Genomic DNA, 55,865 nt, shown 5'->3' with positions numbered 1-55,865 from the left:
CCGGCGGCGGCGACGCGGTGCTGCTGGACAATGCCGCGGCCGCGGGGCAACTGGTGGCGCATCTGCTGGAGCAGGGTTATCGCCGCATCGGCGGATTGTTCGGCAATACCAGCAGCACCGGGGCCGAGCGGCATGCCGGTTTCGCCGCCGCGCTGGCGCGGGCCGGGCTGGCCGCGGACGCGCGCTTCGCCGCGCCCAGCGCGGCGGCGGCCGAGCAGGCGGTGGCGGCCTGGCTGCGGGAGGACGATCCGCCGCAGGCGCTGATCGCCAGCAACGGCTTGTTGCTATTGGGCGCGGTCAAGGCGGCGCGGGCGCTCGGCGTCGCGGTGCCGCGGCAGCTGGCGCTGGCGGGTTTCGACAACGACAGCTGGACCGAATTGGCGGAACCGGGGATGACGGTGATCGAGCAGCCGGTGGACGCCATCGGCCGCGAGGCGATGGCGATGCTGCTGGAACGCTTGCGGCAGCCGGAGCGGCCGCCGCGCAAGGTGGTGCTGTCCGGCCGGCTGGTGGCCAGAGGCTCCAGCCGGCGCGCGGAATCAGCGTAGCGGGCCGATCAGGCGGGTCAGCGTATCGTCTTTGACGAAGCGATGATGCCAGACGGCGGCGGCGGCGTGCAGGATGCTCAGCCACAGCAGCACGTTGCCCAGCAGCTCATGCGCGTCCTTCAGCTGGCGGCCGAAGGCCGGATCCGGCGCCAGCATGGCTGGCAGCGCCAGGCCGAACAGGGCCACTTCGCCGCCCCTGGCCTGGATGAAGGCGATGCCCAGGATGGGCAGCGCCAGCATCAGCGCGTACAGCGCCCAGTGGCCGGCATGGGCCAGCAGCTTCATCAGCGGGCTGGGGCGGGGAGTGATGCCGGGCGGCGGATTGCCCAGCCGCCAGGCCAGTCTGGGCACGACCAGCAGCAGGACGATCAGGCCGGCCTGGATGTGGGCGTAGCTCAGGCCGCCGCGGACCGGATCGCCCTTGGGGAAGTTGCCTTTGAGTTCGATGAAGACCAGCGCGGCGATCACCGCCAGAGCGCACAGCCAGTGCAGCGCGCGGGCGACGCGGCCGTAGCTTTGCGAGGAATTGCGCAGCATTTCGGTTCCCGGATGCGAGTGGGTCAAGATTCAAGCTTAGCCGGGATGGCTTAAGGACGTTTTAATTCAGGACAAAGATTGCGACGTATTGTTGCGGTCCTGCGCCTGGCGGATCACTTCCAGCTTGTCCGCCGGCCGCCAGCCTTCCGGCTTCAGCACCTTGCCGTCGGCGCGGCGCACCACCTTGCCGTCCACGCATTTGCGCAGATTGGCGTCGTGTATCGCCTCGCACATCGCCTCCAGCGGCAGGCCCTGCGACAGCAGCAGGCCGCACACAACATTGAGCACGTCCACGGCCTCGGCGGCGAGTTCGGCGCGGCTGCGCAGTTGCTGTTCGGGCGATTGCGCCGGCAGCTCGCGATAATCCGCCAGCGCCTGTTTGAGCTCGTCCAGCTCTTCGTCCAGCATGGTCTGCCACATCGCCAGCTGTTCGGGCTGATATTCGGGATGGGAGGGGGAGGGGATGTCGAAGCGCCGCATGAAATCGCGGCGCATCCGGAACAGGTCGCTCATCGATAGACTCCTTTGCAAGGCGTATATTGTGGAGTCTATCGATTAAACCATCAATATATTGTGATTATTGCGCCTGCAGCGCGGCCAGCGCCTGGAAGTAGCCGGGGAAGGTCTTGGCCACGCAGTCGGGGTCGTTGATCACCACCGGCGCGCCCAGCAGCGAAACCAGCGAGAAGCACATCGCCATCCGGTGGTCGTCGTAGGTGTCGATTTCGGCGTTCGGCGTCAGCTCGGCCGGCGGGGTGACGCGGAGATAGTCCGGGCCTTCCTCGACTACGGCGCCGACCTTGCGCAATTCGGTCGCCATCGCCGACAGCCGGTCGGTTTCCTTCACCCGCCAGCTGGCGATGTTGCGCAGCGTGGTGGTGCCGTCGGCGGCCAATGCCGCCACCGCCAGCGTCATCGCCGCGTCCGGAATGTGGTTGCAGTCGAGGTCTATCGCCTTGAGCTTGCCCTCGGCGCGGGCCTCGATCCAGTTGTCGCCGCGGCTCACCGTCGCGCCCATCAATTCCAGCGCCTCGGCGAAGCGCACATCGCCCTGAATGCTGGCGTTGCCGACGCCTTCCACCCGCACCGGGCCGCCGGCCAGCGCGCCGGCCGCCAGGAAGTAGGACGCGCTGGAGGCGTCGCCTTCGACATAGACTTCGCCGGGCGAGATGTAGTGCTGGCCGCCGGGAATCACGAAGCGCTGCCAGCCGTCGCGTTCGACGCGCACGCCGAAGCGCGCCATCAGATTCAGCGTGATTTCAATGTAAGGCTTGGAGATCAGCTCTCCCACCACTTCGATCTCGGCCTGGCCGCCGGTCAGCGGCAGCGCCATCAGCAAGGCGGTGAGGAACTGGCTGGAGACATTGCCCTTCACCTGGATGGGCTGGGCGCAGCGCACGTCGGCCGGGGAGATGGCCAGCGGCGGGAAGCCGGGCTGGCCCAGATAGGCGATGCGGGCGCCGGCGGCGTTGAGCGCGTCGACGAGGTCGCCGATCGGGCGCTCGTGCATGCGCGGCACGCCGGACAGCTGGTAGTGGCCGCCCATCAGCGCCAGCGCGGCGGTCAGCGGCCGGAAGGCGGTGCCGGCGTTGCCGAGGAACAGCTCGGCGTTTTTCACCGGGAAAGCGCCGCCGGCGCCGTGCACGCGGAAGTCGCGGCTGTCGCCCTGCTGCTCTATTTTCACGCCCAGCAGCTTCAGCGCGCCCAGCATGTGGCGGATGTCGTCCGAATCCAGCAGGTCGCGCACCAGCGTGCTGCCGCCGGACAGCGCGGCCAGCAGCAGGGTGCGGTTGGAGATGCTCTTGGAGCCGGGCAGCTTGACGGCGCCGGCGAGGCGAGGGCAGGGGAGCAGGTGCAGTTGTTCCATATTGACGGGGCGCGCTTTATTTTCGGGTGCGTATCGCGGGTTGGACGAAAGGGTGAGCGGACACTGTACCCGCCGCCGCCGCCTGCGCGCAATCGCCGGCCGCGCGAGAACGGCGGCATCCGCTCCCCTGCAAGGCGCCGGCTTGCGCTACAATGCGCGGTTTTACCGGCTTCTTTCGGCGCGCCGACGGAGCCGGTGGCTTGAGATTGCAACAGGATCAAACTCCCATGACAGTTCCGGTGATTACCATCGACGGGCCTTCCGCTTCCGGCAAGGGCACGGTGGCCGCCCTGGTGGCCTCGCGCCTTGATTTCCACTACCTCGACTCCGGCTCGCTGTATCGGCTGCTGGCGCTGCACGCCCGCCGCCATGGCATCGCCTGGGACGACGAAGCGGCGCTGGCCGGCGCCGCGATCGTCCTGCCGGTGGAGTTCTCCGACGGCGCGGTGTGGCTGGAAGGCAACGATGTCAGCCTGGATATCCGCGCCGAGGAAATCGGCATCGGCGCGTCCAAGGTGGGGGCGCTGCCTGAAGTCCGCGCCGCGCTATTGCAGCGCCAGCGCGATTTTCGCTTGGCGCCGGGCCTGGTGACCGACGGCCGCGACATGGGATCGGTGGTGTTTCCGGACGCCATGTTGAAGATATTCCTGACCGCCAGCGCCGAGGAGCGCGCCGAGCGCCGCTATAAGCAGTTGATCGGCAAGGGGGAATCTGCTAACCTCCCCAGAATTATGCAGGACATTATCGATCGGGACGCGCGCGATGCCGCCCGGCCGGTAGCGCCGCTGCGCCAGGAGCCGGACGCCTTTTTGCTCGATACCACGGAGCTGACCATAGACCAGGCGGTCGACAAGGTCCTCGGGTGGTTTGAGGAAAGACAGGTTTCCGGCCATTGATTTTTTAACGGCTGTTTTTGCTGCGTTGCAAAAGCCGCCGCGTGTTCAACCCTAACCCCGCACGCCGCAAGGCATGCAACCGAGAGTACGCTTGATGACTACCCTCTCCATGGAAAACTTCGCTCAACTGTTCGAGGAAAGCCTCACCCTGCACGATATGCGCGTGGGCGAAGTGATCACTGCTGAAGTCGTGGCAGTTGATTCCAACTTTGTAACCGTGAACGCAGGCCTCAAGTCCGAGTCCCTGATTCCGGCTGAAGAATTCAAGAACGACCAAGGCGTCGTTGAAGTCGCCATCGGCGACTTCGTCACCGTCGCCATCGACGCGCTGGAAAACGGCTTCGGCGAGACCAAGCTGTCCCGCGAAAAAGCCAAGCGCATGGCTGCCTGGGTTGAGCTGGAAGAAGCTCTGGAAGCCGGCACCATCCTGTCCGGCCTGATCAGCGGCAAGGTCAAGGGCGGCCTGACCGTCATGGTCAACGGCATCCGCGCCTTCCTGCCGGGCTCTCTGGTTGACGTGCGTCCGGTGAAAGACACCACCCCGTACGAAAACAAGCAGATCGAGTTCAAGGTTATCAAGCTGGATCGCAAGCGCAACAACGTCGTGGTTTCCCGCCGCTCCGTGCTGGAAGAAACCCTGGGCGAAGAGCGCAAGGCTCTGCTGGAAACCCTGAAAGAGGGCGCAGTCATCAAGGGTATCGTCAAGAACATCACCGACTACGGTGCGTTCGTCGACCTGGGCGGCATCGATGGCCTGCTGCACATCACCGACCTGGCATGGCGCCGCGTGAAGCACCCGTCCGAAGTTCTGGCGGTTGGCGATGAAGTGGAAGCCAAGGTACTGAAGTTCGACCAAGAGAAGAACCGCGTATCCCTGGGCCTGAAGCAACTGGGCGAAGATCCGTGGGTGGGCCTGTCCCGCCGCTACCCGTCCGGCACCCGTCTGTTCGGCAAGGTGACCAACCTGACCGACTACGGCGCGTTCGTTGAAATCGAACAAGGCATCGAAGGTCTGGTGCACGTGTCCGAAATGGACTGGACCAACAAGAACGTACACCCGTCCAAGGTAGTTCAAGTTGGCGACGAAGTGGAAGTCATGATCCTGGAAATCGACGAAGACCGTCGTCGCATCTCCCTGGGCATGAAGCAGTGCCTGGCAAACCCGTGGAACGAGTTCGCCGACAACTTCCACAAGGGCGACAAGCTGAAGGGCGCGATCAAGTCCATCACCGACTTCGGCGTGTTCGTTGGTCTGCCGGGCGGCATCGATGGCCTGGTTCACCTGTCCGACCTGTCCTGGAACGAAGCTGGCGAAGAAGCCGTGCGCAAGTTCAAGAAGGGCGACGAGGTTGAAGCCGTTGTTCTGTCCATCGACGTGGAAAAAGAACGCATCTCCCTGGGCATCAAGCAACTGGAAGGCGATCCGTTCAACAACTTCGTTGCGATGAACGACAAGGGCGCCCTGGTCAAGGGCACCGTGAAGTCCGTTGACGCCAAGGGCGCCGTAATCGCTCTGGATACCGATGTTGAGGGCTACCTGCGCGCTTCCGAGCTGTCCCGCGACCGCGTGGAAGATGCTCGCTCCGTCCTGAAGGATGGCGAAGAAGTGGAAGCCGTGATCGTTGCCGTTGACCGCAAGTCGCGCAACATCAGCCTGTCGATCAAGGCCAAGGACGCTCAGGAAGAGAATGCCGCGATGAAGAACCTGTCCACCGTTGACAGCGCTTCCGCCGGCACCACCAACCTGGGTGCCCTGCTGAAGGCAAAACTGTCCGGTTCCAACGAGTAATTGCGTCATGACCAAATCTGAGCTGATCGCGCGGCTGTCCGAGAGACTCGCCGAGCGCAATTCTCAGTTGGTCTACAAAGATGCTGAGTTGGCCGTCAAGACCATTCTGGATGCGATGGCCAACAACCTGGCTCAGGGAAGCCGGATCGAAATCCGCGGCTTCGGTAGCTTCGATTTGAACTACCGTCCGCCGCGCGTCGGCCGCAATCCTAAGTCGGGCACCAGCGTCTCGGTTCCTGAGAAATACGTGCCTCATTTCAAGGCTGGCAAGGAACTGCGGGAGCGCGTGGATCTGTCCCTGTTGGAGCAGACCCAGGCCTGATGGCAGTTCTTTGACGCCTGTCGTGCCAAAAGCGCCGCATTTTGCGGCGCTTTTTTCGTATTCGGAGCGCGCGGCGGCTTGGGTTGTGGCTGGCTATCGTTTAAAATTGCACTCCGGCAAACCCATCGAGCGAACCCATGCGATATTTGTTGCGTATCGTCGAACTGGCCCTGTTGTTGCTGCTGGTCGCGGTCACCGTGCAGAACAGCCACGCGGTCGAATTCAAACTGTTCTTCGGCCAATCTTGGTCGGCGCCGTTCATCGTCTTCCTGTTGCTGTTCTTCGTCGCCGGCGCGGTGGTAGGCCTGCTGGCCACTTTCAGCTTCTACCTGAGAACCCGCCGCGAGCTTTCGCAACTGAAGAAAGAGCTGCGCAATCGCCCGCCTGCCAGCAAGGTTGTCAGCGATCCCAGCGACGCCATCGCCGATTGATGGCCGCCTAGCCTGCCGGCCGCGTCCGCGGCCCGGATTCTATTATCCCGAAAGGATTGCTGTTGGAACTCGATTTGTGGTGGCTGCTGCTGTTTCCAGCCTTTTTCGGCCTGGGCTGGTTTGCGGCCCGGGTGGATATGCGCACCGTGCTGAAGCAGGCGAAAGCGGTGCCGATTTCGTATTTTCGCGGCCTGGACGCGCTGGTTGACGACAAGACCGACGTCGCCGCGCAGGCTTTGTCCGAGGTGGCGCGCCAGCAGGGCGCGGCGCTGGAATTGCAGCATGTGCTGGGCAAGCTCTACCGCAAGCGCGGCGAGAACGACCGCGCCATCCGCCTGCACCAGCAGATGCTGGACTCGTCCGATCTGCCCGGCGAGCACCGCGATCTGGTGCGCAACGAGCTGGCGCAGGATTTCCGCAAGGCGGGCTTGGTCGATCGCGCCGAGGAAATCCTGCTGAAGCTGCTGGACGGCAATATGGCGCTGGCGGCGCGGCGGCAGCTGCTCGACATCTACCAGCAGGACCGCGACTGGAAAAAGGCGATTGAAACCGCCCGCGAGCTGCGCAGCGACGCGCATTCCTTCCAGCATGAAGTGGCGCAGTTCTATTGCGAACTGGCGCAGGGCGAGCTGTACCAATCCCATTACGAGCAGGCGCGCCAGTATGTGGCGGAGGCGATCGCCGCCAACCGCAAGTGCGTGCGCGCCAGCCTGATCCTCGGCGACATCGAATTCGCCGAAGGCCATGTCGAAGCGGCGATGGCGGCCTGGCAGGGCATAGAGAAGCAGAACTACGAATACCTGGCGATGGCGGCCGAGCGTCTGTTCGACGCCTATGAGAAACTGGGCAAGCCGTCGGAGGGCATCGCCCTGCTGCGCGGCTACCAGCGCACTTTCCCGCAGTTGGAACTGACCGACCTGCTGTACCAGAAAATCGCCACTTACGAGGGCGAGGCGCGCGCGCTGGAAGGCGTGCGCGAGGCGGTGCACGCGCGTCCCAGCCTGTCCGGCGTCTACCGGATGATAGAGGCGCAGATGGACGAGCTGTCGCCGGAGGGCCGGATGGACGCCGAGGTGGCGCGCGCGCTGATACTCAAACATTCCCAGCGTTTGAGCGTGCATCGCTGCAAATGCTGCAATTTCCGCTCGCGGGCCTTCTTCTGGCATTGCCCCGCCTGCGGCGAATGGGAAAGCTTCACCGCCAACCGTTCGGAAGCCTGACGCCGTCTTGAACTTCGCGCCGCCGCTGACCCTCGGCGGCGCTTCGCACATATAAATAGAATGATGGAGCATGCATGAACCCTTTGATCGCAGCTGCGGATGCGCGGATCGATTCGCCGGTGTTGGTGGCGCTGGATTTCGACAACGCCGCCAAGGCGCTGGATTTCGCCAGCCGGCTTGACCCGTCCGAATGCCGGCTGAAAGTGGGCAAGGAGCTGTTCACCTCCAGCGGCCGCAATCTGGTGGAAACCCTGAGCGCGCGCGGCTTCCAGGTGTTCCTGGACATGAAGTTCCACGATATTCCCAACACGGTCGCCCACGCCTGCAAGGCGGCGGCCGACGCCGGCGTGTGGATGGTCAATGTGCACGCCTCGGGCGGCCGCCGCATGATGGAAGCCGCGCGCGAAGCGCTGGCCGGCTACAGCCAGCGCCCGCTGCTGATCGCGGTGACGGTGCTGACCAGCATGGATGCGTCCGACCTCGCGGAAATCGGCATCGCCGTGTCGCCGGAAGAGCATGTGCGCCGCCTGGCGACGCTGACCCGCGATTGCGGCCTGGACGGCGTGGTGTGCTCCGCGCAGGAGGCTTCGATGCTGAAGCAGGCGCTGGGCCAGGATTTCAAGCTGGTGACGCCGGGCATCCGCCTGGCCGAAAGCGGCAATGACGACCAGCGCCGCGTGATGACGCCGCTGGCGGCGCTGCAAGCCGGCGCCGACTACCTGGTGATCGGCCGCTCCATCACCGGCTCCGCCGATCCGCTGGCCACGCTGCGCCAGATCAATCAAGACATTCAGCAATACCGGAATCAGAAGCCATGAAAGTCACTGTCATTGGTTCCGGCTATGTCGGCCTGGTCACCGGCACCTGCTTGGCGGAAACCGGCTACCAGGTGTGCTGCCTGGACGTGGACCCGCGCAAGATCGAAATTCTGCAAAACGGCGGCATCCCCATTTTCGAGCCTGGCCTGGAAGAGATGGTGAAACGCAACGTGGCCGCCGGCCGCCTGCATTTCACCACCGACGTGGCCGAGTCGGTCGCTTTCGGCGAGGTGCAGTTCATCGCCGTCGGCACGCCGCCGGATGAGGACGGCTCCGCCGACCTGCAATACGTGCTGGGCGCGGCGCGCAATATCGCCCGCCACATGGCGGATTACCGGGTGGTGGTGGACAAGTCCACGGTGCCGGTCGGCACCGCCGACAAGGTGCGCGCGGCGATAGCGGAAGAACTGGCCGCGCGCGGCGCGGCGCTGCCGTTCAGCGTGGTGTCGAATCCGGAATTCCTGAAGGAAGGCGCGGCGATCGACGACTTCATGCGGCCGGACCGGGTGGTGATAGGCGTGGACGACGAGCGCGCCGCCGAGATCATGCGCCGGCTGTACAAGCCGTTCCAGCGCAACCACGAGCGCGTGCTGCTGATGGACGTGCGCTCGGCCGAACTGACCAAGTACGCCGCCAACGCGATGTTGGCCACCCGCATTTCCTTCATGAACGAGTTGGCCAATCTGGCCGAGACCATGGGCGCCGACATCGAGCAGGTGCGGCTGGGCATGGGCTCGGATCCGCGCATCGGCTATCAGTTCCTGTATCCCGGCGTCGGCTACGGCGGCTCCTGCTTCCCCAAGGACGTCAAGGCGCTGGTGCAGACCGGCAAGGAGCACGGCCATACGTTGCGCGTGCTGACCGCGGTGGAAGAGGCCAACGATATCCAGAAGCTGCGGTTGGTGGACAAGGTGGTGGGCCGCTTCGGCAGCGATCTGGCCGGCCGCCGCTTCGCGTTGTGGGGCCTGGCGTTCAAGCCCAATACCGACGATATGCGCGAAGCGCCGAGCCGGGTGATTGTGGACGAACTGACTCGGCGGGGCGCCGAAGTGGTGGCTTTCGATCCGGTGGCCACCCACGAAGCCAGCCGCGTGATGGGCGGCAATGCGCGGCTGCGCTTCGCCGACGATATGATGGCGGCGCTGGAAGGCGCCGACGCCTTGCTGATCGTGACGGAGTGGAAAATGTTCCGGGCGCCGGATTTCGACGCGATCAAGGCCAGCCTGAAGCAGCCATTGATTTTCGACGGCCGCAATATGTACGACCCGTCATGGCTGCGCGAGCAGGGCTTCGATTACCTGGCCATTGGCCGATAAGGGGGCAGAGCTATGGGTTTGATGCAAGAGCTGGAGCTGGATGCCGTCAGGCTGGCGGAAAGCCTGGCGCGCGCGCGGGTGCTGGTGGTGGGCGATGTGATGCTGGACCGTTACTGGTTCGGCGATGTGTCGCGCATTTCTCCAGAGGCGCCGGTGCCGGTGGCCAAGATAGGCCGCAGCGAGGAGCGCGCCGGCGGCGCGGCCAACGTGGCGCGCAATATCGCCGGCCTGGGCGGGAAGGCGACCATTTTGTCGGTGGTCGGCGACGACGAGGCGGCCGGTGTGCTGGAGCGGCTGCTGCGCGATGACGGCATCGCCACCTCGTTCAAGCGCGACGCCAAGATCGCCACCACGGTCAAGCTGCGGGTGGTGGCCAGGCAGCAGCAACTGATCCGCCTGGACTTCGAAGATTCGCCCAGTCACGAGATACTGGCCGACAAACTGCAGGAATTCTCGGCTATCGTCGCCGATCACGACGTGGTGATTCTGTCCGACTACGGCAAGGGCGGCCTGACCCATGTGGCGCGGATGATCGAGCTGGCGCGCGCCGCCGGCAAGCCGGTGCTGATCGACCCCAAGGGCGACGATTACAGCAAGTACGCCGGCGCCACGCTGCTGACGCCGAATCGCAGCGAGTTCAGCCAGGTGGCGGGCTCCTGGCGCGACGAGGATGTATTGGTGCGCAAGGCGCAGAAACTGCGCGAGGAATTGAATCTGGACGCGCTGCTGGTGACGCGCAGCGAAGAGGGCATGACGCTGTTCCGCGCCGACGGCGCGCTGCATCAGCCTACTTTCGCCCGCGAGGTGTATGACGTGTCCGGCGCCGGCGACACGGTGATCGGCACGCTGGGCCTGGCGCTGGCCGCCGGGCAAAGCCTGCCGGTGGCGATGAGCCTGGCCAATGCCGCCGCCGGCGTGGTGGTCGGCAAGCTGGGCACCGCGGTCTGCTCGCAGCAGGAGCTGTTCGCGCTTTGATGGGAACGCCCCGGCAGCTGCCGGGTCCATTCGCTAATGGGGAGGCTGGGATGGCGACACTGACGCCGGCGCAAGTCGAGGCCGTGCTGGAATTCTGGTTTGGCGGGTCCGACGATGCCAGCCTGGCCGCGCCGCGCGAGGCGTGGTTCCGCCGCGACGAGGCTTTCGACGCGGCCATCCGCCAGCGGTTCGCGCCCTTGTGCCGGCAATTGGCCGATGGCGAGCTGGAGATGGCCGACGGCGATGCCCGCGCCGCGCTGGCCTGGCTGCTGGCGGCCGACCAGTTTCCGCGCAATCTGTTTCGCGGCGAGGCGCGGGCTTTCGCTTGCGACGCGGCGGCGCGCCAGGGCGCGCCGCGCGCGCTGGAGCAGGGGCTGGATGGCGGCTTGCCGGCGGTGGCGCGGATCTTTCTTTATCTTCCTTTCGAGCACAGCGAGTCGCTGGCCGATCAGGAACTGTCGCTGCGGCTGTTCGAGGCGCTGGACGCCGAGGCCGGCGGCAATTACCTGGATTACGCGCGGCGCCATCATCAGGTGATCGCGCGCTTCGGCCGCTTTCCGCACCGCAATGCCGCCTTGGGCCGCAGCAGCAGCGCCGCGGAGCTGGAATATCTCGCCGCGCCGGGCGCGGGGTTCTGAATCCATTCATTTTCGGGCCGGACGGCCCATTGCAGAACAAGGACAAACACATGACTATCGTCGTTACCGGCGCCGCCGGCTTCATCGGCTCCAACCTGGTCAAGGGACTGAACCAGCGCGGCATCACCGACATCATCGCCGTCGACAATCTTTCCAGCGGCGACAAATTCCATAATCTGGTCGATTGCGAAATCAGCCACTACCTCGACAAGCACGAATTCCTGCACCTGCTGCTGGATGGCGAATACGAGGGCGAGTTGACCGCCATCCTGCACCAGGGCGCCTGCTCGGACACGATGAATCACGACGGCAAGTACATGATGGACAACAACTATCAGTACACGCTGGCGCTGTTCGACTACTGTCAGCACGAGGAAATCCAGTTCCTGTTCGCCTCCAGCGCCGCCACTTACGGCAAGGGCACCGTGTTCAAGGAAGAGCGCCAGTACGAGGGCCCGCTCAATGTCTACGGCTATTCCAAATTCCTGTTCGACCAGGTGCTGCGCCAGCGCATGAAGGAAGGCCTGGCTTCGCAGGCGGTGGGTTTCCGCTACTTCAACGTCTATGGCCCGCAGGAGCAGCACAAGGGCCGGATGGCTTCTGTCGCCTTCCACCATTTCAACCAGTACCGCGAGCACGGCAAGGTCAAGCTGTTCGGCGGCTGGGACGGCTGGGGCGACGGCATGCAAAGCCGCGATTTCGTGTCGGTGGAGGATGTGGTCAAGGTCAACCTGTACTTCCTGGACAATCCGGGCAAGAGCGGCATCTACAATCTGGGCAGCGGCCGCTCTCAGCCGTTCAACGACGTGGCCGAAGCCGCCGTCAACGCCTGCCGCCGCCATGAAGGCAAGCCGGCGCTGACCTTGGCCGAGATGATCTCCCAAGGCATCGTCGAGTACATTCCGTTCCCGGACGCGCTGAAAGGCAAGTACCAGAGCTTCACCCAGGCCGACATCGGCAAGCTGCGCGAGGCGGGCTACACCGCGCCGATGCTATCGGTCGGCGAAGGCGTGGACCGTTACGTGGATTGGCTGATCAGCCGCCAGGGCTGATCGCCGGGCCACCCATCGGGTGGGCGAAACCAAAGCCGCGCCGTCGCAAGACGCGCGGCTTTTTTCATGCCGCAGCGGATTGCCGGCTTAGCGCCCGGCGTCGTCCTGCGCCAGCCGCATCCGCGCGCGCGCGTCGCGCTCGGCCTGCTGGCGCTGGTTCTGCAGGGTGTCGGAGACGAAGTCCAGGTGGCGTTCGGCAGCCAGTTGGGCCTCGTCCGGCCGGCCGTCGCGTATCGCCTGCCAGATGGCCAGGTGCTGGCCGCGCAGCGCCTCCGCCACTTCGCCGACCGCGAACAGGTTGGCGATATTGTCCTTCACGTGGCGATGCAGCATCGCCAGCAGGCTGCCGGACAGGTGGGCGAACAGCGCGTTGTGCGAGGCCTCCGCCACCGCCTGGTGGAATTCCACGTCGGCTTGGGCCTGCTCGGCCAGATCGCCGCCGCGATAGGCTTGCTGCAGCCGGTCCACGCAGCGCTGCAGCCGCTCCAGGTCGGCCTGGGTGGCGCGGCTGGCGGCGCAGCGCGCCACCGTGCCTTCCAGCACGCGGCGAAACTCCAGCAGGTCGCCGCGCAGTTCCTCGTGCTGGCCCAGCAGTTTCTCCCAGGGGTCGGAGAAGGCGGTTTCCAGTCTGTCGGTCACCCAGGTGCCGCCGCCCTGGCGGCTGGACAGCAGCCCGCGCGACGCCAGTTGCTGGATCGCCTCGCGCAGCGACGGCCGCGACACGCCGAATTCCTCGGCCAGCTGCCGCTCCGGCGGCAGGCGGTCGCCGGGTTTGAGCACGCCGTCGAGTATGCGTTTTTCCAGCTGCTGGACGATGACGTCGGACAGCTTGGGCAGGGAGACTTTCGGATAGGCCATGGTTTGCTAAGATTGGTCTGACCAGATGTCCAAGGATAGCAGAGGCCCTGGCGCCCTGTCATCGCTCATCGCGGCGCTGGCCGGACGCGCCCTCATACCAGCCCTTGCTCGCCTTCACCGCCTTCACCACCAGCAGCATGGCGGGGACTTCCACCAGCACGCCGACCACGGTGGCGAGCGCCGCGCCGGAGTGGAAGCCAAACAGGCTGATGGCGGCGGCGACCGCCAGCTCGAAGAAATTGGATGCGCCTATCAGCGCCGACGGGCAGGCTACGCAGTGCTGCTCGCCGGCTTTCTTGTTCAGCCAGTAAGCCAGCGCCGAGTTGAAAAACACCTGGATCAGGATGGGTACTGCCAATAGCGCGATCACCAGCGGCTGGCGCAGGATGGCTTCGCCCTGGAAGGCGAACAACAGCACCAGCGTCGCCAGCAGCGCCGCCATCGACCATGGGCCTATGCTGGCCATGGCTGCGTCGAAGGCAGCCTGGCCCCTGGCCAGCAGCGCCTTGCGCCACAGCTGCGCCAGGATGACGGGGATCAGGATGTAAAGGACGACCGAGGCCAGCAGCGTGTCCCACGGCACGGCGATGGCCGAGATGCCCAGCAGCAGGCCGACAATAGGCGCGAAGGCGAACAGCATGATGGCGTCGTTCAGCGCCACCTGCGACAGCGTGAACAGCGGGTCGCCGCCGCTCAGCCGGCTCCAGACGAACACCATGGCGGTGCAGGGCGCGGCGGCCAGCAAGATCAGGCCGGCGACATAGCTGTCCAGCTGTTCGGCGGGCAGCCAGGGAGCGAATAGCTGGCGGATGAACAGCCAGCCCAGCAGCGCCATCGAGAACGGCTTGACCAGCCAGTTGATCAGCAGGGTGACGGCGATGCCGCGCGCGTGCTGCTTAAGCTGATGCAGCGCGCCGAAGTCCACCTTCATCAGCATCGGGATGATCATCACCCAGATCAGCGCGCCCACCGGCAGGTTGACGCGGGCGATCTCCAGCCGGCTTATGGCATGGAACAGGCCGGGCGCCAATTGGCCCGCGGCGATGCCGGCCGCGATGCAGAGCAGCACCCACACTGTCAGATAGCGTTCGAACCGGCCCATGGCGGCGCTTTGGGCGGCTGGCGTTGCAGCCGCGTGTTGACGGGTAGCCATGATGTCTCCTCAGATGCCCAAGGCTTCGCGGACGGCCGGCACCAGCCGTTCGCGGATGTCGTCGCGCACGCGGATGAAACTGTCCAAGGGCTCGCCGTGCGGATCGTGGAAACCGACATGGATGCGTTTGACCGGCCGGGGAAACACCGGGCAGCTTTCCCTGGCGTTGTCGCAGACGCTGACCACCAGGTCGATCTCCTCGTGCATCACCGCTTCCACTGGCTTGGGATAAAGATCGCCGGTGGGCAGGCCGGCCAGGCGCAAAGCCTCGATGGCGCCGTCGGCGACCTTGGGCTGCGGCGCGGTGCCGGCGGACAGCGCGCGCGCCAGGCCCGCCAGCTCATGGTTGAGGATGGCTTCGCCCATCTGCGAACGGCAGGAATTGCCGGTGCACAGCACCAATACGGTTTTCAGCCGGCTCATGATTGGTCTTCTCCTTTCGCGCTCGCCGCGTTTCGCGGCGAACAGGCGGACGCGCTTGGCAGGCAGGGCTGGCCCTGGCAGCAATTGCGGGTGAGGAAGCCGAGCAGGGCGTCCATGGTGTCGAATTCGGCGAAATAGCGGATGAAGCGGCTTTCGCGCTCGCTCCGGACCAGCTGGACGCGGCTCAGATGCGACAGATGGAACGACAGCGTGGCGGCGGGCAGGCTCAGCTTGTCGGCAATGGCGCTGGCGATCATGCCCTGTTGGCCGGCTTCGACTAGCAGACGGTAGATCGATAGCCGGGACTCATGTCCCAGGGCGGCCAGGCGTTCGGCGGCGGTTAAAGTTTCCATATTTCCATTATTGTGGAAATATTGATTCAATGCCAGGACATGATGCGCGAGCGACTCCGCTGCGCGCCTGAAAAAGGCGTTTCGACCTGCGAATCGCGCATGATCGCCAGCCGCCTTGGCGCCGCCGACTTTCTCCAGCTAAGCGTCTTAGGCAAGGCCTGTTGATGCGATGCAGGCCGCGCGGCCTGCCGGCGCAGCGTCAGCCGGGTGTCCGCGGCGCTTGGTTTCGCGAGGTCTGTCAGACCGTGTTTTGCGCCATCTTTCTTATTTGCGTGCCTTCCTCTTTTTCCAAAAAAACCACATGGCCAAGTCGGCGCGATTCCGCTTGCCTCATGGACGGCGGCGTGAGCGAGTGATGACAGAGGCGCTTCTGTACGTTTCGGGCGCGCTTGTCATATTGACGAACTCAAGCATTCACTCTAAAGTGAATTTATAAAAATAATTGGTCTTACCAATTTACAAAGGAAGCCATGAAGACGCCTGCCGACGTTTACCTGTTCGGCACCTGTCTGCTCGACCTATTCCTGCCGGAAGCTGGCCTAGACGCCATCGCCCTGCTGGAAGGCCTGGGCGTGCGGGTGCATTTCCCCCAGGCCCAGAGCTGCTGCGGCCAGCCGGCCTATACCAGCGGCCATTCCAAGGAGGCGCTGGCGGTGGCGCGCGCGCAGCTGGGCTGTTTTCCCGAGGACTGGCCGGTGGTGGTGCCGTCCGGCTCCTGCGGCGGCATGATCCAGCACCATTGGCCCAAGTTGTTCGCCGGCGAGGCGGACGAGATGGAGGCCTGCGCCATCGCCGGGCGGGTGGTGGAGTTTTCCGATTTCCTGCTCAACCATCTGGACTGGCAGCCGCAAGACTTGGGCCCGCCCACCAAGGTGGCGGTGCATACCTCCTGTTCGGCGCGGCGCGAGATGAACGTGCACAAGAGCAGCTGGGCGCTGGTCGATAGGCTGCAAAACGTCGAGCGCGTGGTGCAAGACCATGAAGCCGAATGTTGCGGTTTTGGCGGCACTTTCTCCATCAAGCATCCGGACATCGCCGGCGCGATGGTGGCGGACAAGGCCCAGTCCTTGCAGGACAGCGGCGCGGTGGAGTTCGTCACCGCCGACGGCGGCTGCCTGCTCAATATCAACGGCAAGCTGGGACAGTGCGGCAGCGGCTTCCAGGGCCGCCATCTGGCCAGCTTTCTGCTGGAGCGCACCGGGGGCAAGCGATGAGCGCCCGCGCCTCCATCTTGCAAAAGCTGCGCGCCGCGCCGCGGCAGGAGCGCGCGCGGCCGGATTTGGCCGGCCATTTCCAGCATTTCGCGGCCAAGGACGATGAAATCGCCCGCCTGCGCCATTGGGCGGCGATGATGCGTTCGGTGAAAACCGACATTCTGTGGACGCGCGAGGCGGAGTGGGACGCCGCCCTGGCCGACTGGCTGGCCGTGCATCCGCAAGACTCGCTGCTGCTGTCGGACACGCCGCATGGCCGCCGGCTGGCGCGCAGGCTGGAGGGCGTGGACGAAGCGCCGCACATCGTCTGGTTCGACCGCGAAGTCGATGGCTGGAAGGCGGAGCTGTTCGACATCGCTGCCGGCTTCACTGTCGCGCGCTGCGGCATAGCCGCCACCGGCACCCTGGCGCTGTGGCCGGACGAGGCCGAGCCGCGCACCATGAGCTTGGTGCCGCCCTTGCACATCGCCTTGTTCGACGCCGCCACGCTGTACCCGGACTTTTATTCGGCGCTGCAGGGCGAAAACTGGTCCGCCGGCATGCCCACCAACGCTTTGCTGATTTCCGGGCCGTCGAAAACCGCCGACATCCAGCAAACCTTGGCCTACGGCGCCCATGGCCCGCGCGACCTGCTGGTGTTGGCGCTGCTGCCGCCGCATATCGCCATCCATGACGTGGAAGGAGACGGGCGATGAGCGAGAGCAAGATCACCGTTTACCCGTCGCGCGCCTTCAAGGACAACGCCAGACTGGCGCTGACGGATGGCAAGCTGCGGCAAAGCCTGCGCGGATCGATGGACTTTTTGATGGCCAAGCGGTTGGCGGAGTTTCCGGACGAGGCGGAGCTGTCCGCACTGCGCACCCTGGGCGAGGGCATACGCCAGCGCTGCCTGTCCCGGCTGCCGGATTTGCTGGAGCAGCTGGAGGACAAGCTCGCGGCAAATGGCGTGAAGGTGCACTGGGCGGAAACGGCCGAGGAGGCGAACCGCATCATCCACGGCATCGTCGCCGCCCGTCAGGGCAAGCTGATGGTCAAGGGCAAGTCCATGGTCAGCGAGGAGGTGGAGCTCAATCATTACCTGGCGGACCAAGGCGTAGAGGCGGTGGAGAGCGATATGGGCGAGTACATCGTCCAGCTGGCGGGCGAGAAACCCACCCACATCATCATGCCGGCCATCCACAAGACCAAGCAGGACATCGCCAAACTGTTCCATGAACAGTTGCCGGACACGCCGTATACCGAGGATGTGGACGCGCTGATCCAGATCGGCCGCCGCGTGCTGCGCCGCAAGTTTCTGGACGCCGACGTCGGCCTGTCCGGCGTCAACTTCGCCGTGGCCGAAACCGGCACGCTGTGCCTAGTGGAAAACGAGGGCAACGGCCGAATGTGCACCACCGTGCCGGACGTGCACGTCGCCATTACCGGCATAGAAAAGGTGGTGGAAAAGCTGGAAGACGTGGTGCCGCTGTACAGCCTGTTGACCCGTTCCGCCATCGGCCAGCCCATCACCACGTATTTCAATATGATCAGCGGCCCAAGGAAGCCGGGCGAGAAGGACGGCCCACGCGAGGTGCACCTGGTGCTGCTGGACAACGGTCGCAGCCAGGCCTATGCCGACGAGCAGCTGCGCAAGACGCTGCAATGCATACGCTGCGGCGCCTGCATGAACCATTGTCCGGTCTACACCCGCATCGGCGGCCACGCCTACGGCACCACCTATCCGGGGCCGATAGGCGAGATCATCTCGCCGCACCTGATGGGGCTGGAAAACACCCGCGACCTCCCTACTGCGTCCAGCCTGTGCGGCGCCTGCGGCGAGGTGTGCCCGGTGCGCATCCCCATTCCGGAAATGCTGATGCGACTGCGCGAGGAAAGCCAGCGGCCGGCCGGCGAGCGGGTGGCGCATCCGCTGCGCGGCCAGGGCGCGGCGGCCAGCGGCGCGGAACGGATGGCCTGGGCCGGATGGCGGCTGGTCAACGCCTCGCCCAATCTGTACCGGATGTTCGGCTGGGCGGCGACGCGGCTGCGCAAGCACGCGCCCAAGAACCAGCTGGGCTGGACGCAAAACCACCTGCCGTTGACGCCTGCTCCCAAAACGCTGCATGAGCTGCTGCGCGAACGCGAGGCGAACAAGGGGAAATCCGCATGACGCCCGCCCACGCCGATTTTCTGCAGGATTTGCGCCAAACGATGCCGCCGGCGCGCATTTTCACCGACCCATTGTCCACGCTGGCCTACGGCACCGACGCCAGCTTCTACCGCCTGCGGCCGCAAATCGTCGCCCGGGTGGAAGACGAGGGCGAGGTGGCGGCGCTGCTGCGGCTGGCCAGATTGCACCGCGTCGCCGTCACCTTCCGCGCCGCCGGCACCAGCCTGTCCGGCCAGGCGGTCAGCGATTCGGTGCTGGCGGTGCTGGGCGATGGCTTCAACCGCGGCCAGGTGCTGGACGGCGGCGCGCGCATCCGGCTGGGGCCCGGCATAATAGGCGCGCACGCCAACGCGCTGCTGGCGCCGTTCGGCCGCAAGATCGGCCCCGATCCGGCGTCGATCAACACCGCCAAGATAGGCGGCATCGCCGCCAACAACTCCAGTGGCATGTGCTGCGGCACCCGCGACAACAGCTACCACACCCTGCAGGCGATCCGGCTGCTGCTGCTCGACGGCGCCGCGCTGGATACCGCCGATCCGGCCAGCGTGGCGGCCTTCCGCGAATCGCACGCCGATCTGCTCGATGGCTTGGCGCAGCTGTCGCGCCAGCTGGCCGGCGATCCGCAGCTGGCCGAGCGGGTGCGCCGCAAGTATCGGCTGAAGAACACCACTGGCTACGGCATCAACGCGCTGCTGGACTTCGCCGATCCGGTGGAGATGCTGGCGCACTTGATGATCGGCTCCGAAGGCACCTTGGGTTTTATTTCCGAGATCACTTTTCATACCGTGGCCGAGCATCCGCACAAGGCGTCGGCGCTGGTGCTGTTCGACGATCTGGATCGCTGCTGCCGCGCGGTGTCGGCGCTGAGCGCGGCGCGCGACGCTAGCGGCGTGTCGGCGGTGGAGCTGATAGACAGCCGCAGCATCCGCGCGGTGCAGGGCAAGCCGGGACTGCCGGATTTCCTGTATCAGCCGGTGGGGCTGGACAGCGCTTGTCTACTGATCGAGCTGCGGGCGGAGAGCGAAGCCAGGTTGGACGAATGTTCGGTCCAGATAGAGATGCTGCTGGCCGGTTTCCAGCCCAAAGTCTCCAGCGGCTTCAGCCGCGACGCGCGCGAGTGCGAGACCTACTGGGCTTTGCGCAAGGGGTTGTTCCCCGCGGTGGGCGCAGCCCGGCCGTTGGGGACCACGGTGGTGATAGAGGACGTGGCCTTTCCCATCCATCAACTGGCCGATGGCGTGGCCAGGCTGACCGCCCTGTTCGACAAGCACGGCTACGACGAGGCGCTGCTGTTCGGCCACGCGCTGGACGGCAATCTGCATTTCGTGTTCGCGCCCGGCTTCGAAAGCCCGGCCGAGGTGGCGCGCTACGATGCTTTCATGCAGGACGTCAGCGACTTGGTGGCCGGCGAATACGACGGCTCCTTGAAGGCCGAGCACGGCACCGGCCGCAATGTGGCGCCCTTCGTGCGGCAGGAGTGGGGCGACGCCGTCTGGAACATCATGCGCCGCATCAAGGCGCTGTTCGATCCGGAAGGCCTGCTCAATCCCGGCGTGATCATCACCGACAACGACAGGCTGCATCTGGAGAACCTGAAGCCGATGCCGGCCGCGGACGATCTGGTCGACCGCTGCACCGAATGCGGCTTTTGCGAGCCGGCCTGTCCGTCGCACGGGCTGACGCTGAGCCCGCGCCAGCGCATCGTCGCCTGGCGGCGCATCCGTCAGTTGGAACGCGACGGCGAGGGGGCGGAAGAACTGGCGGCCTTGCAAGCCGGCTACCGCTACCGCGCCGTCGATACTTGCGCCGCCACCGGCATGTGCGCCACGCGTTGTCCTGTGGGAATCAACACCGGCCTGCTGATGAAAAAATTGCAGGGCCCGAGCCGGCGTCCCGCCTTGGCCGGCTTCGCCGCCCGCCACATGCAGCTGATGACGGCGGCGGCGAGGACCGGTTTGAAGCTGGCGCATGTCGCGGGAACGCAGCGCTTGAACGCATTGACGCGCCGCCGGCCAGGCGAGCGCAAGATCATTCCGCTGATCCCAGCGGCCTTGCCGCGCGCCGCCGCGCTGCTGCCGAAGCCGGGAGGCGAGGGCGAGCCGGTGGCGTTGTTCGTCAGCTGCGTCAACCGAACGCTGGCGGAAGGCGAGGGCGGCGAGTCCGTCGCGGCGCATACGATCAATCTGCTGCGCCGCGCCGGTTTCGCGCCGGTCTATCCGCCCGGCCATGACGGACTGTGCTGCGGCCAGCCGTTCGCCTCGGCCAATGCCGCGGACGCATTGGCCATCAGTCAGGCATCGTTGAATGACGCCTTGCTGCAGGCGAGCGGGCAGGGCCGCCATCCGGTTTATCTCGACAACAGTCCGTGCGCGGCGCGGGTCAAACAGGCGCAGGCCGAGGGCTTGCTGGACCCGCGCTTGCAGCTGTTCGACGCCGCCGGTTTTCTGGCGGAAAAAGTTCTGCCGCGGCTGAGCATCGTCCGGCGCCTGCCGCAACTGGCGCTGCATATTCCCTGCAGCGCGACGGCGATGGGCGCGGCTGGAAGCTTGAAACAACTGGCCGCCAGCTGCTGCGATGAGCTGACCGTGCCGGATATCGCCTGCTGCGGCTTCGCCGGCGACAAGGGCTTCACCGCGCCGGAACTGAACGCCCACAGCCTGAGGAGACTGAAGCCGGCTTTGCCGGAAGCCTGCCGCCACGGCGTGTCGATGAGCCGCACCTGCCAGATCGGTCTGACCGAGCATGGCGGGATTCCCTATGCCAGCATCGAGGCGTTGCTGGATTTCTGCACCACCCCCATCAACGGCCCGTCATGAAGGCCGCCTTTTCAACGCTGAAGTCAACCTAAGAAACGCCAGCCAGCCCCGCCATGCCGCAACGGTTCCGTTGACCGGCAGGGGAGCGGCTGCGCCGGCGAAACCCGAATGAGGAGAAGCTGAACATGCATGAAATCTGGACCCAGCAGTATTTCCCGGCCGGCGGCCCCGCGCTGTCGGCATTGATGGCCGCGCTGCCCATCGTCTTTTTCTTCGTCGCGCTGGCGGTGCTGCGGCTGAAGGGGCACGTCGCCGGCACCTTGACGGTGCTGATCGCGCTGGCGGTGGCCATATTGTTTTACGGCATGCCCGCCAAGATGGCGCTGGCGGCGGCGGCCTTCGGCTTCGGCTATGGCTTGTGGCCCATCGCCTGGATCATCATCGCCGCGGTGTTCCTGTACAAGATCACCGTCAAGACCGGGCAGTTCGACATCATCCGCGCTTCGGTGTTGTCGGTGACCGAGGACCAGCGGCTGCAGATGCTGCTGGTGGGCTTCTCCTTCGGCGCCTTTCTGGAAGGCGCGGCCGGTTTCGGCGCGCCGGTGGCCATCACCGCCGCGCTGCTGGTGGGGTTGGGCTTCAATCCGCTGTACGCGGCCGGGCTGTGCTTGATCGCCAACACCGCGCCGGTGGCGTTCGGCGCGATGGGGATACCGATCATCGTCGCCGGGCAGGTGACCGGGCTGGATCCGTTCCTGATCGGCGCCAAGGCCGGCCATCAGCTGCCCATCCTGTCGGTGATCGTGCCGTTCTGGCTGGTGATGATGATGGATGGCCTCAAGGGCGTGCGCCAGACCTGGCCCGCCATCCTGGTGGCCGGCGTCTCGTTCGCCGTCACCCAGTTTTTCACGTCCAACTATATCGGGCCGGAGCTGCCGGACATCACTTCGGCCCTGGTCAGCCTGGTGTGCCTGACGCTGTTCCTGAAGGTATGGCAGCCAAGTGAAATCTTCACGTTCGACGGCCGCCGCGCGCCGTCCGCGCGCCAGGCCAGCGGCTTCAGCCTGGGCCAGGTCATCCGCGCCTGGAGCCCGTTTCTGATCCTGACCGCGTTGGTGACGGTGTGGAGCGTCAAACCGTTCAAGGCCATGTTCGCCAAGGGCGGCGCGCTGGAAGGCTGGATCTGGAAGCTGCATGTGCCGGGGCTGGACAAGCTAGTGTTGAAGACGGCGCCCATCGTCGCGCATGACACGCCTTACGAGGCGCTGTATAAGTTCGACATCGTCTCCGCTGTCGGCAGCGCCATCTTCCTGGCCGCGCTGCTGTCCATGGCCTTGTTGAAATTCCGTCCGGCCGAAGGCGCGCGCGCCTTCGCCGAGACCCTGGCCGAGCTGCGCCGGCCGATATTGTCGATAGGCATGGTGCTGGCCTTCGCCTTCGTCGCCAACTATTCGGGCATGTCCAGCACGCTGGCGCTGTGTCTGGCCGGCACCGGCCAGGCTTTTCCGTTCTTCTCGCCGTTTTTGGGTTGGCTGGGCGTGTTCCTGACCGGCTCCGACACCTCGTCTAACGCGCTGTTCTCGGCCCTGCAGGCGGCCACCGCGCACCAGCTGGGCGTGTCGGATGTGCTCCTGGTGGCGGCTAATACCACCGGCGGCGTCACCGGTAAGATGATCTCGCCGCAGTCGATCGCGGTCGCCTGCGCGGCGGTGGGGCTGATAGGCAGGGAAGCGGATCTGTTCCGCTTCACGCTGAAGCACAGCCTGATCTTCTGCAGCTTCGTCGGCGCCATGACCTGGCTGATGGCGCATATGGGGTAGGGCGGATGCCCCGCTGGCGGGGCGATCCGCCGAGTGGCGCATTGTCGCGCCCTTCGCGGGCATGGCCTAGCGGCCAGCCCGCGCTACGGCGCTTACATCTCGCCTAGCCCTTTCCCGGAAGGGAGAGGGCGAGAGAGGAAAATGTATTCAGCCATCCCGCGCCTGCCCCCGCCCTTACCGCCGGTTATTAGATTAGAAATAACGATTTCGCATCTGCTGATAGCCAATCGATATAATGGGGCCAGTTCAGGGAGATTCTTTGTGTACAAGCATCTGGAAGATTTCGTCGGCGGCACGCCGCTGGTCCGTCTCAAGCGCCTGCCGGGCGACAACGGCAATGTGATTCTGCTGAAGCTGGAAGGCAACAATCCGGCCGGGTCGGTGAAAGACCGGCCGGCGCTGTCGATGATCCGCCGCGCCGAGCGGCGCGGCGACATCCGGCCCGGCGACACTTTGATCGAGCCCACCAGCGGCAACACCGGCATCGCGCTGGCGATGGCGGCGGCGATGATGGGCTACCGCATGGTGCTGATCATGCCGGAGAACTCCAGCGCCGAGCGGGTGCAGGCGATGCGCGCCTACGGCGCGGAAGTGATCCTGACGCCGGCCGCGGGTTCGATGCCGGCGGCGATAGACTTGGCGCGCAGCATGGAGGCGGCAGGCGAGGGCCGCATCCTCGACCAGTTCTCCAACCCGGACAATCCGCTGGCGCATTATGAAACCACCGGCCCGGAAATCTGGGAGCAGACCGGCGGCAAGATCACCCACTTCGTTTCCAGCATGGGCACCACCGGCACCATCATGGGCACCGGCCGTTTCCTGAAGGAAAGAAATCCTGCCATCCGCATCATCGGCGTCCACCCGGAGCCGGGCAGCCAGATCGCCGGCATCCGCAAATGGGAAGACCCGTATGTGCCCAAGATCTGCGATTTCGAGCGCATAGACGAGATTCAGCATGTCAACCAGCAGGACGCGGAAGACACCGCCCGCCTGCTGGCGCGGCGCGAGGGCATTCTGGCCGGGCCGTCGTCCGGCGGCGCGCTGGCGGTGGCGCTGCGGCTGGACGCGCAGTTGACCGGCGCGGTGATCGTGTCGGTGGTATGCGATCGCGGCGACCGTTACCTGTCCACCGGTTTGTTTGGCTGAGCCGGTTTATCGCGCGCCGGGCGGGCTCGCTGCGCCGCGGCCTCGCGCTCTATACTGGCAAAAAGTGGGCGGGGGCGGATGCGATGAGCGTTGCGAAAACGGGCGCCAGGCTGTGGGCCGGCCTGCTGCTGGCCTGCGCCGGCGCGCAGGCTCAGGCGGCGCCGCGCGATCTGTATTTCGTCACCCAGCTGTTTCCCCCCTTCATTACCGATAGCGCCGATGGCAAGCTGGATGGCGCTTTGATCGCCATTCTGCGCGAGGCCTGCCGGCGGGCGGACTGGAACTGCAAGGTGCAGGCGATGGTGTGGAAGCGCGCTTTGCTCACCGTCGGCCAGGGCGGCGCCGACGGCCTGGTGCTGGCGCAGGACGCGCCGGAGCGGCGGGCGGTGATGGAGTTGTCCAAGCCGGTGCTGGCCAGCAGCTACGGCCTCTACGTGCAGTCCGGCAGCGCGCTGCGCTACCGCCAGCCCGGCGATCTGGCCGGCAAGACCATGGCGGTGTATGGCCCGTCATTGTCGCAGGCCAGTAGCGAGCGGCTGGTCCAGGGCGTGTCCGGCGTCAGCCTGGCGGTGGAGCTGGACCCGGAAACGGTGCTGCGCAAGTTGGCGGCGGGCCGCTACGGCGCGGACGCGGTGGCGTTCTCCAATGACGACGTAGCCCGCTACTGGATCAAGCGCGACGGCTTGGGGAATGTGCGCAAGCTGGCCGAGGTGAAGCCGCTGGCCTATCTTTACGGCTTCACCCGCAGCCGGTTGAAGCCCGGCATGCTGGAAACCTTCAACCGCGTGCTGGACGACATGTGCCGCGACGGCAGCCTGGCGCGGCTGGCCGCGCCGTCCGGCATCCGGCTGGCGACTTGCCGCTGAATGCGGCAAGGGGCGGTCAAAGCGGTTATCATGCAGACATTCCCTTGCCGCCCGGCGGCGGCGCCAAACGCAGCGCAGAACAAGCATAACCATGTCGCAACACACATTCTCTCCGGACGAGAACGTCCACTGCAGCCCCAAGGACTGGTATCGGATGGCCAGCGAAAAGCCGGGCTTCATCCACGACGAGGCCCAGGCGGCGGCGATAGAGCGGCTGGACAGCCTGTGGCACCAGCTGGTGGATTTCAAATCCAAACGCAACCGTTTCCTCGGCCGCAGCCTGCGCAGCCCGCAAGTGCCGCGCGGCCTGTATTTCTGGGGCGGGGTGGGGCGCGGCAAGAGCTTCCTGATGGACGCCTTCTACGCCTGCGTGCCGTATCGCCGCAAGCGCCGCATCCATTTCCACAACTTCATGGCCGAAACCCATCGCGAGCTGCGCAAGCTGGCCGGCAGCCCGGACCCGTTGCTGGCTTACGCCGACCAGATCGCCAGGGCCACCCGGCTGCTGTGCTTCGATGAATTCCACGTGTCCGACATCGCCGACGCGATGATGCTGGGGAGGCTGCTGTCGGCGTTGCTGGAGCGCGGCGTGGTGGTGGTGACCACCTCCAATTACGAGCCGGACGGCCTGTACCCGAACGGCTTGCAACGGCAGAACTTCCTGCCGACGATAGAGTTGATCAAGCGCGAGCTGGACGTGCTCAACGTGGATGGCGGCAACGATTACCGGCTGCGCGAGCTGACGCGCGAGCCGCTGTTCATGGTGCCGGCCGACGCCGACAGCGAGCGCCGGATGGCGCAGCTGTTCAAGCGCGTCGCCACCGGCGCCGAGCTGCCGCAAAAATCCATCCAGGTGCTGGGCCGCGAGATCGCGGTGAAGCGGATGTCGCCCGGCGTGATCTGGTTCGACTTCGCCGCGCTGTGCGATGGCCCGCGCGCGCAGACCGACTACCTGGAAATCGCCAGCGAATACCACACGGTGTTCTTGTCCGGCATTCCCAGGCTCACGGCCAAGCAGGCCTCGGTGGCGCGCCGCTTCACCTGGCTGGTGGACGTGTTCTACGACAATCGCGTCAAGTTGATCGCCTCGGCCGCCGCCGCGCCGGAGGAGATCTACACCGACGGCGTGCAGGCCGGGGAATTCTTCCGCACCGCCAGCCGCCTGACCGAGATGCAGTCGAAGAGCTATCTGGAGCTGCCGCACCAGTCGATGGCGCAAAGCCACGACCAGCCGCCGCCGGGCGTGGCGCTGTAAGCGCTTAGTTGCGCGCCGGCTGCACATCCAACTCCAGGATGTGGTCGGCGGCCATGATGTCGCGCGCCAGGTCCACCACGTTGATGAAGGTGCGGCGGTTCTGCGCCGAAATCATGAAATTCCACTCGGTACAGTCGGGGCCGGCCTTGATGCTGATGCTTTCGTCGTGCAGTTGCAGGCCGAAAGGCGTCAGCCGGTCGGACAGCGCCTCCACCGTCCAGTTGTGCTCCGGGCGCAGCCGCACGGTGACGAACAGGCTGACCCGGCGCGGCAGCACGTTTTCTATGCGGTTGACCACGGTGACGAAGATCATGCACATCAGCGTCAGCGCGATGGCCGCGGCGTAGAAGCCGACGCCGATCAGGATGCCTATCACCGACGACATCCACACCGAGGCGGCGGAGGTCAGGCCGCTGATGCTCAGGCCTTCCTTCATGATCATGCCGGCGCCGAGAAAACCGATACCGGTCAGCACGCCTTGCGCCACCCGGGTCATGTCCGGCGGCGCGGCGGCCGGCGCGGCGCCGCCGTACCAGTAGCCGGCGTAGCCGATGATGGTGATGGCCGCGGCGGACGCCATGCAGACCAGGCCGTAGGTGCGCATGCCGGCGGCGCGGCCGTTGTACCAGCGCTCATAGCCCAGCAGGCTGCCCAGGCAAAGCCCGCCCAGCAGATTGCCCACCACCAGCAGATTGACCTGCCACTTCGCCGCGCTCCAGTAAAGATCGAACAGTTGTTGCCAGTCCATTTTCAAGCCGTCTCCGTGTATGCTTTTGGAATTTTTCGCGCCGGGGTGCGATGTGCGGACATCATCCCATATCGGCGGCGGCCAACCCAGCGCCATGACGCGATCCTGGAGCCGGATAGGCGGAGATGGATTGTTTTGTGCAGATATTTTCAAGTGGAGATATGTAGTTGATCCACTACATTTTGCTGGGAGCCCCTTTCAATTCGGGCGAAAACTCTGTTATAACTGGATGCTGATTACGTTTTAGCTAAATATTTTCCGCTTTCGCACTGCAATGTAGCGAAGGTACAAGGAGGGCGCATGACTCGGGTGCTGGTGGTCGGCAGTATCAATATGGATCTGGTGGTGACAGCCAAGCGCATGCCGCAGCTGGGTGAAACCCTGCTGGGCGACGGCTTCGCCACCTACCCGGGCGGCAAGGGCGCCAACCAGGCGGTGGCCGCCGCGCGGCTGGGCGCCAGCGTGGCGCTGCTGGGCTGCGTCGGCGACGACGCTTTCGGCCGCGAGCTGCTTGCCCACCTGGCAAGCGAGGGCGTGGATTGCCGCCGCGTGCGAAGCGTGGCTGGCTCCACCGGCATCGCCGCCATCACTGTCAGCGGCGGCGACAACGCCATCCTGGTGGCGCCCGGCGTCAATCACCAGTTGACGCCCGCGGATCTGGACGCCGCCGAACAGGCCTTCATCGACGCCGATGTGGTGTTGACCCAGCTGGAGATTCCGCTGGCGACGGTGCGCCGCGCCGCCGAACTGGCCGCCCGCCACAAGAAGCCGCTGCTGTTGAACCCTGCGCCGGCGGTGCCGCTGCCGGAAGAGCTGCTGCAGCGGGTGGCTTTGCTGACCCCGAACGAGCACGAATTCCTGACCATGCTGGCCCAGCCTGACGCCGATTGGCGCGCGCTGCTGGCCGAGCGCCCCGGCAAGCTGGTGATGACCCATGGCGAGCATGGCGCCTATTTCGCGCTGGCCCGCGGCCAGTTGCGCCATCAGCCGGGTTTTGAGGTCAAGGCGGTGGACAGCACCGGCGCCGGCGATACCTTCAACGGCGCGCTGGCGGCGTTTTTGCCGCTGGGGCTGGAAGAGGCGGTGCGCCGCGCCGCCGCCGCGGGCGCCTTGTCGGTCACTCGTCCGGGCGCGCAGGGAGGCATGCCGACGCTGGCCGAGCTGGACGCTTTTCTGGAGGCGCGGGCATGAAGAAGCATGGCCATTTGAACCGCGACATCGCCCGCATCCTGGCCGGCATGGGCCATACCGACAGCCTGGTGATCGCCGACTGCGGCCTGCCGATTCCGCCCGGCGTGGAGTGCGTCGATCTGGCGTTGCGGCTGGGAGAGCCGGGTTTTGCCGCGGTGCTGGACAGCGTTCTGGCCGACTTCCAGTGCGAGCGGGCGGTATTTGCCATAGAATGCCGTCAGCATAACCAGGCGGTGCAAGACAAGGCCGAGGAAATGGCGCAGTCCGGCGTGGCGCTGGATTTCGTCAGCCACGAGGAATTCAAGCAGCGCTGCCAGGCGGCGCGGGCGGTGATCCGCACTGGCGAATGCGCGCCGTACGCCAACGTGATCCTGCACTCCGGCGTGATTTTCTGAGGAGCAGGACCATGCAAGTGACCATGCGCGGCATCCGCAAGGCCTTCGGGCCGGTGACGGTGCTGGAAAATGTGGAATTCACGCTGCGCGGCGGCGAGATCCACGCGTTGATGGGCGAAAACGGCGCCGGCAAGTCGACGCTGATGAAGATACTCAGCGGCGTGCACCGCGCCGATGCCGGCGAGATTCTGCTGGACGGCCGCCAGGCCGAGCTGCGCGACACCGCGGCGGCGGAAGCGGCCGGCATCGCCATCATTCACCAGGAATTGAACCTGATCCCGCAACTGTCGGTGATGGAAAACCTGTTTCTCGGCCGCGAGCCGTCGCGCTTCGGCCTGATCGACTACGGCCGCATGCGGCGCGAGGCGAGGGCGCAGCTGTCGGCGCTGGGCGCCGAGGGCATCGACCCCGAGCAAGAGGCCGGCAGCCTGTCCATCGGCCAGCAGCAGATGGTGGAAATCGCCAAGGCGCTGGCGCTGAACGCCCGCGTGCTGATCATGGACGAGCCGACGGCGGCGCTGACCGAGCGCGAGATCGACGCGCTGTTCGCGCTGATGGCGCAACTGAAGGCGAACGGCGTGGCCATAGTCTACGTCTCGCACCGGATGGAGGAGATCTTCCGCATTTGCGACCGCATCAGCGTGTTGCGCGACGGCTGCTTCGTCGGCGAGCGCGAGATCGCCGGCACCGATTTCGACGAGGTGGTGCGGATGATGGTGGGCCGCGAGATCGGCGACCGCTATCCCAAGCGTGAAGCCGTTCCGGGCGCGGTGCGGCTGAAGGTGGAAAACCTGGCCGACGAGAACATGATCGCCGGTATCCGTTTCGAGGTGCGCGCCGGCGAGGTGCTGGGCATCGCCGGGCTGATGGGCTCGGGCCGCAGCGACATCCTGAAGACGCTGTTCGGCGCCAAGCGCCGCACCGCCGGCCGCGTCGAGCTGGATGGCGAGGAATTGAAAGTGGCCGCGCCGGGCGACGCCATCGCCGCCGGCCTCGGCTTCGTGCCGGAAGACCGCAAGAGCAAGGGCCTGGTGCTGGGCATGTCGCTGCGCGAAAACGCCACGCTGGTGCATTTGGACCAGTACGCGCGCCTGGGCGTGGTGCAGGCTGCCGACGAGAAGCGGGCGGTGGACGGCTTGATCGCGCAGCTGCGCATCCGCGCCCGCGACGCCGAGCTGGACGTCAAGTCCTTGTCCGGCGGCAACCAGCAGAAGGTGGTGTTCGCCAAATGGCTGGCCAATCCGCCCAAGGTGCTGCTGCTGGACGAGCCGACGCGCGGCGTCGATGTCGGCGGCAAGGCCGAGATCTACCACATCGTCAACCAGCTGGCCGCCGCCGGCGCCGCCATCGTGATGGTGTCGTCCGAATTGCCGGAAGTGCTGGCGCTGAGCAACCGCATCCTGGTGCTGCACGAAGGCCGGCAGGCCGGCATCTTCGACGCCGCCGGCTGCACGCAGGAAATCTTGATGGCGGCCGCGACCGGCGGCGCCGTTCCCACCGAAATCAGGAAACAAGCATGACCCCGCAACAAAAAGCCAATCTGCAACGCCTGGGCCCCTTCATCGCGCTGGTGCTGGTGGCCATCGGCCTGTCCGTGATGAGCCCGGACTTTCTCACCGTCAACAACCTGCTGAACGTGATGCGCCAGGTGTCGATCAACGCGCTGATCGCCTTCGGCATGACGCTGGTGATCCTGCTGGGCGGCATCGATCTGTCGGTGGGCTCCATCCTGGCGCTGTCGTCGGTGTTGACGGCCAGCTTGCTGCAAGCCGGCGTCGACCCTATGCTGGCGACCTTGCTGGGCATCCTGGCCGGCGCGGCGATGGGCCTGTTCAACGGCCTGGTGATCAGCAAGGGCAAGGTGGCGCCGTTCATCGCCACGTTGGCGACGATGACCATTCTGCGCGGCCTGGCGCTGGTGTTTTCCAACGGCAGCCCGATCACCGGCTTCGACAGCGAACTGTTCTCGATGCTGGGCGGCGGCTACATCGCCGGCCTGGTGCCGGTGCCGGTGGCGTGGATGCTGATCCTGTTCGCCGGCTTCTGGTTCCTGCTGAAGAAAACCGTGTTCGGCCGCCACCTGTACGCCACCGGCGGCAACGAGGAGGCGGCGCGGCTGTCCGGCGTCAAGGTCGACAGGATCAAGTTGTGGGTGTACACCGCTTCCGGCGCGATGTCGGCGATGGCCGGCGTGGTGCTGACCTCGCGCCTCAATTCGGCGCAGCCCACCGCCGGCGCCGGCTACGAGTTGGACGCCATCGCCGCGGTGGTGCTGGGCGGCACCAGCCTGACCGGCGGCCGCGGCTGGATCTTCGGCACCCTGATCGGCGCGCTACTGATCGGCGTGCTCAACAACGGCCTGAATCTGCTGGGGGTGTCGTCGTTCTACCAGCAGGTGATCAAGGGCGCGGTGATCCTGCTGGCGGTGCTGCTGGACCGCAGCGGCAAGAAATGAATCCGGCGGCGGCAGCCGCCATCCGCAGTGCAATCTGTCTATATTCTCAAGGAGTTTTGGCATGAAACGCATTCTCACCCCGTTGATGGCCGGCATGCTGGCGTTCGGCATCGCCGCCTGCTCCAAGCAGGGGCCCGGCGCAAGCGGCGGCGAAGCCAGCGCGCCGGCGGCCGCCGGCAAGGCCACCGTCGGCCTGGCGGTGTCCACGCTCAACAATCCCTTCTTCGTGGCGCTGCGCGACGGCGCGGCCGCCGAAGCCGGCAAGGAAGGCATCAACCTGATCACCGTGGACGCCCAGGACGATCCGGCCAAGCAGCAGGCCAGCGTGGAAGACCTGATCCAGAAAAAAGTGGGCGTGATCCTGATCAACCCCACCGATTCCGCCGCGGTGGCCAATGTGGTGAAGGAGGCGACCGCCAAGGGCATCAAGGTGGTGTCGCTGGACCGCAGCGTCAACGGCGCGGAAGTCAGCTCCCACATCGCCTCCGACAACATCGCCGGCGGCATGATGGCCGGCCAGTACCTGCTGGGCAAGCTGGGCGGCAAGGGCCGCATCGTCGAACTGGAAGGCATCGCCGGCTCTTCCGCCGCCCGCGAGCGCGGCGAAGGCTTCCACCACGTGGTGGACAAGAAGGCGGGCGTGGAGCTGCTGGCCAAGCAGCCGGCCGATTTCGACCGCGCCAAGGGCTTGTCGGTGATGGAGAACATCATCCAGGGCAACAAGGACATCCAGGGCGTGTTTGCGCACAATGACGAAATGGCGCTGGGCGCGCTGAAGGCGATCCAGGCGGCCGGCCTGAAGAACGTGGTGGTGGTCGGCTTCGACGCCACCCCGGACGCGGTGGCTTCGGTCAAGGCCGGCACGCTGTCGGCCACGGTGCAGCAGCAGCCGGCGCTGATCGGCCAGTACGGCGTGCAGACCGCCAAGCGGCTGCTGGACGGCCAGAAGGTGGACAAGTTCATCCCGGTGCCGCTCAATCTGGTCAAGCAATAAGCTTCGGACGGGCGCGGGCCGGCGGCAAGCCGGCCCCGTTTTTCCCTATCGCGTTTATCATGTCCCCCCTCGCGTTTCGCGGCAGGTTTCCATGAGCAGCTTCAAACGCCTCACCATAGACGATATCGCCGCGCTGGCCGGCGTATCGCGCACTACCGCCAGCATGGTGCTCAACGGCCATGCCGGCCGCTACCGCATCTCCCAAGCCACGGTGGACCGGGTGGAAGCGGTGGCGCGCGAGCACCACTTCAATCCCTCGCAACAGGCGCGCAGCCTGCGCAGCCGGCGCAGCAGCAGCATAGGCCTGGTGATTCCCGATCTGACCAACTCCACCCACGCGGCGCTGGCGCAGGCGCTGGAAAACGGCTGCCGCGCGCTGGGCTACCAGCTGTTGATGGTGACCAGCGACGAGGACCCGGAACGGGAAAGCGCCGGCATCGGCCAACTGGCGGCGCGCCAGGTGGACGGCATGATCGTGGTGCCGTGCAGCGGCGACGCCGGCCGCTACCAGCCGTGGACCCGGCGCTTGCCGCTGGTTTTCGCCGACCGCCATATTCCCGGCAGCGGCATCCCATCCACGGTCACCGACGCCGCCGACAGCGTGGCCAGATTGCTGGCGCCGCTGCTGGAGCGTGATGTGGCCGAGCTGGCCTATTTCGGCGGCCAGCCCGACCTGTCGGCCAGCCGCGAACGCCTGGCGGGCTATCACCAGGCGTTGCGGGCGCAAGGCATGGCGCCGCAGCCAGGCTGGGTGGCGGAGCGCGACTTCCAGCGCGAATCCGGCTATCGGCTGATGGCTGACTGGCATCAGCGCCACGGCCGTTATCCGCAGGCCTTGTTCACCGCCTCCATCACCCTGCTGGAAGGCGTGTTGTCCTTCATCCGCGAACGCCACCGCATGCGCGAGGCGCCGCGCTACCTGCTCACTTTCGACGATCATCCCTTGCTGGACTGCCTGCCGCTGGCGGTGGACGCCATCCGCCAGGACAGTCAGGCGCTGGCCGACGCCAGCCTGCGCCAAACGCTGGCATTGCTGCATGGCGAGCCTTTGCCGGCGGCCGATATCCGCATTCCGGCCAGCCTGAACCTGCGGCGCTTGGCCGGTTAACGCGGCTCAGGGCTCGGCGTCGTCCGTTTCCTCGCCAAGAAAGTTCTTCAGCATCGCCAGCGCGATGGCGGGCTGGTCGCGCGCCACCCGCAACCCGGCGTTCTGGATGATGACCTGCGACAAGCGCCGGTGGCGGCGGATCAGGCCGGCCGGCAGCCCGTATGGCCGCCAGGGCTGGCGTTTCTGTTCGCGGAAGTCCGGCGCCTGCTGCCACAGCAGCGTGTTCAGCCAGGCGTCCATGCCCAGGTAATTGCCTTCCATGCAGCATTCGCCGTGATAGAGCAGCACCTTGAGCTGATCCAGCAAGCGGGGGAACAAGTGGGAGGAGTCGTCCAGCCATGCCGCCTCGCTCAGTTGCTGCGGCGCCGGCTGCAGCTCGTTGCGCGAACGCGGATCGATGTGCAGCGCCTGATGGGCGGAAGGCTTGGCCAGGTACTCGTCCACGCGCTGGCGGCCATCGCCCGGCGGATGGCGGATATCGTGCTTGTCGCGCCCCGAGCATTGCTGGATGTAGTCCTCGATTTCCCGCGCGCTGCGGCTGGCCTGGCTGCGCCGCAGCGGTATCGGCGAGGCGTGGGCGTCGTGGAAGTCCGCCAGCATTTCCAGCGCGCGTTTTTCTTCCTCGGCATTGATCAGCCGGTGCTGACGGGCGTATTCGATGTGGCTGGGCAGCTGGATTTTCGGCGACACCTGCCCATTGCCCAGGCCCAGCCCCTTCAGCCGGATTTCCGGCTGGCCGCAGCCGTTGCCGTCCAGGATGCAGTTGGCCAGGCGCGCGATGGTGTGGCCGGCCGCGCCGCTGCCGAACAGGTAGAAATCCTGCTGGCGGTAGGCGGGCCAGCGCAACAGGAATTCCTGCAGCGCGTGGTACAGCTGCTGGCAGGCCTCGTCGTGGCTTTCCGGCAGGTAGCGCGGGTGAATCGAAAACGACAGGCCGCGGCCCAGCGGCTGATCGATGACCAGGTAATTGACATGGTGGTGCCAGCTGAACGGATTGCCGTAGACGCGGCCGTTGCCGTCCAGCAGATAGGGGCCGTGCTCGTCGAACAGGCTGGCCGGCGCGCTGTCCCGCGGGTGGCTGTTGACCCACAGCAGCAGCGGCGCCTGGGCAGGGTTGGCGCTGGCTTCGCTGAAGCAGAAATACAGCCAGCCGCCGGCGGCGTCGCCGACCGACAGATAGCCGGCCAACTGGGTGGTCTTGACGACGCCGTAGTTGGGAAGGTGAGTGAGCGCCGCGCTTTCAAACAGAAAGGGATTCGATTGAGCGTTCATGGCCTGTGCCCTCCCTGGCGGGGAAATATCACGGGGTCATTCTGTATTCATCAGTTATAGACGGCGGCGAACAAACTGGCAGAGATGTTTAGTTTAAGAAAAGCGCTGTGATTATTCACAAATTGTTGGAGCTTAAGTTGCGCGCGCGGCGTGCCGCCTTGTGTGGGTAACGGCAGACGATGCCGGTTTCGACCAACCTAGACGGAGCATTTCCATGCTGAGCCTGTACACCAATATCGCCGCACTGAACACCAAGTCCAACATGAACTCCACCCAGAACGCGCTGTCGACTTCGATGACGCGTCTGGGCACCGGCCAGCGCATCAACTCCGCGATGGACGACGCCGCCGGCCTGCAGATCGCCACCCGTCTGGACGCGCAAAGCCGCGGCATGACCGTAGCGATGAAGAACGCCCAAAACGGCATCTCCATGATGCAGACCGCGGAAGGCGCGCTGAACGAAGTGACCAACATCCTGCAACGGATGAAGGACCTGTCCACCGAAGGCGCCAACGGCACCGCCACCGCCAACGACAAGACTGCGATGCAGTCCGAGTACGACGCGCTGGGCAAGGAACTGAACAACATCGTCAGCAACACCACTTTCGGCGGCGAGAAGCTGCTGGCCAAGACCGGCGGCAAGCTGGCCGCGGCGGTGAACTTCCAGATCGGCGCCAGCTCTTCCGAAGTGATGTCCACCGACGTATCCACCCAGATCACCGGGCTGGATACCGCGCTGCAAGCCGCTTCCGCCCAGTACAAGACTCCGAGCGCCACTGCCGGCGGCGAAATCGGTTCGGCCGCCACGATTGACCTGCTGAATACCGCTCTGGACAGCGTCGGCGCCGTGCGCTCCGCCCTGGGCGCCAACTCCAACCGTCTGGACCACGTGGTCAACAACCTGAACAACGTGAACAACAACACGCTGGCAGCCAAGGGCCGCATCATGGACACCGACTACGCCAGCGAAAGCTCCACCATGACCGCCAAGCAGATGCTGATGCAAGCCAGCACCTCGATGCTGAAGCAAAGCGGCAGCATGAACAGCCTGGCCATGTCCTTGCTGCAGTAACCGCAGCCGGCGGCCGCGCGCCGCCACCATGCAAGCCAGTGGGCATCCCACTGGCTTTTTTGCTTTTGACGTTGGCTAAAACGCGCTGCGCAGCTGGCGCGCGCGTCGATTTGTCCATACAAGGCTGGTTGTCGGCCCCGCTGGATGAATATAATTGGCCATTTTTTACGCGTGACGATGAGGATGGCTATGCGAAAGGCCTGGTTGGCATGGATAGGCCTGTGTTTGAGCGCCTGCGTTTTGGCCGATTCGGACCCGGTGGTGCTGACGGTGTCCGGCAAGATAGGGCGGTTCACCGACGCCAAGCGCGGCGTCTACCAGTTTCGCGACAGCGACCTGGCCCGCCTGCGGCAGATGAGTTTCACCACGGCCACCAGCTGGACGCCGTCGGTGACTTTCAGCGGTCCTCTGGTGCGGGACATCCTGGCCAAGGTGGAGGCCAAAGGCGCCACGGTGAGGGTGCTGGCGATCAACTATTACCGTTACGACATTTCCGTGGCGGAGCTGGTGCGCGGCAAGGTGGTGCTGGCGCGGCGCATCGACAACAAGCCGTTTGACGTCGCTCACTACGGGCCGCTGTGGCTGATGTATCCGCTGCCGGACATGCCCGACGCCGACAAGGGGCCGCCGCTGGACGCCAAGCTGGTGTGGCAGGTGGAAGCGATGGAGGTGATGTGACGCTCGCCCGGATCCGAAAATGCGTGCAGGCGCCGTGGTGGCTGGTCGCCTCGCTGCTGTTGCTGTTGCTGGCCGCCGGCTGGAATTTCTACCGGATGGACCGCGCCAGCGAAGCGCTGATAGGCAACGGCAAGAGCGAGCAGCAATATTGGACTGTCGCCCAACTGCACGTGGAGCTGGAGCGGACGCGCGCCGAGCTGATCGGCTACGCGGCCGATGAAAAGCAATTTCCCGACTTGCAGCAGCAGCTGCAGGTGTTGCAAAGCCGTTACCAGGTGTTCGAGGCGCCGGACAGCGTGCTGGTGCACCGGCTGCTCAGCCGGGTCAGCGGTTTCGACGCGCTGGTCGGCGCGCTGGGCCCGTTGCTGGGCGACAAGGCCTGGCCGCATCTGACGCAGGCGCAGGCGCGCAAGATGGTGGTGCGCATCGACGCATTGCGGCCGGTGCTGGCCAATTTCGCGGTGCAGACCCGCGAGGCCGAAGTGACGGCGCGGGTGGCGCGCAGCAGCGCGCTGGCCAGCCAGCGCTCGCAGATGCTGATTCTGCAGCTGGTGCTGTGCGGCGGCATCTGCGGCGTGCTGCTGATGCTGATGCGCTACCGCGAGGTCAGCGATCTGGCCAAGGCGCGCCAGTCGCTGCTGGAGCAGGAGAGGCTGGCGCACCAGGCCACGGTGGCGCTGGAGCTGGATCGCACCACTTTCCTCGGCACGCTGGGGCACGAGATACGCTCGCCGCTGCAATCGATGCAGATGTGCCTGGAACTGGTGGAGCCGGCGGTGTCGCCGCACGGCCCGGCGCAGCTGGCGCTCAAGCGCCTGAAGGCGGGTATGGCCCAGCTGACCTCCCAGGTGCACGACATCATGGACGTGTCGGCGATCAAGAACATGCAGCTGCGCCTCAATCCGGGACGGGTGCGGCTGGCCGGCGCGCTGCGCACCGTGGTCGACGTGATGCAGCCCTTGGCCGACGCCAAGGGGCTGGCGCTGCGCTATGAGAGCGAGGGACTGCCGGAGATGGTGCTGATGGACGAGATCCGCCTGCGCCAGATCGTCGGCAACCTGGTGTCCAACGCGATACGCTACACCGATCAGGGCGCGGTGGCGGTGAAGGCGCGCGGCCAGATGTGCCAGGAGCATCTCGAATTGTGGCTGCAGATCAGCGATAGCGGCATCGGCATCGCCGAGGAGGACAAGCAGCGGGTGTTCCAGCCGTTCAGCCAGGGGCGCAACCGCCGTCCGGGCAGCAGCGGCCTGGGCCTGTCCATCGTCAAGGAGCTGGTGCGGCTGTTCGGCGGCAGCATCGAGCTGGAAAGCGCGGTCGGCGTCGGCAGCGTCTTCACCGTGCGGTTGCCGCTGCGGGAAGTGCAGGAGGCGAGCGCCAGCCGCAGCCTGCTGCTGGTAGACGACGACGAGGTGATCCGGGCATCGGTGGCGCAGTTGCTGGCGCAGGACGGTTTTCAGATCGCCTGCGCGTCCACGCTGAGCCAGGCGGCCGACTGCCTGGCCCGGCAGCGTTTCGACATCCTGCTGTTGGACATGCAATTGGGCGAGGATAGCGGCTACCGGCTGGCGGAGCTGGCGCGCAAGCAGCCGCAGCGGCCGCTGATGCTGGCGATGAGCGCCGACCCCGAGGAATTCGCCGATGTGCGCGCCGCCTGGTTCGCCGCCCGGCTGGACAAGCCCTTCGACGGCGACACCCTCAGGGCGGCGCTGGCCGACCTGCCTTTGTGATCCGGCCTCAGCGCCGCGCGGAAAACAAAACAGGCTCCGGATGTTATCCGGAGTGGAAGTCCTGACAAATTAGGATGCGGGTGAGCCGCAGCGCGGTTTGCCGCTACAGGCCTACTTGTCAGATGTAATAGTGGCATGGCAGCCCACCTTGTGACGCAAGGTGGGTTGTATTGTCAGCGGCTAAGCCTCGCCACGAGCCTCAAGCGCCTTCCGCAATGCTGTCATGAAGCCCGCCGGGAAGATTGATCGTCCCTGCTTGCTTGCACGGCGGCTCCGCTCGCCTCCCGCCCAGCCCAATGGCTGTGTCCTGTTATCAAGGCGCCCAGAACAGGCAGAATCTGCACGGCAAAAGCAGACGCAATGGGTGGGAGCAATGGCATCGGGCAAGCTTTCATCGCCATGTGTTTTTTAATTGTCCGCGCGAAATTATATCCTTCTTTTGCTTTTACTCCCTTCCGCTGCTTGCTTGGACGCACTGTCCGCCAGAAAGCCAACTGACCGGGGTGTCGATTTTCATGATGTGAATCGATGCTGATTTAATTGATATTGCAATTATACTTTTCAATATCATTCTTGATTTAATAATCCAGATAAAGAAAATATATTCTCCATTGGAGGCGAAAAATTCATTTTCAATCCATGGAAACTGCCAAAAAATAAACACCATTCTATTTTTATTGCCAAGCTTGGTGAAGCAACCAAGACAGTCAAATAAATAAAATTACTCAATCATATTAAACTGCGGCAAACATTAAATATTTCCATTTGGATAAAAAACACACTTGAGTTGGCATTGATATGCTATTTGCATTTTATTGTCGCTTCCTCGCTCGCGCCCCCTCATAATCCCATCCGCCAAACGACGATTTTCCGCCTAAGCCTGAAAACACGGTGGCGCGGCATTTCTGTCAGTCAATCAGAGGCTATTGCAGAAAATACTAGCATGGATTTTCAAAAAACAATCAATGCCGATATCGACAATTCTTGTTATTGGATTAAAAGATCGCGACTCACAATGCCATTCTGAACAGGCAAGAATTTATACCCTTCCTTCGCTTGCGATGAAACCAAGAAGACCAAGACATGGCGCAAGGCTGTTTCGCCTTTGGGCGAAACAAGCTAGTGATTGACACACCATCAACGATACGCGGTTGAGCATGCCAGGAAATGTCCGCATGCCAAACCCAGGGAGCGATTCATGAGTAAAGCTTTTTACATCACGGCGGCTCCGGTTGGCGCCGTGCCCAAGTATCTGGACCCGCAAGAGCCAAAATTCATTCCTGGCCTGTTGCTGGATAATCTGGTTCCCAACGATGCGCTGCCTGAAGCGCTGCAATTGTTGAAACGCGAAGGGTGGGAATCCGTAGCCGCCGGCGGCTGGCTATTGCAGGACGGCTATGAGCAAGCGGCGAGCCGAGAAGATATCTGCGCGCTTAGCGCGACTCAGCAGGCGCAAAGCATCAAGGCGCTGCTGGCCGCGGGATGGCGGCTGGACAATGGCGTCTGGCGGCCGCAGCCCTCCGGCCATGCCGCCTCCGCCCGCCGCCTGCCCCGCGCGCTGTTCGATCTCTTGCCCTCACAGGCGCTGGTTCGCCAATTGGTGCAACAATTGACCACGCATGGCTGGGAGTGCGATGAGCGAGGCGATCTGGTTTGGACGCATCCGCGTCTGAGCAGCTATCTCCCGCCGGAAATGGCGGCGGAAATCGAGGCGCAATCGTCCGAGGCCGCCTCCCGCTTCCTCGCTTGCGGGTGGCATGCGAGCGAGGCCGGCATGTGGCAACCGGGCAAGGCGCGCAGCCCGCACCTGCCGATCACCGCGGAGCGCATCGTCGCAGAATCGCTGCACTGCGCGCGCGAAGGCGCCGCGGTCATCCACCTGCATACGCGCGATCTCGCAGACCAGGCCAAGCTGACGATCCCCGGCCTGGGCGCGCCGATCAGCGCCGGCCAGCAACGCAATCAAATCGTGCTGGACCAATACGAGAACATCGTGCCGGCCCTGCGCCTGTCCGCCCCCTCGGTCCTGCTGAATTTGTCCACCAGCGCTCGCGGCGACCGCGCGGCTTCGCAAAGCGCCTTGCGGCGCGCCCACCTGAAGCACTATGCCGGCTACGCGGCGCCGGAGATCGCCTCCCTCAGCCCAGGCCCCGTGGTTTTCCAGACCGGCGGCGGCTATGACAATCCGAATGGTTTTCTTCAGGCGCAGCTCGAGCATTTCCAACATGCCGGCGTTCGTCCGGAAATCGAAGTGTTCAACCACATCATCACCGAAAACGCGGTCACCTTATACCGCCAGCCTCTGCTGGCCAGCGGGGCGCCGGTCTTGTTCATGCTGGTGGCCGGCGTGGACCAGCATAGGCGCGATCCGGTCAGCGGCGAAATGGATGACGACTCGCTGATCGACACCGCTTCCCGCAAACAGATACAGGCGTTTCTGCAGCAGCAGGACACCGTCGCCGCCGCCAAGCTTGCCGCGGAATGTTTGCGTCCCACCGTCAAGCAATTGCGCCAGCATTTCCGCGACTGCCGGATTTCCTTGCTGCTGCCGGGCGCGTTGCATGCCATCCTGGTCGACGTCGCCGTCGCTCTGGACCTGGATGGCATCCGCGTCGGCCTTGAAGATGGGTTGAACCTGATCGATCCCCAAGCGCCCGGCGGCATTCGCAAGGCCCGCAGCGCCGAACAGGTGAAAGCCTTGCGCGAAGAGCTTGAGCGGCGCGGCCATCATGTGATGAGCGCGGAGGAAGTCCGCCGCGACCTGGCCATGCCGCGGCAAACGGCGCGCGCCGCCCAGGCGGAAGCGGCGGAAGCTTAAGCGCACGCCTCATGCCGCCTGCAAGCTTATGGTTTGCGGGCGGCGTCTTTTCCGCGCGCGCGAAGGCGTCGCCGGCCTGCCGGCGGCCGCATCAGCAGCGGGCATGCGGGACGTCGAGAAGGCGACAGCTTATTGCGCGGCAGAAGCGCCGGGCGGCCATCTTAGGGCGTTCTATCCCCCGGCAAGACGGCAGCAAAAAGCCCGCCTCGAGTCAGCAAGGCGGGCTTCAAACAGATGAAAGTCATGGGCATGCAAGCGCATATAAGCTCGGGCGCCTGTTCCCCATGCGGCCGCGGCTCGCTCCGCTTATGCGTGCTCCAGCCCGTTGGTGACCATGTTCTTGATCTGCAGCGCCAGGATGGAGCCGGGCGTCGGCTTGCCGATGTAGTAGACGCCGCGCATCTGCAAGGCTTTGGACAGCTCGCTCTCATGCTCCAGCGCGTAGCCGGTCAGCACCACGATGGGGACATTGGGGTTGTGGCGGCGGATCGCCTCGATCACGTCCATGCAGCTGGTCGGCTCGCCCAGCACCCAGTCCAGCACGAAGGCATCGAAATCCTCGCGCGGCAGCGCTTCCAGCAAATCTTTCGGGTGGTGGTAGGGCAGGGAGAACAGGCCTTGCTGCACCAGGATGGCGGACAGCAGATCAGCGTCATTGTCGTCCAGCACCGCCACCAGCAGGCGCTTGGTGTTGGCGCGTTTGGGCGGGCGGATGGTCAGGTAGGTGACCTCGTAGCCGTCCTCGGCGTCGAACTGGGTGCCGGGGAATACATGCCAGCAGTCGTGAAGGCGCTTGGCCAGCAGCAGCGGCGCGCAGGAGTCGTCGGCCAGCGGTTCGCCGAGCTGGATCCAGCAATGGGCTTCGCCGCTTTGATTGTTCAGATGCAGGATGGCCGGGATCAGCTCATTGTCCACCGGAGTCTGGCTGTGCTGCTGGCTGTGGTCGACCAGCAGGTTGGAAGTCGGCACGTTCAGGTACTGCGCCAGCCTTTCCACCTGGGACAGCTGCCACGGGCTGCTGCCGTTGAGCTTGCGGTAGGCCTGCGAGGTGCTCAGGCCGAGGATCTGCTCGATCAGGCCGGCCTGTTGCGCTTCCGGCCAGCGGAATTGCTCCAGCTGGATGCGTATATTGTCGCAGATGATCTGGTTGGCGGTTTTCAGGTTTGCCATGGGCTTATGCCGTCACATGATATTCATATATGGGATGCTATCACTCATGCGGCCGACATGGGTGGCCAAAGTGTCAGATTTTGCGCATTTTCTTAATTTGCAAATCATGCGTTTGCATTTTCACAACATGCGAAAAATAACATTGGCATTTTATCCGAGAAAGATTCTACCCTGCGCGTATAGTCGGCACGCGGAAAAGACCGTGCGGCAAGCTTTTACGCGGGGATGCCGCTTGGCGCAAAGCGAGGGAGCCGCGCCGGATATCGTGATCCGGCGCAAGAAATGCGACTGGTTCAGCCTAAAGTGCCGGTCAGGCTGACCTGGCGGTTTTCCGGCACTTCGTTGTAGGACAGCACGTTGAGGCCGGGAGCGAACAGCCGGCCGTAGCGCGCCAGCAGCGGGCGGATCTGCGGCATCACCAGCAGCACCGGCGGCTGGCCCATCTGTTTCATCTGATCGCGCACCACCGGCATATTGGCCTGCAGCTGCTGCAGCACGTTGGGGTCGATCGGGAAGCTGTCCAGCTGCGGCTTGCCGGTTTGCTGCGCCTGGCTCAGCGCCGCCAGCAGCAGGTTTTCCAGTTCCGCCGACAGATTGAAGGCGCGGATCTCGTCGCGCGGGCCGGCGATGGCCTGCACGATCTGGCGCTTCAGCGCGCAGCGCACCTCGGCCGCCAGCATGATCGGATCCTTGGTGGTTTCGCTGGCTTCCAAGAGCGCGCTGGCCACCGGCACGATGTCCTTCAGCGATACGTGGTCCTGCAACAGCTGGCGATAGACCTTCAATTGCTGCACCGGCGGCAGCGCGGCGGCCAGCGCCGCGCCCAGCTTGGGCGACAGCGCGGTCAGCCGCTCGCCCAGCGCCGCCACGTCGTCGTGGCGGAACAGCTCGGACAGGTGCTCGCGCATCACCTTGTTCAGGTGGGTGGCCATCACGCTGGCGCAATCCACCACCTGGTAGCCCAGGCCCAGCGCCTTGCTCTTGTCGGCTTGGGCGATCCAGGTGACCGGCATGTTGAAGGCCGGGTCGATGCCGGGAATGCCGTCGATGTCGCCGTAAACTTCCGGCGAAGGAATGGCCATCAGCCGGTCGGCGTAGACTTCGGCCTCGGCCACGGTGTTGCCGGACAGCTGGATCGCGTATTGCGAAGGCTTGAGCCTGAGGTCGTCGCGCAGGCTCACCATCGGCAGCAACAGGCCCATCTGCTCGGACAGGCTCTGGCGCACGCCCTTGACGCGTTTGAGCAGCGGCGCGCCCTGGCCTTGGTCCAGCAGGGCCACCAGCCGGTAGCCCAGCGTGATGCCCAGCACATCGGAATAGGGCAGAGTGCTCCATTCCAGCTCGATTTCCGCCTCGCCCTGCAGCGCCGCCTTGATCGCGGTCTGGTTGAGCGCGCTGGCGGCGACCGGCCGGCGCGCGTGCATGCGCCAGGCCACATAGGCCAGCAGCGCGGCGAAGCCGAGGAAAGTCGGCCACGGCATGCCGGGGATGATGGCCAGCACCAGCATCATGCCGGCCGCGCTCATCAGCACCACCGGCGAGGCCAGCATCTGGCTGCCCACCTGCTGCTGCATGTCGCCGTCGTCGCTGATGCGGGTGACGATGATGGCGGCGGCGGACGACAGCAGCAACGCCGGAATCTGCGCCACCAGGCCGTCGCCTATGGTCATCAGCGCGTACTGGCGGAAGGCGTCGCCCATCGACAGATTGTGCATCAGCGCGCCGATGGCCACGCCGCCGAACAGGTTGATGATCAGGATCAGGATGCCGGCGATGGCGTCGCCGCGGACGAACTTGGAGGCGCCGTCCATCGCGCCGTAGAAATCGGCTTCGGTGGCGATGTCGCGGCGGCGCTGCTGCGCCTGCTCCTGGTTGATCAGGCCGGCGTTGAGGTCGGCGTCGATCGCCATTTGCTTGCCCGGCAGCGCGTCCAGCGTGAAGCGGGCCGACACTTCGGAGATGCGCTCGGCGCCCTTGGTCACCACCATGAAGTTGATGATCATCAGGATGACGAACACCACCATGCCGACCACGAAGTTGCCGCCTATCACCACATTGCCGAAGGCCTCGATCACCCGGCCGGCGGCGTGCGTCCCCTCATGGCCGTGCAGCAGCACCACCCGCGTCGACGCCACGTTCAGCGACAAGCGCATCAGCGTGGTGGCGAGGATGATGGTGGGGAACACCGAGAAATCCAGCGGCCGCCGCGCCGACACGCTGACCAGGATCACGATGATGGCCAGCACGATGTTGAAGGTGAACAGCATGTCCAGCGCCAGAGGCGGCAGGGGCAGCATCACCATGGCCAGGATGGCCAAGAGGAAGAGCGGGGCGGCCAGCTTGTGGCGGCCGATGTCGGCGAGCAGTTTGGTCAGCGAGTTCATGATGCGGGCTTGGGATCGGACAATTCCTGGGGCACGGCCAGTTCCGGCAATATCGGCCGGTTGGCGCGGCTGCCCGTCTGGAAAGCCTTGAGTTGCAAGACATAAGTCAACACCTGGGCCACCGCGCGGTACAGCGGCGCGGGGATCTGCTGGTTGACCTGTGTAGTGTGGTAGACCGCGCGGGCCAGGGGCGGCAGCGGCAGCACGGCGATTTCCAGTTCTTCCGCCTGCCGGCGGATGTACAGCGCCATCTCGTCCACGCCCTTGGCGATGATGAACGGCGCTTCGGCGCGGTTCTCGTCGTATTTCAGCGCCACCGCGTAGTGGCTGGGGTTGACGATGATGACGTCGGCGCCGGGCAGGACCTTGCGCACGCCGCGCTGCGCGATCTGCTGCTGCAGCTGGCGGATGCGCTGGCGCACTTCGGGCCGGCCTTCGGTGTTCTTGTATTCTTCCTTGATTTCCTGCTTGCTCATCTTTTGCTGTTTCATGAACAGGTAGACCTGCAGCGGCAGGTCGGCCAGCGCGAACAGCAGGAACACCGCGGACAGCTTGAGCAGGCAGGACAAGAGCAGGTCGGCCGCGCCGGCCAGCGTGGGCAGCAGCGGCATGCCGTGCAGCGCGAAGAAGTCCTGCAGCGCGGACGAGGCGATGCGGTACAGCAGCCAGCCCAAAAGCAGCGCCTTGGCGATGGATTTGCCGATTTCGCTGGCGTGCTTGGGCGAGGCCAGCCGCGACAGGTGGGCCAGCGGGTTCATCCGCTCGAACTTGGGGCTGAGCTGGGACAGCACGAACACCCAGCCGCCGGGAAACAGGCTGATCAGCAGCATGGTGATCGGGATGACGGCCAGCGGCGCCAGCATTTTCAGCAACAGCAGCAAGGTGCCGCCGAACAGCTTGGACCAGCTGTTCTCCAGCGCGCCTTGGCCGGCAAGCGGGGCGAAGGCCAGCGCGAACAGCTCGCGGAAATCATCCAGCCAGTCCGGCGCCAGCCAGAACATCAGCTTCAGCGCCAGGATCAGGCCCAGCGCGGCGGCCAGGTCCTTGGAGCGCGGCACCTGGCCTTGCTCGCGCGCCTTGCGCAGCCGCTGCGGGGTGGCTTTTTCGGTCTTGTCGCCCTGGCGCGTCTCAGCCATGGCCCAGCTCCAGCAGGCTGTCCAATAGCCGCAGCGTCTGCTCGCTCAGGCTCAGGTATTGCGGCGGCAGCACCTGCATCAGCAGGGTCAGCGTGGACAGGCCGAACAGCGTCACCACCGGGAAGCCCAAGGAAAACAGGTTCAGCGCCGGCGCCACCCGGTTGATCATGCCGAATCCGGCCTGCACCAGGAAGGTGGCGAACACTACCGGCAGCGCCAGCGCGACCGCGGCGGCCATCACCCAGGCCACGCTGCCCGCCAGCACCGGCAGCGCCGCCTGCGGAATGCCGCCGCCCAGCGGCCAGGCGCGGAAGCTGGCGTACACCACCTGCACCAGCACCAGGTGGCCGTCCATGGCGAAGAACAGCAGAGCCGCCAGCAGGTAGAGCAGATTGGACACCACGTCGGAAGTATTGCCGCTGCCGGGGTCGTTCATCACCGCCATCGACAAGCCCATTTGCGAGGACAGCAAAAAGCCCAGCAGCGACAGGATGGACATGGTCAGCTGGAAGGCGAAGCCGAACAACAAGCCTATCACCGCCTGCTCCAGGCTGGCGGCGACGCCGTGCAGCGAAAAGGGGTCGATCGGGGAGTGGGCCGGCATGCCGGGCGCGCAGGCCACCGCCAGCAGCAGCGCCAGGGCGATGCGGGCGCGCAGCGGCACCATGGCGTCGCCGATGAAGGGCGCGACGCTGAAGGCGGCCATCAGCCGGCAGAACGGCCACCAGATGGCCGGCAGCAGCTGCAGCAACTGGGCGAACAGGCCCTGGCTCATCGCCTAGCCCACCTGGCTGGCGGCGCGCTGGAACATGGCGACGCAGAAGTCCATCAGGTAGCCGGTGATCCAGTGGCCGGCCAGCGCGATGGTCAAGAGCACGATCAGCAACCGGGGCAGGAAGGACAGCGTCTGCTCGTTGATCTGGGTGGCGGCCTGGATCAGGCTGACCACCACGCCGACGATCAGGCTGGGCAGCACCAGCAGCGTCACCAGCGTCACCACCACCCGCAGGCTGTCGTTGACGATGTCTACCGCGATGTCCGGAGTCAGCATGCTTCCCGTCCTTCTAATAGGCCTGGATCGACGTGACCAGGGTGTTGACGGTCAGCGACCAGCCGTCCACCAGTACGAACAAGAGCAGCTTCAGCGGCAGCGAGATCACCAGCGGCGACAGCATCATCATGCCCATCGCCATCAGCACGCTGGACACCACCAGGTCTATCACCAGGAAGGGAATGAACAGCATGCAGCCGATCTGGAACGCCGTTTTCAATTCGGACAGCACGAAGGCTGCCAGCTTGACGGTGAAGGCGTGGTCCTCCGGGCGGGCGACGTCGCCTTCGCCGGACAGCCGGGCCACCTGGGACAGCGCGGTTTTGCTGGTTTGCGCCAGCATGAAGCGGCTGACCGGCTTGGAGGCGATCTCCAGCGCCTGCGGCATGGTGATCTTGTCCTGGTCGAAGGGCACCATCGCCTCGTTCCATACTTGCAGCCCCACCGGCCGCATCACCAGCAAGGTCAGGATCAGCGCCACGCCGGTGATCAGGCGGTTGGGCAGGCCCTGCTGCAGGCCCAGCGCCTGCCTGAGCAGCGACAGCACGATGACGAAGCGGGTGAAGCTGGTCATCATCAGCGCCAGCACCGGCAACAGGCCCAGCGCCGTCATCAGGATCAGGATCTGGGTCTTGACGGTGAAGTCCACCGCCGCGCCGCCGGAGGTGGCGGTCAGCAGCTTCAGCGAATCGGCCCAGCCGCAGGGGCTGGCCAGCAGCAGGCCGGCCAGCAGCGGGGCGTAAAGCTTGTACCGTTTCATCAGGCCAGGCTGTCCAGTTCCAGGTCGTTCAATTCCACCACCCGCAGGCCGTAGTTTTCGCCGGACACCACCACTTCGGCGCGGCCGATCACGGTGCCGTTCACCTTGATGTCCAGCGGCTCGCCGGCGAGCTTGTCCAGCTCGATCACCGAGCCCGCGCCGATCTGGCACAGGTCGGCCAGGCTGACGTCGGCGCTGCCGACTTCCAGCGTCAGCTTGACGGGTATCTTGCGCAGAAAGGGCGTCATGTCGCGCGGCGCGGGAGCGGGCGCGGCGGCGGCTTCCGGCTCCAGGCTGTCCAGGATGCCGTCCAGGTCGAAATCTTGTTTCAGGTCCATGCGTAGTCGTCCAGTGCGATGGGGGTCATTCGGTATCGGCGAAGCCGCTCAGGCACAGCTTGCCCTGGCGCTCCGCCACGTGGGCGCGGAACAAGGCCGCGCCGCGCACGCACACTTCGGCTTGCGGCGGCAGCGTCACCGGCAGCACCGAACCGGGCTTCAAGTCGAGGATGGCGCCCAGCGGCAGCTCCTGCTGCAGCAGGCGCGCGTCCAGCCGCAGCGTCAGCCGGTCGCGGAAGCTGCCCGGGGCGCGGTCGCCGGCCAGCTTGCGGCGCTGGCCGGACAGGTTTTGCAGCAGGGTTTCGAAGGCTGACTCGCCCAGGCGCAGGCGCAGCGCGCCGCGCGGCGCGTCGCCGTCGGAGAGTTCGATTTCCAGCTGCCAGGCAGGCTGGCCGGCGAAGGGCTGCGGGCGCGGCTTGTCGCCGTAGGCGCCCGGCGCCTGTTCCAGCTGGAGGATGGCGGCGGCCAGGCGCGGCAGCAGCCGTTCGGCCAGGTTGCGGGCCAGCCGGCGCTCGGTTTCGGTTTCCGCCGGCAAGTCTTCGGCGATCGGCGCGGCGCTGGCGCCGAAGCGGTAATCCAGGATGCCCAGCAGCAGGCTGCGGTCGAAATGGCTGCCCAGCTGCCAGTCGCCCAGCGCGTGCCATTGCCAGCGCAGCTCGTCGGCGGCGGGCAGGTCTTGGCGCAGGGCAGTGATGCGGAAGGCGGCGTGGTAGCGGCGGTTGAGTTCCCGCTCCAGGAAGTCGCCCAGCTCTTGCTGCAATGCGCGGGCGAACAGTGGCAGCAGGTGTATCGGGCGCCCCAGGGTTCGCAGATCCAAGGCCTGCAGGCGGGCGCCTTCCTGCGGCGCAACGATTTTGGCTTTGGGCATGGCGATTTTCGTTCGTGGCCGGAGGCGGTCGGGCAGCCCCCGGCAATTGCTGGGAGTGTGCATCTTACTGGCTGTCCGCCAGTGGTAAAGGGGGAAAATTCACGGTTGCGAATGTGAAAAATACCAACTGAGTAATAAAGCGTTGAGTTTAAAATCCGCCAGCTTGCATGTAAGCATTGCTGGTGGATGCCTGCGCTGGGCGCGCCGCGTTTTGATACCTGTTGATTTAAGGATGTAGTGATGGCCAATCTGGGTTTGATGATCCACGCCGATCGCAGCCAATTGCTGGGCGAGATGGCCAAGCTGGGCCAGGGCGCCGCGGCGGCCCCCCGTCCGGCCGCGGACGACGCGCCGGCCGCGCAAAGCTTCAGCCAGGCCCTGGTGTCGGCGGTGCGCGATGTCGACCAGCAGAACCGCCTGGCCTCGGACAAGATGACCGAGGTGGACAGCGGCCAGAGCGACGATCTGGTCGGCGCGATGCTGATGAGCCAGGAGGCCAGCCTGTCCTTCTCGATGCTGATGCAGGTGCGCAACAAGGTGGTCGGCGCCGTCGACGACCTGATCAAGATGCAGCTGTAAGCCGGGAGGCGACGTGGTCAAGCAATTGCGGAGCGGCTTTGCCGCCGTACAAGAAAAAATGGCCGGCCGCCGTCTGCTGCCGGCGAACGCCTGGCGCTACCTGCTGCCGATGGTGATCCTGGCCATCGGCCTGAGCCTGGCGCTGACCCTGTGGCTGTGGCGCGACGACGCCAGCTACAAGCCGGTGTTCGGCGCGCAGGAAAAGGTCAACAGCGCCGATATGATGGCGGCGCTCGACGCCGACAAGACTCCCTACCGCATCCATCCGCAAACCGGCCAGGTGTTGGTGCCGGAAGACCAGCTGGGCCGCGTGCGCATGCAGCTGGCGGCCAAGGGCGTGGTGGCGCAGCTGCCGGCCGGCTTGGAACTGCTGGACAAGAACGACCCGCTGGGCGTCAGCCAATTCGTGCAGGACGTGCGCTTCCGCCGCGGCCTGGAAGGCGAGCTGGTGCAGAGCATCCTGGCGCTGGACCCGGTGCGCGCCGCCCGCGTGCATCTGTCCTTGCCGCGCAGCACTTCCTTCGTCACCGCCGGCACCGACAAGGGCTCGGCCTCGGTGGTGGTGACGCTAAAGCCCGGCCAGCAGCTGTCCAGCGAGCAGATCGCCGCGGTGGTCAAGCTGGTGGCCGGCAGCGTCTCCACGCTGGACCCGGCGCAGGTGACCCTGGTGGACCAGGCCGGCAATCTGCTGTCCGCCCATGTCGACCTGTCCGACGGCGGCATGGTGGGTTCCGACAACGAGGCGGCGCGCCGCTTCCGCGAGCAGGCGCTGCAGAACGCGCGCGACCTGCTGTCGCCAGCGCTGGGTGCGGGCAACTTCAAGGTGAGCGTCACCGCCGACGTCGACAATGACCGCGTCGAGGAAACCCGCGAGAAATACGGCGAGGCGCCCAAGGTCACCAACGAGGCCTCGCGCGAGGAAACCAGCACCGAGCGGATGGCGCTGGGCGTGCCGGGCTCGCTGAGCAACCGGCCGGTCAACACCGACTCCTCCGGCCCGGCCAATGAAAAGTCCGGCAACAGCAAGAACGCGGTCACCCGCCAGTACGCCTACGACCGCAACATCATGAACATCAAGAAGGCGCGCGGCACGCTGCGCCGCCTCAGCGTGGCGGTGGTGCTGAACCAGGCCGCCGCTCCGAGCAAGAAGGGATGGCAGCCGGCCGAGCTGGCCAATATCGACAAGCTGCTGCGCAACGGCCTGGGCATCAGCGCCGAGCGCGGCGACGTGCTGGCGGTGTCCACGCTGAACTTCGCCGCCCCGGTAGCGGAAGAAGCGTTCTGGCAGCAGCCGGAAACCTGGTTCGAGGGCGCGCGCTGGCTGGGCTACGCGATCGCGCTGTTGCTGGCTTACCTGTTGCTGGCCCGTCCGCTTTTGAAGATCGCCCGCCAGTTGGCGGAGCGCAAGCTGGGCGACTACGCGCCGGGCGAGGTGGACGTGACGCCGGAAGATCCGCTGCTGGACAACCGTCCGCTGCGCGAGGCGGCCGGCCAGCGCCAGGCCGCGCTGGCGGCCGCGCCGGGCGACAGCCCGGTGGTGCCGCTGCTGGAAAATTACGACCTGCCGCCCGCCGGTTCGCCGGTGGACGTGCTGGTGGACCACCTGAAGGTGCTGGCGGCCAAGGAGCCGGAGCGGGTGGCGGAAGTGGTCAAACAATGGGTGCAGAACAATGGACGCAAGCAATAATTTCGCGCCGGAAGCGGCGCCTTACGTCCCCGCGGCGGCAGCCGGCAACGGCCAGATGAGCGCCATCGAGCAGGCGGCGGTGCTGCTGCTGTGCATGGGCGAAGAGCCGGCGGCGGCGGTGCTGCGCTGCCTCAGCCGCGAAGAGCTGCTGCAGGTGACCCAGGCGATGAGCGGCATGAGCGGCATCAAGGTGGACGCGGTCAAGACCACCATGCAGAAATTCTTCGACGAATACCGCGAGCAAAGCGGCGTGCACGGCGCCAGCCGCAGCTTCCTCAAGCGTTCGCTGGAGCTGGCGCTGGGCGGCGACATCGCCGGCAGCGTGCTGGACACCATCTACGGCGACGCCATCCGTCCCAAGATGGCGCGTTTGCAGTGGGTGTCGCCGCAATGGCTGGCCGACCGCATCGCCGCCGAACACGTGCGGATGCAGGCGGTGTTCCTCGCCTTCCTGCCGCCGGCGCTGGCTGGCCAGGTGGTGGACGCCTTGCCGGCCGCCAGCCGCGACAGCGTGCTGGTCAACGTGGCCCGCCTCACCGATGTGGACCGCGAGCTGCTGCAGGAATTGGAAGAGCTGGTCAACCGCTGCCTGGAAAGCCTGCACACGCAAAGCACCGCGGTGCAGGGCATGCAGCAGACCGCCGACATCATCAACCGCCTGCCGGGCGACCGCAGCCGCATGATGGAGCTGCTGCGCGCGCACGACCCGGAAATCGTCGACGAGATCGAGGTGAGGATGTACGACTTCTTCATCCTGTCGCGCCAGACCGAAACCGTGCTGACCCGCATCTGCGAAGACGTGTCGCTGGAGCAGTGGGCGATCGCGCTGAAGGGCGCCGAGCCCGCGGTGCGCGACGCCATCACCCAGACCATGCCGCGCCGCCAGGCGCAAAACTTCGACGCCACCATGCGCCGCTCCGGCCCGGTGCCGAAAAGCCGGGTGGAAGAGGCGCGGCGCGAGATCATGGCCCAGGTGCGGCAATTGGCCGACGGCGGCGAGATCGACCTGCAGCTGTTCCCCGAGGAAGTGGTCGAGTGAAACACTGGCGCCCCTTCCGTTTCCCGCCGTTGATCGACGGCGCGCCGCTGGAGCCGCTGGCGGCGGCCGAGGCGCAGGCCTCCGCCGCCGACGGCTTCCGCCAGGGCATGGACGCCGGCTACCGCGAAGGTTTTGACAGCGGCGAAGCCGCCGGCCGCGACGCCGGCTACCAGGCAGGCGTCGCGCTGGGCCGGCAGGAGGGCGTGGCCGCTGCGCGCGCCGAGGAGCTGGCGCGCTTCTCCAGCCTGGCCGAGCCGCTGGACGCCGCCATCGAGCAATTGCGGCGCTTGTGCCGCGACTATCAGGCCGCCCAGCGCGACGAGGTGGTGGAACTGGTGGCCAAGGTGGCGCGCCAGGTGATCCGCTGCGAGCTGACCTTGAAGCCGGTGCAGATCCTCGATCTGGTGGAGGAGACGCTGGCCGCGCTGCCGGCCGCCTCCCACAGCCAGGGCGAGGTGGAAGTGCTGCTCAACCCCGAAGAATGCCAGCGCATCCGCGAGCTGGCGCCGGAGCGCGCCGCCAAGTGGCGGCTGCTGGCCGATTCCGGCCTGGCGCCGGGCGAGTGCCGGGTGCGCGGCGCCGAATTCGAGGCCGACGCCGGCTGCCAGCAGCGGCTGGCGCATTGCGTGGACAGCCTGCGCGAGCAACTGCAGGCCGAGCCGGCCGCGCAGGGCGAGGCTTAAGCGATGCTGCGCCAGGCGCTCAGCCAGCTGTCGGTGCCGGACGCGCCTGTCGCCACCGTCAGCGGCCGGCTGGTGGGCGTGAGCGGCCTGCTGCTCGAGAGCGTCGGCTGCCCGCTGGAAACCGGCCAGCGCTGCCTGGTGGAAACCGCCTCCGGCGGCTGGCTGCAGGCGCAGGTGGTGGGCTTCAAGCGCGAAGTTTCCTTCCTGATGCCGTTCAAGAAGCCTGTCGGCCTCGCCACCGGCGCGCGGGTGCTGCCGGCGCCGGAAAGCGGCGGCCTCAGCATAGGCGATGGCTGGCTGGGCCGCATTGTCAACGGCCTGGGCGAGCCGCTGGACGACAAGGGCAGGCTAGGCGGCGACGCGCCGCTGGCCGCGCATCCGCCGCAGATCAACCCGCTCAGGAAAAAACCGGTCGACATGCCGCTGGACGTCGGCGTGCGTGCCATCAACGGCATGCTGACCATAGGCCGCGGCCAGCGCGTCGGCTTGTTCGCCGGCTCCGGCGTCGGCAAGAGCGTGCTGCTGGGCATGATCACCCGCCATACCGAGGCCGAAGTGGTGGTAGTGGGGCTGATAGGCGAGCGCGGCCGCGAAGTGCGCGAATTCGTCGAGCACGCGCTGGGGCCGCAGGGCCTGGCCAAGGCGGTGCTGGTGGTGGCGCCAGCCGATGAATCGCCGCTGATGCGGCTGAAGGCCACCGAGCTGTGCCACGCCATCGCCGCCCATTTCCGCGACCAGGGCCGCAACGTGCTGCTGTTGGTCGATTCGCTGACCCGCTACGCGATGGCGCAGCGCGAAATGGCGCTGGCGCTGGGCGAGCCGCCGGCCACCCGCGGCTATCCGCCGTCGGTGTTCGGCCTGCTGCCGAGCCTGGCCGAGAGCGCCGGCAACGGCGAGAGGGGCGAGGGCAGCATGAGCGCCATCTACACCGTGCTGGCCGAAGGCGACGACCAGCAAGACCCGGTGGCAGACACCGCCCGGGCCATTCTGGACGGCCACATCGTATTGAGCCGCGAGCTGGCCGAACGCGGCCACTATCCGGCGATAGACATCTCCCGCTCGGTCAGCCGCTGCATGAGCCAGCTGGTGGACGCCGAGCACGCCGCCGCCGCGCGCGAGCTGCGCGCCGCCTGGGGCCGTTACCAGGAAGTGCGCGGCCTGCTGCCGCTGGGGGCCTACGTGCCTGGCGCCGATCCGGCCACCGACCGCGCGCTGCGCCTGCAGCCCGGCATCGAAGCGCTGCTGCGCCAGGACGCCGCCGAGGCGGCCTCGTTCGCGGATACGCGCGGCCGCTTGCAGGAGCTGGCGCGCGCATGAATACCGCCATCCAGCAACTGAATTTGCTGCTGCAGCTGCGCGAACGCGACAGCCGGCAGTTGGAAACCGAGCTGGCCGGCAAGCGCCGGCTGCAGGAGCGCTACCGCCGCAATATCGCGCGGCTGGAGGAGCTGAACGCCGCCAGCGGCGCCAGCGCCGCCGCCGGGCACCCGGCCTTGGCGCTCAATTGCGCCGGCTACAAGAGCCATCTGGCGGGGCTGAGCCAGTCGCAGCGGCAGGATCTGCAGCTGGCGGAAGCCGACGCCGCGGTCAGCCAGCGCCAGCTGCTGGCCGCGCGCCAGCGTCAGGAGCAGGCGGAGCTGCTGCGCGACCAAAGCCTGCTGGCCTGGCGCGACGAGCAGGCGCGGACCGAGCAGAAGCGCACCGACGAAGCCGCCGGCCAAGCCTGGCTGCGGGGAGCGGCGGGGTGGTGAATATTCACGGTGTTTCAGGGATGGCCGCGCGCGGTCGCCATTGAGTGATGGATACCGTTAGCCGACGAAAGGAATAGCGATGGCGATTGATTTCAATGCGATGCCTCCCAGCACCTGGGCCGACAACCTGGCCAAGAACAGCCTGGGCAATATGCAGACCCAGCTGGACAACCAGACCAAGGCCGCCAAGGCGCGCAGCGACGCGCTGGGGCAGCTGCAAAAGGCGCTGCAGGACTACAAGACCAGCCTGGGCACGCTGACCAACAAGAAGAGCCTGGTGGCGATGAACGCCACGGCGCTGCCCGACGGGGCGGCCACGGTCACCGCCAAGGGCAATGCCCAGCCCGGCAACTACAGCCTGTTCGTCGAGCAGCTGGCCAGCGCGCAGCAACTGGCGATGGGCGATCTGTCCGGCGCCACCGCGCAGGCCGGCGACAAGTTCACCGTCAAACTAGCCGGCGGCGATACCTTCGACGTCTCGATGGCCGGGGCCGACCGCGACGGCGACGGCAAGCTGTCTCCCAGCGAGCTGGCGCTGGCGATCAACCGCGCGAGCGGCAACGGCGGCAAGGTCAACGCCATGGTGCTGAACAACAACGGCGCGAGCCAGCTGGTGCTGTCCTCCGGCAAGACCGGCCTGAACGGCGCCATCTCGCTGGACCTGTCGCAAGTGAGCGACGCCGGCCTGAAAACCGGCCTGTCCGCTTCGCGCCAGCTGACCCAGGCGCAGGACGCGGTGGTATGGCTGGGCGGCAAGGCCAGCGGCGTGCGCATGCAGCAGGCCTCCAATACCTTCGACAACATCGACGGCGTCAGCTTCACCGTCAATAAGGCGATGAAGGACGGCGACGCGCCGCTGCAACTGGCGGTCAGCCGCAGCGACAACGACACCACTGCCAACGTGCAGGCCTTCGTCGACGGCTACAACAAGATCTACAAGGCGATTTCCGACCTGTCGCAGCCGGGCATCAACGGCGCCACCGCCGGCCCCTTCGCCGACGACTCCAGCATCCGCGGCCTGAAAAGCCAGCTCAACGCCATCCTGCGCCAATCCTACGACGGCATCACGCTGGGCCAGCTGGGCATCAGCGCCAGCCGCGACGGCAGCCTGACGCTGGACAGCAAGAAGCTGGGCGACGCGCTGAAGAACACGCCGGACGCGCTGGACCGCTATTTCAACGGCGTCGGCCAGAGCGGCGCGCTCAAGCAAAGCAGCGATTACCTGGATAAGTGGCTGAACTACAGCAATGGCCTGATCAAGCAGCGCAAGGACAGCGCCGACCGCGCGCAGCAGGATCTGAACCGCCGCCAGGACGCACTGCAGCAGCAGTATCAGCAGACCTACCAGCGCTATCTGGCCCAATTCACCCAACTGCAGAACATGCAGACCCAAATGACCCAGACCATGGGCATGCTGGGTTACAACTGAGCAAGAAAGCAGGATCTAGACAGTGGATTACGAAGCCTATCGCAGCTACCACGCGGTGAACCTGGAAGCCCAGACCCACTCCGCCAGCCAGGTCGACCTGGTGCTGGTGCTGTTCGACGGCCTGCTG

Annotated in this window: 53 protein-coding genes (1 of these 53 running past the window's edge); 36 read left to right on the top strand and 17 right to left on the bottom strand. The window is 65.7% G+C overall.

Annotated elements, in window-relative coordinates; all coding sequences use genetic code 11:
* Window positions 1-548, top strand: partial view of a LacI family DNA-binding transcriptional regulator gene (locus MY55_RS17870; protein WP_043576190.1) — the 3' portion only. It extends 442 nt beyond the left edge of the window; only the last 548 of its 990 coding nucleotides appear in the window; its start codon lies beyond the left edge, outside the window; its stop codon occupies window positions 546-548.
* On the opposite strand, the gene MY55_RS17865 is transcribed toward MY55_RS17870, so the two are convergent.
* From MY55_RS17865 to aroA, 3 genes are all read right to left on the bottom strand, one after another.
* Window positions 540-1,085 (bottom strand): cytochrome b, encoded by a 546-nt coding sequence (locus tag MY55_RS17865; RefSeq protein WP_043576189.1) that lies wholly within the window; start codon window positions 1,083-1,085, stop codon window positions 540-542. The genes MY55_RS17870 and MY55_RS17865 overlap by 9 nt on opposite strands.
* Before the next feature lie 66 nt (window positions 1,086-1,151).
* Window positions 1,152-1,598 carry a pyrophosphohydrolase domain-containing protein gene (locus tag MY55_RS17860; protein WP_047237930.1) on the bottom strand — a complete coding sequence of 149 codons (447 nt, stop codon included), beginning with the start codon at window positions 1,596-1,598 and terminating at the stop codon, window positions 1,152-1,154.
* 64 nt (window positions 1,599-1,662) lie between these two features.
* A complete protein-coding gene (gene aroA, locus MY55_RS17855; protein ID WP_047237931.1) occupies window positions 1,663-2,952 on the bottom strand; it encodes a 3-phosphoshikimate 1-carboxyvinyltransferase in 1,290 nt (429 codons plus the stop codon).
* Between the two features lie 227 nt (window positions 2,953-3,179).
* Here aroA and cmk point away from each other — a divergent pair, with 227 nt between their 5' ends.
* The 10 genes from cmk (at window position 3,180) to rfaD (ending at window position 12,409) form a co-directional block, all read left to right on the top strand.
* Window positions 3,180-3,848, top strand: a complete 669-nt coding sequence (gene cmk, locus MY55_RS17850; protein WP_043576183.1) for a (d)CMP kinase — start codon at window positions 3,180-3,182, stop codon at window positions 3,846-3,848.
* Between the two features lie 94 nt (window positions 3,849-3,942).
* Window positions 3,943-5,637, top strand: coding sequence for a 30S ribosomal protein S1 (rpsA, locus tag MY55_RS17845; protein WP_099049667.1), 1,695 nt, complete (start codon window positions 3,943-3,945; stop codon window positions 5,635-5,637).
* 7 nt (window positions 5,638-5,644) lie between these two features.
* Complete coding sequence (locus MY55_RS17840; RefSeq protein ID WP_043576179.1) at window positions 5,645-5,959, top strand: integration host factor subunit beta; 315 nt, start codon at window positions 5,645-5,647, stop codon at window positions 5,957-5,959.
* A gap of 137 nt (window positions 5,960-6,096) precedes the next feature.
* Window positions 6,097-6,390 carry a LapA family protein gene (locus MY55_RS17835; protein WP_043576178.1) on the top strand — a complete coding sequence of 98 codons (294 nt, stop codon included), beginning with the start codon at window positions 6,097-6,099 and terminating at the stop codon, window positions 6,388-6,390.
* Window positions 6,391-6,452: 62 nt separating this feature from the next.
* Window positions 6,453-7,610: a lipopolysaccharide assembly protein LapB gene (lapB, locus tag MY55_RS17830; protein ID WP_043576176.1), complete on the top strand. Its 1,158-nt coding sequence runs from the start codon at window positions 6,453-6,455 to the stop codon at window positions 7,608-7,610.
* Window positions 7,611-7,684: 74 nt separating this feature from the next.
* Window positions 7,685-8,428 (top strand): orotidine-5'-phosphate decarboxylase, encoded by a 744-nt coding sequence (pyrF, locus tag MY55_RS17825; protein WP_043576173.1) that lies wholly within the window; start codon window positions 7,685-7,687, stop codon window positions 8,426-8,428.
* Complete coding sequence (locus tag MY55_RS17820; RefSeq protein WP_047257592.1) at window positions 8,425-9,744, top strand: UDP-glucose dehydrogenase family protein; 1,320 nt, start codon at window positions 8,425-8,427, stop codon at window positions 9,742-9,744. Before pyrF ends, MY55_RS17820 begins: the two co-directional genes overlap by 4 nt.
* Before the next feature lie 12 nt (window positions 9,745-9,756).
* The gene (rfaE1, locus tag MY55_RS17815) at window positions 9,757-10,719 is read left to right on the top strand and encodes a D-glycero-beta-D-manno-heptose-7-phosphate kinase (protein WP_052258102.1); all 963 of its coding nucleotides are present in this window, start codon (window positions 9,757-9,759) and stop codon (window positions 10,717-10,719) included.
* A 50-nt stretch (window positions 10,720-10,769) separates the two neighbouring features.
* Window positions 10,770-11,357: a DUF924 family protein gene (locus tag MY55_RS17810; protein WP_065202825.1), complete on the top strand. Its 588-nt coding sequence runs from the start codon at window positions 10,770-10,772 to the stop codon at window positions 11,355-11,357.
* A gap of 50 nt (window positions 11,358-11,407) precedes the next feature.
* On the top strand, window positions 11,408-12,409 hold the full coding sequence (gene rfaD / locus MY55_RS17805; protein ID WP_065202842.1) for an ADP-glyceromanno-heptose 6-epimerase: 1,002 nt from the start codon (window positions 11,408-11,410) through the stop codon (window positions 12,407-12,409).
* Window positions 12,410-12,496: 87 nt separating this feature from the next.
* On the opposite strand, the gene MY55_RS17800 is transcribed toward rfaD, so the two are convergent.
* Genes MY55_RS17800 through MY55_RS17785 form a run of 4 tightly spaced genes read right to left on the bottom strand, consistent with a single transcriptional unit; the run spans window position 12,497 to window position 15,196 of the window.
* Entirely contained in the window at window positions 12,497-13,267 is a 771-nt protein-coding gene (locus MY55_RS17800) for an FCD domain-containing protein (RefSeq protein WP_043576165.1), read from the bottom strand.
* A 58-nt stretch (window positions 13,268-13,325) separates the two neighbouring features.
* Entirely contained in the window at window positions 13,326-14,420 is a 1,095-nt protein-coding gene (arsB, locus tag MY55_RS17795) for an ACR3 family arsenite efflux transporter (protein ID WP_047237935.1), read from the bottom strand.
* Between the two features lie 9 nt (window positions 14,421-14,429).
* Window positions 14,430-14,843, bottom strand: coding sequence for an arsenate reductase ArsC (locus tag MY55_RS17790; RefSeq protein WP_043576160.1), 414 nt, complete (start codon window positions 14,841-14,843; stop codon window positions 14,430-14,432).
* Window positions 14,840-15,196, bottom strand: coding sequence for an ArsR/SmtB family transcription factor (locus tag MY55_RS17785; protein ID WP_043576158.1), 357 nt, complete (start codon window positions 15,194-15,196; stop codon window positions 14,840-14,842). Before MY55_RS17785 ends, MY55_RS17790 begins: the two co-directional genes overlap by 4 nt.
* A gap of 470 nt (window positions 15,197-15,666) precedes the next feature.
* Here MY55_RS17785 and MY55_RS17780 point away from each other — a divergent pair, with 470 nt between their 5' ends.
* The 8 genes from MY55_RS17780 to zapE all read left to right on the top strand — a co-directional run bounded on the left by MY55_RS17780 (window position 15,667) and on the right by zapE (window position 26,402).
* Window positions 15,667-16,410, top strand: coding sequence for a (Fe-S)-binding protein (locus MY55_RS17780; RefSeq protein ID WP_047237936.1), 744 nt, complete (start codon window positions 15,667-15,669; stop codon window positions 16,408-16,410).
* Window positions 16,407-17,105, top strand: coding sequence for a LutC/YkgG family protein (locus tag MY55_RS17775; protein ID WP_043576151.1), 699 nt, complete (start codon window positions 16,407-16,409; stop codon window positions 17,103-17,105). Before MY55_RS17780 ends, MY55_RS17775 begins: the two co-directional genes overlap by 4 nt.
* Entirely contained in the window at window positions 17,102-18,559 is a 1,458-nt protein-coding gene (locus MY55_RS17770) for a LutB/LldF family L-lactate oxidation iron-sulfur protein (RefSeq protein WP_065202824.1), read from the top strand. The genes MY55_RS17775 and MY55_RS17770 overlap by 4 nt, the downstream gene beginning before the upstream one ends.
* Window positions 18,556-21,375, top strand: coding sequence for an FAD-binding and (Fe-S)-binding domain-containing protein (locus tag MY55_RS17765; RefSeq protein WP_065202823.1), 2,820 nt, complete (start codon window positions 18,556-18,558; stop codon window positions 21,373-21,375). Before MY55_RS17770 ends, MY55_RS17765 begins: the two co-directional genes overlap by 4 nt.
* Window positions 21,376-21,500: 125 nt before the next feature.
* On the top strand, window positions 21,501-23,135 hold the full coding sequence (locus MY55_RS17760; protein WP_047238491.1) for a lactate permease LctP family transporter: 1,635 nt from the start codon (window positions 21,501-21,503) through the stop codon (window positions 23,133-23,135).
* A gap of 261 nt (window positions 23,136-23,396) precedes the next feature.
* Window positions 23,397-24,281 carry a cysteine synthase CysM gene (cysM, locus tag MY55_RS17755; RefSeq protein WP_043576141.1) on the top strand — a complete coding sequence of 295 codons (885 nt, stop codon included), beginning with the start codon at window positions 23,397-23,399 and terminating at the stop codon, window positions 24,279-24,281.
* Window positions 24,282-24,364: 83 nt separating this feature from the next.
* Complete coding sequence (locus MY55_RS17750) at window positions 24,365-25,147, top strand: substrate-binding periplasmic protein (protein ID WP_043576138.1); 783 nt, start codon at window positions 24,365-24,367, stop codon at window positions 25,145-25,147.
* 91 nt (window positions 25,148-25,238) lie between these two features.
* On the top strand, window positions 25,239-26,402 hold the full coding sequence (gene zapE / locus MY55_RS17745) for a cell division protein ZapE (RefSeq protein WP_047238490.1): 1,164 nt from the start codon (window positions 25,239-25,241) through the stop codon (window positions 26,400-26,402).
* A 4-nt stretch (window positions 26,403-26,406) separates the two neighbouring features.
* On the opposite strand, the gene MY55_RS17740 is transcribed toward zapE, so the two are convergent.
* Window positions 26,407-27,150, bottom strand: a complete 744-nt coding sequence (locus MY55_RS17740; protein ID WP_047238493.1) for an MgtC/SapB family protein — start codon at window positions 27,148-27,150, stop codon at window positions 26,407-26,409.
* A gap of 300 nt (window positions 27,151-27,450) precedes the next feature.
* Here MY55_RS17740 and rbsK point away from each other — a divergent pair, with 300 nt between their 5' ends.
* The 6 genes from rbsK to MY55_RS17710 all read left to right on the top strand — a co-directional run bounded on the left by rbsK (window position 27,451) and on the right by MY55_RS17710 (window position 33,293).
* Window positions 27,451-28,341 (top strand): ribokinase, encoded by an 891-nt coding sequence (rbsK, locus tag MY55_RS17735; RefSeq protein ID WP_047238489.1) that lies wholly within the window; start codon window positions 27,451-27,453, stop codon window positions 28,339-28,341.
* Window positions 28,338-28,736 (top strand): D-ribose pyranase, encoded by a 399-nt coding sequence (rbsD, locus tag MY55_RS17730; protein WP_047244217.1) that lies wholly within the window; start codon window positions 28,338-28,340, stop codon window positions 28,734-28,736. Before rbsK ends, rbsD begins: the two co-directional genes overlap by 4 nt.
* 11 nt (window positions 28,737-28,747) lie before the next feature.
* Window positions 28,748-30,256 (top strand): sugar ABC transporter ATP-binding protein, encoded by a 1,509-nt coding sequence (locus tag MY55_RS17725; protein ID WP_047257585.1) that lies wholly within the window; start codon window positions 28,748-28,750, stop codon window positions 30,254-30,256.
* Window positions 30,253-31,191 (top strand): ABC transporter permease, encoded by a 939-nt coding sequence (locus MY55_RS17720; RefSeq protein ID WP_047257584.1) that lies wholly within the window; start codon window positions 30,253-30,255, stop codon window positions 31,189-31,191. Before MY55_RS17725 ends, MY55_RS17720 begins: the two co-directional genes overlap by 4 nt.
* 61 nt (window positions 31,192-31,252) lie before the next feature.
* On the top strand, window positions 31,253-32,185 hold the full coding sequence (gene rbsB / locus MY55_RS17715; RefSeq protein ID WP_043576118.1) for a ribose ABC transporter substrate-binding protein RbsB: 933 nt from the start codon (window positions 31,253-31,255) through the stop codon (window positions 32,183-32,185).
* Window positions 32,186-32,276: 91 nt separating this feature from the next.
* Complete coding sequence (locus tag MY55_RS17710; protein ID WP_043576115.1) at window positions 32,277-33,293, top strand: substrate-binding domain-containing protein; 1,017 nt, start codon at window positions 32,277-32,279, stop codon at window positions 33,291-33,293.
* Window positions 33,294-33,299: 6 nt separating this feature from the next.
* On the opposite strand, the gene MY55_RS17705 is transcribed toward MY55_RS17710, so the two are convergent.
* Entirely contained in the window at window positions 33,300-34,565 is a 1,266-nt protein-coding gene (locus tag MY55_RS17705) for a S10 family serine carboxypeptidase-like protein (protein WP_043576112.1), read from the bottom strand.
* A 214-nt stretch (window positions 34,566-34,779) separates the two neighbouring features.
* Here MY55_RS17705 and MY55_RS17700 point away from each other — a divergent pair, with 214 nt between their 5' ends.
* From MY55_RS17700 to MY55_RS17685, 4 genes are all read left to right on the top strand, one after another.
* Window positions 34,780-35,637 (top strand): flagellin N-terminal helical domain-containing protein, encoded by an 858-nt coding sequence (locus MY55_RS17700; RefSeq protein WP_043576110.1) that lies wholly within the window; start codon window positions 34,780-34,782, stop codon window positions 35,635-35,637.
* 225 nt (window positions 35,638-35,862) lie between these two features.
* On the top strand, window positions 35,863-36,315 hold the full coding sequence (locus MY55_RS17695) for a putative pterin-binding protein (protein ID WP_052258101.1): 453 nt from the start codon (window positions 35,863-35,865) through the stop codon (window positions 36,313-36,315).
* A complete protein-coding gene (locus MY55_RS17690; protein WP_146008339.1) occupies window positions 36,312-38,045 on the top strand; it encodes an ATP-binding response regulator in 1,734 nt (577 codons plus the stop codon). The genes MY55_RS17695 and MY55_RS17690 overlap by 4 nt, the downstream gene beginning before the upstream one ends.
* A 1,198-nt stretch (window positions 38,046-39,243) precedes the next feature.
* Entirely contained in the window at window positions 39,244-40,863 is a 1,620-nt protein-coding gene (locus MY55_RS17685; protein ID WP_081284753.1) for a 3-keto-5-aminohexanoate cleavage protein, read from the top strand.
* A 306-nt stretch (window positions 40,864-41,169) separates the two neighbouring features.
* On the opposite strand, the gene MY55_RS17680 is transcribed toward MY55_RS17685, so the two are convergent.
* From MY55_RS17680 to MY55_RS17645, 8 genes are all read right to left on the bottom strand, one after another.
* Complete coding sequence (locus tag MY55_RS17680; RefSeq protein WP_047244222.1) at window positions 41,170-42,033, bottom strand: helix-turn-helix domain-containing protein; 864 nt, start codon at window positions 42,031-42,033, stop codon at window positions 41,170-41,172.
* A gap of 293 nt (window positions 42,034-42,326) precedes the next feature.
* Entirely contained in the window at window positions 42,327-44,417 is a 2,091-nt protein-coding gene (locus MY55_RS17675; protein WP_043576101.1) for a flagellar biosynthesis protein FlhA, read from the bottom strand.
* Complete coding sequence (gene flhB / locus MY55_RS17670) at window positions 44,414-45,553, bottom strand: flagellar type III secretion system protein FlhB (protein WP_043576098.1); 1,140 nt, start codon at window positions 45,551-45,553, stop codon at window positions 44,414-44,416. Before flhB ends, MY55_RS17675 begins: the two co-directional genes overlap by 4 nt.
* Window positions 45,546-46,328 (bottom strand): flagellar biosynthetic protein FliR, encoded by a 783-nt coding sequence (fliR, locus tag MY55_RS17665; protein WP_047236885.1) that lies wholly within the window; start codon window positions 46,326-46,328, stop codon window positions 45,546-45,548. Before fliR ends, flhB begins: the two co-directional genes overlap by 8 nt.
* Before the next feature lie 3 nt (window positions 46,329-46,331).
* The gene (gene fliQ, locus MY55_RS17660) at window positions 46,332-46,604 is read right to left on the bottom strand and encodes a flagellar biosynthesis protein FliQ (protein WP_043576093.1); all 273 of its coding nucleotides are present in this window, start codon (window positions 46,602-46,604) and stop codon (window positions 46,332-46,334) included.
* Window positions 46,605-46,617: 13 nt separating this feature from the next.
* Window positions 46,618-47,364 (bottom strand): flagellar type III secretion system pore protein FliP, encoded by a 747-nt coding sequence (fliP, locus tag MY55_RS17655; RefSeq protein WP_043576090.1) that lies wholly within the window; start codon window positions 47,362-47,364, stop codon window positions 46,618-46,620.
* Entirely contained in the window at window positions 47,364-47,702 is a 339-nt protein-coding gene (gene fliN, locus MY55_RS17650; RefSeq protein WP_043576088.1) for a flagellar motor switch protein FliN, read from the bottom strand. Before fliN ends, fliP begins: the two co-directional genes overlap by 1 nt.
* 25 nt (window positions 47,703-47,727) lie before the next feature.
* Window positions 47,728-48,570 carry a FliM/FliN family flagellar motor switch protein gene (locus MY55_RS17645; RefSeq protein ID WP_047236884.1) on the bottom strand — a complete coding sequence of 281 codons (843 nt, stop codon included), beginning with the start codon at window positions 48,568-48,570 and terminating at the stop codon, window positions 47,728-47,730.
* Window positions 48,571-48,810: 240 nt separating this feature from the next.
* Between MY55_RS17645 and fliE the strand changes: the two genes are divergently transcribed.
* The 7 genes from fliE (at window position 48,811) to fliD (ending at window position 55,738) form a co-directional block, all read left to right on the top strand.
* Window positions 48,811-49,149, top strand: coding sequence for a flagellar hook-basal body complex protein FliE (gene fliE / locus MY55_RS17640; protein ID WP_047236883.1), 339 nt, complete (start codon window positions 48,811-48,813; stop codon window positions 49,147-49,149).
* Between the two features lie 58 nt (window positions 49,150-49,207).
* Window positions 49,208-50,836 carry a flagellar basal-body MS-ring/collar protein FliF gene (gene fliF / locus MY55_RS17635; RefSeq protein ID WP_047236882.1) on the top strand — a complete coding sequence of 543 codons (1,629 nt, stop codon included), beginning with the start codon at window positions 49,208-49,210 and terminating at the stop codon, window positions 50,834-50,836.
* The gene (locus MY55_RS17630) at window positions 50,820-51,875 is read left to right on the top strand and encodes a flagellar motor switch protein FliG (RefSeq protein WP_043576079.1); all 1,056 of its coding nucleotides are present in this window, start codon (window positions 50,820-50,822) and stop codon (window positions 51,873-51,875) included. The genes fliF and MY55_RS17630 overlap by 17 nt, the downstream gene beginning before the upstream one ends.
* Complete coding sequence (fliH, locus tag MY55_RS17625) at window positions 51,872-52,558, top strand: flagellar assembly protein FliH (protein ID WP_043576077.1); 687 nt, start codon at window positions 51,872-51,874, stop codon at window positions 52,556-52,558. The genes MY55_RS17630 and fliH overlap by 4 nt, the downstream gene beginning before the upstream one ends.
* 3 nt (window positions 52,559-52,561) lie before the next feature.
* Window positions 52,562-53,875, top strand: coding sequence for a flagellar protein export ATPase FliI (gene fliI, locus MY55_RS17620; protein ID WP_047236881.1), 1,314 nt, complete (start codon window positions 52,562-52,564; stop codon window positions 53,873-53,875).
* Complete coding sequence (gene fliJ / locus MY55_RS17615; protein WP_065202822.1) at window positions 53,872-54,309, top strand: flagellar export protein FliJ; 438 nt, start codon at window positions 53,872-53,874, stop codon at window positions 54,307-54,309. The genes fliI and fliJ overlap by 4 nt, the downstream gene beginning before the upstream one ends.
* Window positions 54,310-54,388: 79 nt before the next feature.
* Complete coding sequence (gene fliD / locus MY55_RS17610; protein ID WP_065202821.1) at window positions 54,389-55,738, top strand: flagellar filament capping protein FliD; 1,350 nt, start codon at window positions 54,389-54,391, stop codon at window positions 55,736-55,738.
* Window positions 55,739-55,865: the final 127 nt, after the last annotated feature.

Origin of the sequence: Chromobacterium subtsugae (genome assembly GCF_001676875.1) — a bacterium.
GTDB lineage: Bacteria > Pseudomonadota > Gammaproteobacteria > Burkholderiales > Chromobacteriaceae > Chromobacterium > Chromobacterium subtsugae.
This window is presented reverse-complemented; position numbering and strand designations above follow the sequence as displayed.

Bases quoted from the DNA above. Each gene is read 5' to 3' on its own strand.
- MY55_RS17800 (WP_043576165.1), bottom strand. From the start codon at position 13,267: ATGGCCTATCCGAAAGTCTCCCTGCCCAAGCTGTCCGACGTCATCGTC.
- MY55_RS17685 (WP_081284753.1), top strand. From the start codon at position 39,244: ATGAGTAAAGCTTTTTACATCACGGCGGCTCCGGTTGGCGCCGTGCCC.
- MY55_RS17820 (WP_047257592.1), top strand. From the start codon at position 8,425: ATGAAAGTCACTGTCATTGGTTCCGGCTATGTCGGCCTGGTCACCGGC.
- MY55_RS17865 (WP_043576189.1), bottom strand. From the start codon at position 1,085: ATGCTGCGCAATTCCTCGCAAAGCTACGGCCGCGTCGCCCGCGCGCTG.
- MY55_RS17810 (WP_065202825.1), top strand. From the start codon at position 10,770: ATGGCGACACTGACGCCGGCGCAAGTCGAGGCCGTGCTGGAATTCTGG.
- MY55_RS17770 (WP_065202824.1), top strand. From the start codon at position 17,102: ATGAGCGAGAGCAAGATCACCGTTTACCCGTCGCGCGCCTTCAAGGAC.
- MY55_RS17760 (WP_047238491.1), top strand. From the start codon at position 21,501: ATGCATGAAATCTGGACCCAGCAGTATTTCCCGGCCGGCGGCCCCGCG.
- MY55_RS17790 (WP_043576160.1), bottom strand. From the start codon at position 14,843: ATGAGCCGGCTGAAAACCGTATTGGTGCTGTGCACCGGCAATTCCTGC.
- fliD (WP_065202821.1), top strand. From the start codon at position 54,389: ATGGCGATTGATTTCAATGCGATGCCTCCCAGCACCTGGGCCGACAAC.
- pyrF (WP_043576173.1), top strand. From the start codon at position 7,685: ATGAACCCTTTGATCGCAGCTGCGGATGCGCGGATCGATTCGCCGGTG.
- rpsA (WP_099049667.1), top strand. From the start codon at position 3,943: ATGACTACCCTCTCCATGGAAAACTTCGCTCAACTGTTCGAGGAAAGC.
- fliE (WP_047236883.1), top strand. From the start codon at position 48,811: ATGGCCAATCTGGGTTTGATGATCCACGCCGATCGCAGCCAATTGCTG.
- MY55_RS17645 (WP_047236884.1), bottom strand. From the start codon at position 48,570: ATGCCCAAAGCCAAAATCGTTGCGCCGCAGGAAGGCGCCCGCCTGCAG.
- MY55_RS17840 (WP_043576179.1), top strand. From the start codon at position 5,645: ATGACCAAATCTGAGCTGATCGCGCGGCTGTCCGAGAGACTCGCCGAG.
- MY55_RS17860 (WP_047237930.1), bottom strand. From the start codon at position 1,598: ATGAGCGACCTGTTCCGGATGCGCCGCGATTTCATGCGGCGCTTCGAC.
- fliI (WP_047236881.1), top strand. From the start codon at position 52,562: ATGCTGCGCCAGGCGCTCAGCCAGCTGTCGGTGCCGGACGCGCCTGTC.
- rbsD (WP_047244217.1), top strand. From the start codon at position 28,338: ATGAAGAAGCATGGCCATTTGAACCGCGACATCGCCCGCATCCTGGCC.
- fliJ (WP_065202822.1), top strand. From the start codon at position 53,872: ATGAATACCGCCATCCAGCAACTGAATTTGCTGCTGCAGCTGCGCGAA.
- MY55_RS17710 (WP_043576115.1), top strand. From the start codon at position 32,277: ATGAGCAGCTTCAAACGCCTCACCATAGACGATATCGCCGCGCTGGCC.
- MY55_RS17765 (WP_065202823.1), top strand. From the start codon at position 18,556: ATGACGCCCGCCCACGCCGATTTTCTGCAGGATTTGCGCCAAACGATG.
- rbsK (WP_047238489.1), top strand. From the start codon at position 27,451: ATGACTCGGGTGCTGGTGGTCGGCAGTATCAATATGGATCTGGTGGTG.
- MY55_RS17630 (WP_043576079.1), top strand. From the start codon at position 50,820: ATGGACGCAAGCAATAATTTCGCGCCGGAAGCGGCGCCTTACGTCCCC.
- MY55_RS17750 (WP_043576138.1), top strand. From the start codon at position 24,365: ATGAGCGTTGCGAAAACGGGCGCCAGGCTGTGGGCCGGCCTGCTGCTG.
- MY55_RS17675 (WP_043576101.1), bottom strand. From the start codon at position 44,417: ATGAACTCGCTGACCAAACTGCTCGCCGACATCGGCCGCCACAAGCTG.
- fliN (WP_043576088.1), bottom strand. From the start codon at position 47,702: ATGGACCTGAAACAAGATTTCGACCTGGACGGCATCCTGGACAGCCTG.
- rfaE1 (WP_052258102.1), top strand. From the start codon at position 9,757: ATGGGTTTGATGCAAGAGCTGGAGCTGGATGCCGTCAGGCTGGCGGAA.
- MY55_RS17775 (WP_043576151.1), top strand. From the start codon at position 16,407: ATGAGCGCCCGCGCCTCCATCTTGCAAAAGCTGCGCGCCGCGCCGCGG.
- MY55_RS17780 (WP_047237936.1), top strand. From the start codon at position 15,667: ATGAAGACGCCTGCCGACGTTTACCTGTTCGGCACCTGTCTGCTCGAC.
- MY55_RS17680 (WP_047244222.1), bottom strand. From the start codon at position 42,033: ATGGCAAACCTGAAAACCGCCAACCAGATCATCTGCGACAATATACGC.
- rbsB (WP_043576118.1), top strand. From the start codon at position 31,253: ATGAAACGCATTCTCACCCCGTTGATGGCCGGCATGCTGGCGTTCGGC.
- fliR (WP_047236885.1), bottom strand. From the start codon at position 46,328: ATGAGCCAGGGCCTGTTCGCCCAGTTGCTGCAGCTGCTGCCGGCCATC.
- MY55_RS17705 (WP_043576112.1), bottom strand. From the start codon at position 34,565: ATGAACGCTCAATCGAATCCCTTTCTGTTTGAAAGCGCGGCGCTCACT.
- aroA (WP_047237931.1), bottom strand. From the start codon at position 2,952: ATGGAACAACTGCACCTGCTCCCCTGCCCTCGCCTCGCCGGCGCCGTC.
- cmk (WP_043576183.1), top strand. From the start codon at position 3,180: ATGACAGTTCCGGTGATTACCATCGACGGGCCTTCCGCTTCCGGCAAG.
- MY55_RS17835 (WP_043576178.1), top strand. From the start codon at position 6,097: ATGCGATATTTGTTGCGTATCGTCGAACTGGCCCTGTTGTTGCTGCTG.
- arsB (WP_047237935.1), bottom strand. From the start codon at position 14,420: ATGGCTACCCGTCAACACGCGGCTGCAACGCCAGCCGCCCAAAGCGCC.
- zapE (WP_047238490.1), top strand. From the start codon at position 25,239: ATGTCGCAACACACATTCTCTCCGGACGAGAACGTCCACTGCAGCCCC.
- rfaD (WP_065202842.1), top strand. From the start codon at position 11,408: ATGACTATCGTCGTTACCGGCGCCGCCGGCTTCATCGGCTCCAACCTG.
- flhB (WP_043576098.1), bottom strand. From the start codon at position 45,553: ATGGCTGAGACGCGCCAGGGCGACAAGACCGAAAAAGCCACCCCGCAG.
- fliQ (WP_043576093.1), bottom strand. From the start codon at position 46,604: ATGCTGACTCCGGACATCGCGGTAGACATCGTCAACGACAGCCTGCGG.
- MY55_RS17720 (WP_047257584.1), top strand. From the start codon at position 30,253: ATGACCCCGCAACAAAAAGCCAATCTGCAACGCCTGGGCCCCTTCATC.
- fliF (WP_047236882.1), top strand. From the start codon at position 49,208: ATGGCCGGCCGCCGTCTGCTGCCGGCGAACGCCTGGCGCTACCTGCTG.
- fliP (WP_043576090.1), bottom strand. From the start codon at position 47,364: ATGAAACGGTACAAGCTTTACGCCCCGCTGCTGGCCGGCCTGCTGCTG.
- MY55_RS17740 (WP_047238493.1), bottom strand. From the start codon at position 27,150: ATGGACTGGCAACAACTGTTCGATCTTTACTGGAGCGCGGCGAAGTGG.
- MY55_RS17725 (WP_047257585.1), top strand. From the start codon at position 28,748: ATGCAAGTGACCATGCGCGGCATCCGCAAGGCCTTCGGGCCGGTGACG.
- MY55_RS17785 (WP_043576158.1), bottom strand. From the start codon at position 15,196: ATGGAAACTTTAACCGCCGCCGAACGCCTGGCCGCCCTGGGACATGAG.
- MY55_RS17700 (WP_043576110.1), top strand. From the start codon at position 34,780: ATGCTGAGCCTGTACACCAATATCGCCGCACTGAACACCAAGTCCAAC.